This window comes from Streptomyces sp. NPDC001606 (assembly GCF_053596835.1).
Genome location: NZ_JBSFHC010000015.1, coordinates 115,344 through 168,881, shown reverse-complemented (window position 1 = coordinate 168,881; position 53,538 = coordinate 115,344). Strand labels below are relative to the sequence as shown.

Genomic DNA, 53,538 nt, shown 5'->3' with positions numbered 1-53,538 from the left:
GTCCTCGTCCAGCCATGCGGCGTAGTCGGTGAGCGGGACGCCTCTGACGATCCGGTCGCCCCAGAACGGCGGTACGGGCACCCGGTTGTCCATCGCCACATCGGAGCGGACGTGTCCGCGACCGGGCTCCTCCGGCTGGGCGACCCGGGCCCGTGCGTGGCGCCGCTGCCGCAGTTCGGGCAGGGTCGCGCCCGGGACGCCGCGCTTGACGGCGACGAGGGCGTCCATCAGTTTCAGGCCCTCGAAGGCGTCGCGGGCGTAGCGGACCTCGCCGTCGTAGATCTCGTGCAGGTCCTGCTCCACGTAGGCGCGGGTGAGGGCGGCCCCGCCGAGGATGACCGGGAAGCGGGCGGCGAGCCCGCGCCGGTTCAGCTCCTCCAGGTTCTCCTTCATGATCACCGTGGACTTCACCAGCAGGCCGGACATGCCGATCACGTCCGCGTCGTGCTCCTCGGCGGCGTCCAGAATGGCCGACACGGACTGCTTGATACCGAGGTTGACCACGTCGTAGCCGTTGTTGGACAGGATGATGTCCACGAGGTTCTTGCCGATGTCGTGGACATCGCCCTTGACGGTGGCCAGCACGATCGTGCCCTTGCCCGCCGCGTTCCCGCCGTCGGCCGTCTTCTCCATGTACGGCTCCAGGTACGCGACCGCGGTCTTCATCACCTCGGCGGACTGGAGCACGAACGGCAGCTGCATCCGGCCGGAGCCGAACAGCTCGCCGACGGTCTTCATCCCGGACAGCAGCGTGTCGTTGATGATCTCCAGCGCCGGCCGCTCGGCCAGCGCAGCGTCCAGGTCGGCTTCCAGCCCGGCGCGCTCGCCGTCGATGATGCGCCGTTCCAGGCGTTCCCCGAGCGGCAGTGCCGCCAGTTCCTCGGCCTTGGACGCGGCCGCGGAGGACGCGGAGACGCCCTCGAACAGCTCCAGCAGCCGTTGCAGCGGGTCGTACCCCTCCCTGCGGCGGTCGTGGATCAGGTCGAGCGCGGCCTCGCGCTGGTCCTCCGGGATGCGGGCGACGGGGAGGATCTTGGAAGCGTGCACGATCGCTGAGTCCAGGCCGGCCCGCACGCACTCGTCCAGGAACACCGAGTTCAGCACCTGCCGGGCCGCCGGGTTCAGGCCGAAGGAGATGTTGGACAGGCCGAGGGTGGTCTGCACGTCGGGGTGGCGGCGCTTGAGCGTGCGGATGGCCTCGATGGTCTCGATGCCGTCGCGGCGGGACTCCTCCTGCCCGGTGGCCAGGGTGAACGTCAGGCAGTCCACCAGAATCGACGACTCCTCGATGCCGTACTCGGTGGTGAGCTGCGCGATCAGCCGCTCGGCGATCTCCGTCTTCTTCTCCGCGGTGCGGGCCTGCCCCTCCTCGTCGATCGTGAGCGCGATGAGGCCGGCGCCGTGTTCGCGGGCGAGTGCGGCGATGCGCCCGAACCGGGTGTCCGGGCCGTCGCCGTCCTCGTAGTTCACCGAGTTCAGCACGGCCCGGCCGCCCAGCACCTCAAGGCCCGCGCGCAGCACCTCCGGTTCGGTGGAGTCCAGTACGACCGGCAGCGTGGACGCGGTGGCCAGCCGCCCCGCGATCTCCCTCATGTCCGCCACGCCGTCACGGCCGACGTAGTCCACGCAGAGATCGAGCAGGTGCGAGCCGTCCCGGATCTGTTCCCGGGCGATCTCCACGCACCTCTCCCAGTCGCCGGCCAGCATCGCCTCGCGGAACTTCTTGGAACCGTTGGCGTTGGTGCGCTCACCGATCGCCAGGTAGGAGGTGTCCTGGCGGAACGGCACCGGCTGGTAGAGCGAGGAGGCGGCCGGCTCGGGGCGGGGCCGGCGCGGGGTGACGGCGCGCCCCCGCACCCGCCGGACGACGGCGCGCAGGTGCTCGGGGGTGGTGCCGCAGCAGCCGCCGACGAGCGAGATGCCGTACTCCTGGGTGAACGCGTCGTGTGCGTCGGCGAGTTCGTCGGGGCCGAGGGGGTAGTGCGCGCCGTCCCTGCCGAGCACGGGCAGGCCCGCGTTCGGCATGCACGACAGGCCGACCCGGGCGTGCCGGGCCAGATGGCGCAGGTGCTCACCCATCTCGGCGGGGCCGGTGGCGCAGTTGAGGCCGATCATGTCGATGCCGAGCGGCTCCAGCGCGGTGAGCGCCGCGCCGATCTCCGAGCCGAGCAGCATCGTGCCGGTGGTCTCCACGGTCACCTGCGCGAAGACCGGCAGGTCGAGCCCGGCCTCGGCGAGGGCGCGCTTGCAGCCGAGCACCGCGGCCTTGGTCTGGAGCAGGTCCTGGCTGGTCTCCACGAGCAGCGCGTCGGCGCCGCCGGCGATCAGGCCCGCCGCGTTGCGCTGGTAGCCGTCCCGCAGGGTCGCGTACGGCACGTGGCCGAGGGTCGGCAGCTTGGTGCCCGGTCCGATGGAGCCGAGCACCCAGCGGACCCGGCCGTCCCGGTGGGCGTCGGCGGCCTCGCGGGCCACGGCGGCGCCGGCCGCGGACAGCTCGAAGATCCGGTCGGCGATGTCGTACTCGCCGAGCGCCGCGTGGTTGGCGCCGAAGGTGTTGGTCTCGACGCAGTCGACGCCGGCCGCGAAGTACTCCTGGTGGACGGCGCGGACGAGGTCGGGCCGGGTGACGTTGAGGATCTCGTTGCACCCCTCCAGCTGCTGGAAGTCGTCCGGCGTCGGGTTGGCGGCCTGGAGCATGGTGCCCATCGCGCCGTCGGCGACGACCACCCGGGTGGCGAGGGCCTCGCGCAGCGCGTCGGCGCGCTGCGCCTGGGTGAGGGGGCTCATGGGGCACCCACCGGGCTGGGGGCGATCCGGCCGATCAGCTCCGCGGCGCTCACCCGGTACTCCTGGGTGCCGACCGTCCCCAGGACCTCCGTGGCGAGGGCGCAGCCCAGCCGGGCGGCGCGCTCCGTCGGCCAGCCGCGGCTGTGACCGGCGAGGAACCCCGCGCGGAAGGCGTCACCGACGCCGGTGGGGTCGACCACACGGTCGGTGGCCACGGCGGGTACGACGACGGGCTCGGCGCCGGCGCGGGCGATGACGACGCCGTCGGCGCCCCGGGTGGTGAGCCAGGTGCCGACCTGGCCGAGAACCTGGGCCTCGGTCCAGCCGGTGCGGTGTTTGAGCAGTTCGGCCTCGTACTCGTTGGTGAAGAGGAACTCGGCGCCGGTGAGCAGGCGCCGGATCTGCGGCCGGTCGAGGCGGGCGAGTTGCTGGGAGGGATCGGCGGCGAAGGGCAGCCCGAGGGTGCGGCACTCGTCGGTGTGGCGCAGCATGGCCTCGGGGTCGTCGGGGGCGACGACGACCAGGTCGAGCCGGCCGACGCGGTCGGCGACGGCGGCGAGCCGCAGCTCGCGGGCCTCGGACATCGCCCCGGCGTAGAAGGTGGCGATCTGGTTCTGGTCGGCGTCGGTGGTGCAGACGAACCGGGCCGTGTGCCGGGTGCGGCTGATCAGGACGGAACCGGTGTCGACTCCGGCCGCCTCCAGCCAGTCCCGGTACTCGGCGAAGTCGCGGCCGGCGGCGCCGACCAGGACCGGGCGCAGGCCCAGCCGGCCGAGGCCGAAGGCGATGTTGGCCGCCACCCCGCCGCGGCGGACCTCCAGTTCGTCGGCGAGGAACGACAGGGACACCTTGTCCAGGCTGCTCTCGATCAGCTGGTCCGCGAAGCGCCCGGGAAAGACCATCAGATGGTCGGTGGCGATCGAACCGGTGACGGCGATGTGCACGGCGGTGCCTCCTTGGGGCAACGGCGACATGGCGGGAGGTCAGGCCAGCGCGATGGCGCGGAGCTTGTCCGCCCGGTCGGTGCGCTCCCAGGTGAACTCGGGCAGTTCCCGGCCGAAGTGGCCGTAGGCGGCGGTGCGGGCGTAGATGGGGCGCAGCAGGTCGAGGTCGCGGATGATCGCGGCGGGCCGCAGGTCGAAGACCTGGTCGACGGCGTCCTGGATCTTCGCCACGGGGACGGTCTCGGTGCCGAAGGTCTCCACGAACAGACCGACCGGCTCCGCCTTGCCGATCGCGTAGGCGACCTGTACCTCGGCGCGGCGGGCGAGTCCGGCGGCGACGATGTTCTTGGCGACCCAGCGCATCGCGTACGCCGCCGAGCGGTCGACCTTGGAGGGGTCCTTGCCGGAGAAGGCGCCGCCGCCGTGCCGGGAGTAGCCCCCGTAGGTGTCCACGATGATCTTGCGGCCGGTCAGGCCGGCGTCGCCCATCGGGCCGCCGATCTCGAACCGGCCGGTGGGGTTGACCAGCAGGCGGTGGCCGGAGGTGTCGATCCCCGCGTCGGCCAGGACGGGTGCGACGACGAACTCGCGGATGTCGGGGGCGAGCATCGTGTCGAGGTCGATGTCGGCGCAGTGCTGGGTGGAGACGACCACGGTGTCGAGACGGACCGCGCGGTCGCCGTCGTACTCGATGGTGACCTGGGTCTTTCCGTCGGGGCGCAGGTAGGGGATGGTGCCGTCCTTGCGGACCTGGGTGAGCCGCTGGGCGAGCCGGTGCGCCAGCGAGATGGGCAGCGGCATCAGTTCGGGGGTGTCGTCGCACGCGTAGCCGAACATCAGGCCCTGGTCGCCGGCGCCCTGCCGGCCGAGTTCGTCCTGGAGGCCCTCGACCCGGTGCTCGTGGGCCTGGTCGACGCCCTGGGCGATGTCGGGCGACTGGGCGTCGATCGAGACGGAGACGCCGCAGGAGGCGCCGTCGAATCCCTTGACCGAGGAGTCGTAGCCGATGTCGAGGACGGCCGCCCGGACCAGGCCGGCGATGTCGGCGTAGGCCGTGGTGGTGACCTCGCCGGCCACGTGGACCTGGCCGGTGGTGATCAGGGTCTCGACGGCCACGCGGGATGCGGGGTCCTGCGCGAGCAGGGCGTCCAGGACGGTGTCGCTGATCCGGTCCGCGATCTTGTCGGGGTGACCTTCGGTCACGGACTCCGAGGTGAAGAGACGACGGGACACGATTCCTCCGGGTGCTCGGCGGGGCCGTGGGCGCTTGGGTCCGCACAGGGTGGGCGGGAATTCTTCAAGCAGGCTCGAGTTCCGCTCGACGCGGTGGCGGAGCGGGCGCCTCCAGCCAGACCTGAGCGGGACGGCACATGCTGCCCGGGTGCGTACGCGGCAACCACGCGGCGACTTCACGGCGACGAGAGAGGTGTCCATGGCGGTGACGACGAGCCGATCACCCATCCGGGTCCTGGTCATCGGCGGCGGTATCGGTGGGCTCTGCCTGGCCCAGGGGCTGCGGCGCGCCGGTGTCGACGTCCAGGTGTACGAGCGCGACGAGTCGGCCGACGGGCGGCGGCAGGGCTACCGGCTGCGGATCAGCCCCGAGGGCGAGGCGGCGCTCCGGGCCTGCCTGCCGCAGCGGCTGACCGAGCTGCTGGCGGCGACCGCGAACGCCCGCGACGACAGCGGACTGGCCGCCTACGACGAGCATCTGACGCCGCAGTGGGCGCCGGCCTTCGAGGACCCCCGGGCCGGCCGGGACGACAAGATCGATGCCGTGGACCGGGTGACGCTGCGGCGGATCCTGCTGGCCGGTCTGGAGGAGGTCGTCCACTTCGGGAAGAACTTCGAGCGGCTGGAGCGGACGCCCGACGGGCGGGTGACCGCCTCTTTCGCGGACGGCAGCGAGGCCGTCGGTGATGTGCTGGTCGCTGCGGACGGCACCAACTCGCGGGTCCGCGGCCAGCTGCGGCCCTGGGACGTGCCCCAGGACCTGGGCATCCGGACGATCTTCTCCCGGATCCCCCGGCGGGAGGCCATCGAGGCCGGGCTGCCGGAGGCACTGCGGGACCGCTTCAGCTATGTGATCGGCACCGACGGCCACCACCTGGGCCTGATGCCGATGCTGTTCCGCGAGCGCCCGTCGCGGGCGGCCGCCCGGCTGTGGCCGGACGCCGGGCTGGAGGACAGCGACGACTACTACATGTCGGTGTTCAACGTGCACCTGGCGGACCTGGGCCTCACCGACGAGGAGTTCTTCGCGCTGAGCGGCGAGGCGCTGTGCGCGCTGGTGGTCGAGCGGACCCGGGCGTGGCACCCCGACCTGCGGGAGATCTTCCGGTTCGCCGACCCCTCGACGTCGTTCGCGGTGGCGCTGCGGGCCACCACGCCCGTGCAGGCGTGGGACGTATGCCCGGTGGTGCCGCTCGGGGACGCGGTGCACGCGATGCCGCCGTCCGGGGGCGTGGGGGCGAACACCGCCGCGCGGGACGCTGCGGCGCTCAGTGGCCTGCTGGCCGCGGTGGACCGCGGGGAGCGCGAACTGGCGGAGGCGGTGCGCGACTACGAGAAGGCGATGGTGGAGTACGCGACCGAGGGGGTGGAGTTGTCCCTGCGGATCGCGGAGTGGTCGATCAAGCGGGCGCAGGGCTGAGACGACGGCAGAGCATCGCCCGGGTACGGGAGGTACCCGGGCGATGCTCCGTGGTGTCAGCGCCTGGTCGCCGGGCCGGTGTCGCCGGCCGGGACCTGGGTGATGTTGCGGTAGACGTTGTTCTTGAAGATGCCGACGGGGTCGTTGATCGTCGAGCCGCCGGGCGCGCCCACGAACGTGTTGTCGTGGTAATTGACCACGCTCTGGCCGTTGTTGCCGATCAGCGCCTTGGCCACCGAGGTGCGGACGGTGTTGCCGTAGAACTCCAGGTTGGTCATGGTGACGCCACAGCCGTTGAAGATCACCGGGAAGGTGAAGCCGTTGTAGGTGGCGTCGTGGTCGTTGACGCTCTTGTTGTACCGGACGACGACACCGTCGCTCAGCTGGCCGGGCGCGGTGCAGAAGGCGAGGAAGCCGCCGCCGTTGTCGTGGCTGTAGTTGTACTGGTAGGTGACGTCGGAGTTGGCGCCGTCCGCGTCGAAGGCCATCATCGGCGGCGCGGAGGCGCCGTGCGAGACGTCGTTGTGGTCCAGCACGGCCTTGTCGGAGTTCCACACCCAGACGCCGGCGTGGTAGACGGTGGCGCGCAGGCCGAAGCCGTTGACGACGTTGTGGTCGATCCTGGGGGCCGTACCGTTCTGCACCACGATGCCGTCGCCGCCCTGGTCCGACAGCCGGTTGCCGGTGATGCGGACGTTGGTCATCGGCACATAGCTGTTCTCGCCGGCCGGGAACAGGGCGCGCTTGGACCACTGGGACTCGGTGGCGATGCCGTAGCCGTCGGTGCCGGAGACGGTGCTGCCGGACACCGTGATGCCGTCGAAGGTGGTCGGCGTGGCCGACCCGGCCGCCTTCAGGACGATGCCGCCGCTGTCCTCGTTGTCCGGACCCGTGCTGTCGATGCCGGTGACGTCGTGCACCTTCACGTTGTCGATGACGTAGTGACTGCCGGTGCCGTAGTCGCTGAGCAGCACGTAGATGCCGGTGCGCGCGGTGGAGTCCGGGGTGGTGGTGTCCGAGACGTCGAGGTTGCGCAGTTCCCAGCCCTGCACGTTGTGCAGATAGACCGTGGCGCGGGCGCCGCCGCCGGCGAGGAACGCGCGCGCGGTGCCGCCGTAGGTGCTGACCGTGATCGGCGCGGCGGCCGTGCCGGAGCCGTGCGGCGCGAGTACGCCGTTGCAGGTGACGCCGCTGCGCAGGAGGATGGAGTCGCCCGGGCGGAAGGTGGTGTCGCCGACCTTGGCGAGCGTGCGCCAGGCAGTGCTGGGGGACGCGCCGTCCGCGGAGTCGTCGCCGGCGGAGCAGTCGACGTAGTACTGCCGGCCGTCGGCGTGCGCGGGGGCGGCCGCGGCGAGCGGGGCGGCGCCCAGGGCGAGGACGGTCGCCGCACTCATCACCGCTGTTCTCGGTATCCGGGTGGATCGCATGCTTGGTGCTCCTTCTGCTTGCGTGCGTGACGCTGTCTCAGCGTGGCTGAGATGGTGTGGTCGCCCGGCCGAGAACCGCTCGAGCCACAGTCGAACCGCCCTTGAACGCCCTGCGGATCACCGTCCACCGGCGGGGTGGATGATCTGGCCGTTGATGTTCCCGTTCGCCCCCGAACCGAGGAAGACGATCAGCCTGGCCACGTCGTCCGCCGTGCTCAGACGGCCGCTGGGGGTGTCCGCGACCGCCTTCTCCAGGAGTGCCGGGTCGACCGCGTCGAGACTCTCGGTGAGCGTGCCGCCGGGCGCGACCACGTTGGCGAGCACGCCGTCGCCCGTCCACATCAGGCCACGGACGAAGCCGTGCAGGGACGCCTTCGCGGCGCTGTAGATCTCCGAGCCGGGATTGCCGTACGTCGCCGTCACCGAGGACAGCAGCACGATCCGGCCCCAGCCGCGTTCGCGCATGCCGCCGAGGGCCTGACGCACCGTCCACAGGTGGCCCTCGACGTTCTCCCGGTAGCGGCCCAGCCAGAAGTCCATCGGGAACTGGTGGTACGGCACCATCTCCTCGGGGTTCATCCACACCCAGGTCTGGGCGTTGGCGACCACCACGTCGACACCGCCCCACCGCTCCTCGACGGCGCTCACCGTCGCGGCGATCGATTCCGGGTCGGCCAGCTCGTAGTGGAGCGCGCAGGCGCGGTCGTCGCCGCCGAGTTCCTCGACCAGTTCCTTGGCGGCGCGCTCGGACCGGTGGTACGTGACCGCGACCCGCGCGCCCTCGGCGGCGAAGATCTTCGCGGTGGCCCGGCCGATACCTTTCGTGGCGCCGGTGACCAGTACTCGTTTGTCCGCCAGTCCCAGATCCATGGCATTTCCCCTCGTACTTCGTGCGACGCGGCCCCGTCAGCCGGTCCCGCCCCCACCTTCGACAACGGTGCTCGAGCGCGGCTTGACCGGTTCTGGAGCTGTCGGCCGCATGGTTCGCGCCAGATTCGCGTCATCGATCCCGAAAGGTTCGGCCATGGATCCCACTCCCGCGGACAGACTGCGCTGGTACGCCCTCGCGGCGATCCTGACCACCCACTGCATGGACCTGCTCGACGGCATGATGGTGAACACGGCCGCCCCCGCGATCGGCAAGGGCCTGCACGGCAGCTACACCGACCTGCAATGGATGGGCGCCGGCTACGCCCTGGCGTTCGCCTCCCTGCTGATCACCGGCGGCCGGCTCGGGGACATCGCCGGGCGCAAGCGGATGCTGCTGATCGGCACGGCGGGGTTCACCTGCGCCTCGCTGCTGGCGGGGCTGGCGGTGAACCCGGAGATGATCATCCTCGCGCGGATCGCGCAGGGGGCCTGTGCGGCGGTGATGGTGCCGCAGGGGCTCGGCATCATGCGCGAGCTGTTCCCGCCGCGCGAACTGCCCCGGGCGATCGGCATGATGGGCCCGGTGGTGGGCATCGCCGCGATCGTCGCGCCGGTGCTGGGCGGTGCGCTGGCGACCGGGAACCTGTTCGGTCTCGGCTGGCGCGCGGTGTTCTTCGTCAACCTGCCGCTCGGTGCGCTGGCCCTGTTCGGCGCCGTGCGGTACGTACCCGACCAGCCGCCCGCCGAGGGGGCGTCGCTGCGCCGGCTGGACGGGACCGGCACCGCGCTGGCCGTCGGCGCGATGGTCCTGGTCGCCTACCCGCTGATGCAGGGGCGCACCGCGGGCTGGCCGGCGTGGTGCTTCGCCAGCATGGCGGCGGCGCTGCCGGTGCTGGTCCTGCTGGGCGTCCACCAGAGCAGGCGGGCACGGGCCGGCCGGGTGCCGTTGATCGAGCCGCGCCTCGTCCGCGACGGCAGGTTCGTCGCCGCGCTGGTGGTGGGGGTGCTGTACTACACGGCGCTGAGCGGCATGATGTTCGCGCTTCTGGTGCAGCTCCAGACCGCGCACGGCTTCACCGCACTGGGCGCCGGCCTGGCCATGGTGCCGTGGACGCTCGGCTCCGCCGTCGGATCGGCCGTGGCCGGGCACCTGCTGGTACGGCGCCTCGGCAGCCGGCGCACCCTGCAAGGCGGCCTCGCGCTGCTGGTCGTCGGGGCGGTCGGGGTGATCGCGGTGGTCTCGCGCAGCCACGCCGTCGGCGCCTGGCAGCTGCTGGTGCCCCTGTCGCTGCTCGGCCTCGGCATGGGCGGCGTGCTGACCCCGTACTACGACATCTCGCTCGCCCTGGTCACCATGGAGCAGACCGGCACCGCCTCGGGCCTGCTCAACTCCTTCCAGCAGCTGGGCAACAGCATCGGCTACGCACTGCTGGGCACGGTCTTCTTCAGCTCTCTGACGAACACCCCGCACGGGGCGGACGGCGCCCTGCGCGTCACCTTCTGGGTCGCCGCCGGCCTGCTCGCGGCGGCCTTCGTGACGGCCTTCGGGATGCGCCCCCGCCTCCAGCGGGCCCAGCCCGGCCCGGCGAGCCGGACGGACATGGTCCCGGAGGGCCGGGTGTGAGTCCGGCTCCGGACCACACCCGCGCGCCCCCGCCTCCCGCCGGTGCTCCGGCGGGAGGCGGGGGCGCGTCGGGGCGAGCGGGGCAGGGCGGATCAGCGCAGGGCCGGACGGCTCATCCCGGCGTCGATGGTGTAGTCCGAGCCGGTGATGCTCGGGACCTTCCCGGAGGCGAGCAGGACCACCAGGGTGGCGACCTCCTCGGGTTCGATGATGCGGCCGGTGGCCAGGCCGGTCATCTTCGGGACGGCCTCGATGAACTCCTCGGGGGTGAGTCCGGCGCTGCGCGCGGTCTGCGGGTTGGTCCAGACCCGGGTGCGGACCGGGCCGGGCGAGATGGTGTTGACGCGGACGCCCAGCGGGGTGAACTCCGCGGCCAGCGACTTGCCGACGCTGGCGAGCGCGGCCTTGGCGGCCGAGTAGTGGCCGAGCCGCGGGTCGGCGAGGGTGGCGTTGACCGAGCCGATGTTGATGACGGCGCCGCGCCGCTCGACCAGGCTGGGCAGCGCCTCCCGGGTGGTGCGGACCGCGGTGAGGACGTTCAGGCCGAACGCCTCGCGCCAGGTGTCGTCGTCGATGTCGAGGAAGCCCGCGGCCAGTTTGACGCCGCCGCCGACGTTGTTGACCAGGATGTCGATGCCGCCGAACTCGCCCAGCGCGTGCCCGACCAGGTCCCGCGCGCCGTCCTCGGTGGCCAGGTCGACGGTGCGGGTGTACGGGGTGGCGGCGCGCAGCTCGGGGCCGACGGTACGGGAGCCGCCCAGCACCCGCGCGCCCGCTTCGGCGAGGGCGCGGACGCAGGCCAGCCCGATTCCGCTGCCGGCTCCGGTGACCACGGCGGTTCTGCCGGTCAGGTCGAATCGCATGGCTACTCCCGTGAGGTGGATGAGTGTTCGGCGAAGAAGCGTCCGGTGGGGCCGCCGTGCGGCTGCGTCGCGACATCGGCGATGTACCGGGCGGCCTGCTCGGGGGACTGGTGCGGGCCCGGCATCATGCGGGTGCGGACGCGGCCCGGGTTGACGGCGTTGACGCGGACGCCGGTGCCCTCGGTGGTCGCGGCGAGCATGGTGGTGAGGCCGTTGAGCGCGCTCTTGGACAGCGAGTAGCCGGGGGTCTTGGGGAACAGCCGGCCGCCGAACTCCGCGGTGGTGCCGCTGGAGACGACCAGGGCGTGGCCGCTGCCGCGCCGGATCATGGCCGGGACGAACTCCTGGAGCACCCGCCAGGTGCCCAGCAGGTTCACCCGCAGGGTCCGTTCGACCAGCTCCAGCGGTACGGCGAGGGGCTCGGTGCCCGCGTCGAGCAGCACACCGGCGTTGCACAGCAGGATGTCCGGCGCGCCGACGGTCTTCGCGGCGCGGGCGACGCTGTCCGGGTCGGTGGTGTCGAGGTCCGTCCAGCGGGTGCCCAGTTCTTGTGCGGCGGCGCGGGCCTGCTCGGGGTCGCGGGCGGTGAGTACGACGTCCAGGCCCCGGCGGTGCAGTTCGGCGGCGACGGCGCGGCCGATGCCGCGGTTGGCGCCGGTGATCAGGGCGGTGCCTGTGGTCATGGAGGCTCCTGGGGTCCGGCGCCGGTCAGTGCAGGCGCACGCGCAGGTGTTTGACGCTGTTCATGAAGTTGGTCTCCGGGCGGGCGGGGGCCTCGACGAGTTCCAGCCGGGGCAGCAGGTCGGCGATCCCGTCCAGGAACTCGCGCAGCTCCAGGACGGCCAGGCCGTTGCCGATGCACACGTGCGGTCCGCCGCCGCCGAAGCTGAGCTGGGGGTTGGGCGTGCGGCCGAGGTCGAACCGGTCGGGGTCGGTGAACACCCGCTCGTCGCGGTTGGCGGAGCTGTACCAGACGACGACCTTCTCCCCCGCCGCCACCGGCTGCCCGGCGATCTCGGTGTCGGTGACGGCCCGCCGGGCGAAGTGGGTGACCGGGGTGACCCAGCGCAGCACCTCGGTGGCGGCGCTCGGCAGCAGGTCCCGGTCGGCGCGCAGCCGGGCGAGCTGGTCGGGGTGGTCGAGCAGGGCCAGGACGCCACCGGTGACGGAGCAGTAGGTGGTCTCGATGCCCGCGGTGACGAGGGTGGAGGCGAACAGGCCGACCTCGTCCGGGGTGAGCCGGTCGGGCAGGCCGAGCCGTTCGGCGCCGTTCAGCCGGGCGCCCAGCAGCAGCGAGAAGCAGTCGTCGGCGGGGTGGGCGGCCCGGTGGTGGGCGAAGTCGTGCAGGTAGGCGTGGATCTGCTGGAAGGGGTCGGGCCCGGCGTCGTCGCCGTACTCCTGGTCGCCGAGGTTCACGGTCCGGCGGGCCCAGCCGAGCATGGTGGCGCGGTCCTCGCGCGGGATGTCCAGCAGTTCGAGCAGCACCTCGAAGGGCAGGCGCAGGGCGATGTCCTCGGCGAGGTCGAACTCGCCCTTCTCCCGGGCCTCTTCGAGGAGGGAGTCGACGATGGCCCGGATCGGGTCCCGCAGGGCGGCCAGCCGGGCGGGGGCGAACACCTTGAAGGTCAGCTTGCGCACCCGGGTGTGCTCGGGGGCGTCCAGGAAGGTGATGATCGGCGGGCTCGGGTCGACCTTGCGGATCGAGGTCATCGTGGTCGGGCTGGAGGAGAAGGTCCGCGCGTCCCGGGAGACGGCGGACACGTCCCGGTGCCGCACCACGTGCCACAGCGGCTCGCCGTCCGTGTCGGTGCCCCGGCTGACCGGAGCGACGTCGCGCAGGTGGCGGAAGTACTCGTAGGGGATTCCGTCGGCGAAGGACTTCGGGTCCATCAGGTCGAGGTGGTGGACGATCATCGCGCACCCCTTCCGGCCGGCTGCGCGGCGGGGGCGGCGCAGGCGTCGGCGAAGGCGAGTTCATGGCGGATGCCGAGGGCGAAGTGAGTGGTGAGCACGCGGCGTTGCGCGGGGGTGGACCGTTCCGCGAGCCGGTCGGTCAGCTCGGAGAACGCCTCGACGGCGAAGCGGTACGACTCGCCGGGGTGGTAGGCGGTGATCCAGGGCAGGTAGCGGCTGCCCGGGACGGCGTGGTCGCGCAGGTGGTCGGAGACCTCGGCGTTGAACCAGACCATGGGCAGCAGCGCTCCGACGCCGGCGTGGTACGAGGAGGCCGCGGAGGTGGTGAAGAAGGCGGCGTGGGCCGCCACCGCCGGCGCGACGGGCTCCTCGGCCGCGTCCGGTCCGGGCAGGCCGAGGCCGGGGGCGAGGGCGGCATAGGCCGCGCGCAGGCCGTCGCGGGCGTCCAGGGTGCCGACCACGGACTGGCCGAACAGGCGGGCCCCGGCGTCGTCGGGGGCGTCGGCGGCGCAGCGGGCCAGCGCGCGGGCGTAGGCGGGCAGCAGGTACGCGGTGTCCTGGTGGACGAACCGGGCCAGCGCCGCGGCGGGCAGCGTGCCGTCGCGCAGCCCGGTCCAGAACGGATGGTTCAGCACCTCGTGCAGCACCGGTGCGCAGATCTCGCGGAGCTCCTGCCGCATCGCTCTCCCTCTCGCCGCGTCGTCCGTCGGCTCGGGACGGTAGTGACGCGCGCTCGAAGGAGGCTGGTGCCGCTCTCGACCGGTCAGGCGGCTCCGGGTCCGGCGAGGGCGGTCAGTTCCTCCCACGACCAGCGCAGACGGGCGCTGCGCAGGTCGTCGGTGACGGCGGTGAGCCAGCGCAGCTCCGCCGCGGCCATGGCGCGCTGGTACTCCGTCTCCAGCCAGATGACGCGGCCGAGTCCGTCGTCGTCCGCGTCGGCGAGCGCCGCGTCCAGGGCGTCCACGGTGCGGACGAGGGCGGCGGCGCGGTCGTCGAGGACGGTCAGCGCCTCCTCGGGGGTGAGCATCAGCGCGAAGGAGAGCGCGACGGGGAACTGCGGATACTCCGGCTTGGGCGTGCCGAGCATGTCGAGCAGCCACGCGCGGGCGACCCGGCGGCCCTCCTCGGTGATCCGGTAGACGGTGCGCTCGGCGTACTGCTCGTCGCGCTCCACCTCGTGCACCTCGACCAGCCCGGCGGCGAGCAGCCGCTCGACGGTCCGGTGGATGCTCGTGCGCTGGCTGACGTTGACGACCTGGTCCTTGCCCCACTCCTTGATCAGCCGCTGCATGCCGTACGGGTGCAGCGGCTGGTAGTGCAGCAGCGACAGGACGGTCAGGGCGAGCGGGGAGCTGCGCGGCGCTGAGGCGGACATGCGCTCAGTGTACGTCCCACCGTAACTAGTTGCGTTGAAACTAGTTTCTGTGCAACCATCATGGTGCCGGGCAAGACAGCGAGACGGCATCGGGAAGGCACGACCAGTCGAGGGAGAGGACCACCGACATGACCACCACCGAGCGCATCCACGCCCGTGGCACCGTGACCAAGCGGCTGGGCAAGTGGACGTCCGCCGACGCCTTCGACGTCCGCGGCAGGGACGCGGGCGTCGTGCTCGACCTGCGCGCCCCGGAGGTTCCCGAGGACGTGCAGATCACCGTGGACCTGCGGCACAGCACGCTGAAGCTGCTGGTGGGCGAGGGTGACGTCCTGGACGACGGCGACGTCACCTGGCCCGCGAAGGGCCGGCTGAAGGACGCCCAGGGACCTTCCGGCAAGACCGGCCGCCGGATCCACCTGTACGGCACCGCAACCGACAGCGAGATCCGGGTGCACCGCGGTGGCGTGGCCATCGTGTCCGCGATGCTCTCCCGGGAGTACCTGGACGACGCCCGGCGCGCGTTCAAGGAGCACCGGCACACCACCGTGGACGACCCGTCGCGCGGCTGAGGCCGCCGCTACCAGGCGACGGGGAGCGAGTGCACCCCGTGGAAGACCTTGTCCTCGCCGGCCGTCGGGACCAGCTCCGCCGGGACGGCGAGGCGCAGGCCCGGCAGCCGGCGCAGCAGTGCGCCGAAGGCCAGCTTCATCTCGAACCGGGCCAGCTGGGCCCCCAGACACTGGTGCACACCGTGGCCGAAGGCCAGGTGCGGCGCCTGGTCGCGGGTCAGGTCCAGCTCGTCCGGGGCCGAGTAGACGGCCGCGTCGCGGTTGGCCGAGGCGAGCGAGAGGATCAGCGTCTCGCCCGCCCGCACCGTCTGCCCGGCCACCTCCAGGTCCTCGCGGGCGGTCCGGGTCAGCCCGAACTGGACGATGGTCAGATAGCGCAGCAGCTCCTCGACCGCGGTGTCGAACAGGCTCTCGTCGGCCCGCAGCGCCGCCAGCTGGCCGGGGTGCTGGAGCAGCGCGAACGCCCCGAGCCCGAGCATGTTCGCGGTCGTCTCCAGGCCGGCGATCAGCAGCAGCGCGCCGATCCCGACGACCTCCTCCTCCGTCAGCGCGGCGGCCCCGTGCAGCAGGTCGCTGAGGATGTCGTCGCGGGGCCGGTCCCTGCGGTCCCGGACCAGCTCGGCGAGGCCGCCGTACAGCCCGTCCCGGGCCTCGCGCAGCGGCTTCTCCGCGGTGTCCAGGGACAGCATCGCGAGGATCCAGCGCTGGTAGTCCGGGCGGTCCGCCTCGGAGATGCCGAGCATCTCGGTGATGACCCGGGTCGGGATCGGCTGCGCGAACCACTCGACCAGGTCGGCCGGCGAGCCGTGCTCGATCATCCCGGTCAGCTGCTCGTCGATGATCTGCTCCAGCCGGGGCGTGATCTCACGGCAGCGTTTGCGGGTGAAGTAGCGGCTCACCTGCCGCCGGTAGCGGCTCTGCTCCGGCGGGTCCAGCGCCGAGAAGACCCCGGGCGGGACGTCCAGCTCGTCCTCGGGGAGCGGGAGTTCGGTCGCCGGGGTGACCTGGATCAGCGGCGGACTGGTCCGCGGGTCCGCCAGCGCGGCCCGCACGTCCTCGTACCGGGTGACCAGCCAGCCGACCCGGCCGCCGGGCAGCCGCAGCCGGCTCATCGGGCGTTCGGCGCGCAGCCGCGCGTACTCCTCGGGCGGGTCGAACGGGCAACCGCGCCGCGCCGGCAGGGTCATCGGGTCGGGAAGCGGCATCGACATGGGCACACCTGTCCTCTGAACCTCTGAGCCTTCGAGCCTGTGGTGGTCCGCTCGCGGCCGCCGACGGGCCGGGGCCGCGGAGCCGCTCGTCACACCGGCCGGTACTCCAGCAGGGCGACGTCGCCGGGCGCGGGATCGTTGGCCGGGGCGAACCCGGCGTCGGCGGCCAGCCGGTTCCACTCCGCGCGGCCGCGCTCCCGGCCGCCGAGCACGGCGAGCGACTCGACGTCGATCAGCTTGCCGATGTCCCACTCGCCCGGGCCGCGCAGCAGGTTCTCCACGATCAGCAGCCGGGCGCCGGTGTCGCCGATCGCCGCGCGGATGCTGCGCAGGATCAGCACGGCCTTGTCGTCGTCCCAGTTGTGCAGCGTGTTCTTGATGAAGTACGCGTCGCACCCGGACGGCACCGCGGTGAAGAAGTCGATCGGGGCGATGGTGACGCGGTCCTCCACGCCGGAGCCGTCGAAGACCGCCTTGGCCTCGGCGACGGTGTGCGGCTGGTCGGCCAGCACACCCGTGGTGTTGGGGTTGCGGCGCAGCAGCTCGACCAGGAAGTGGCCGCGGCCGCCGCCCACGTCGGCGATCCTGGCGAACCTGCCGAAGTCGAACTCGTCGAAGATGCGCTCCGTGCCGGGGTAGCGGTTCTGGAGCATCGCCCGGTCCAGCACCGCGGCCTTGTCGGGGTTGGCCTTCGTGTACTCGTAGAACGGCAGCCCGAAGGCGTGCGTGAACGCCGATCCGCCGGTGCGCAGGGTGTGCGCGACGTCCTCGTAGGGACGCCAGAGCATCGGGTCGGTGGCGAACAGGAACATGTCGCGGATGCCGCCCTCGGCGTCCGAGACCAGGCCCTCGGAGACCGGCAGCAGCGCGAACCGGCCGTCCTCGCCCTCGTGCAGCACGCCGGCGGCGGCGACGGCCCGCAGCACCCGGTAGAGGGCGTCGGGGTCGGTGCCGGTCGCGGCGCTCAGCTCGGCCACCGTGCGCGGGCCGTCGGCCAGCGCGTCGGGCACCTTGACTTCCACCATCGCCCGCAGCGCGCCGATCGCCCACTTCGCGTAGACGAATCCGAGCACCTGCTGGCGCGGCGGCAGGCTGCGGTCGAACCATCCGTCCATGCCCGCGGGCTGCGGAGGGCCGTCCTGCGCGTTCATCCTCGTCCACCTCTCGTCGGGGGGCTCCGGCCGCCGACAGCGTCCCGGCGCCGGCTCGAATCCGGGTGGAACGGTGCTCGGTCGCGGCGGCCGGGTTCGACCGGCGGTCGAGGAGTACTCGAAGCGGCTGCCGGACGCTCGGGGCGGTACGCAACCGACGAAGGGGACGCCTATGTGCGGCATCACTGGCTGGGTGGACTTCGGACAGGACCTCTCGCGGGAACGGCCGGTGCTGGAGGCGATGACCGACGCCCTGGCCGCCCGCGGCGTCGACGGCCGGGGGCTGTGGCTGGACGGCCACGCCGCGCTCGGGCACACCCGGACGGCCGTCATCGACGTGGCGGGCGGCGCGCAGCCGCTGGCGGTGGAGGAGGACGGCCGTACGGCGGCCGTGATCGTCCACAACGGCGAGGTCTACAACTTCAAGCAGCTGCGCAGCGAACTCCAGGCACGGGGACGCCGGTTCCGCACCCGGACGGACACCGAGGTGGCGCTCCAGGCGTACCTGGAGTGGGGGCCGTCCTTCGCCTCCCGCCTCGAGGGCATCTTCGCGTTCGCCATCTGGGACGTGCGCCGCGAGGAACTGGTCCTGGTGCGCGACCGGCTGGGCGTCAAGCCGCTGTTCTACACCCCGCTCCCGCGGGGCGTGCTGTTCGGCTCCGAGCCCAAGGCGCTGCTCACCCACCCCGCGGTCCGCCCGGTGGTGGACCTGGAGGGCCTGCGCGAGCTGTTCACGGTGGCCAAACAGCCGGGCCGGGCCGTCTTCCGGGACATGCGGGAGCTGCTGCCCGGCCATACGCTGACCATCGGCCGGGACGGCGCGCGGCAGCACACGTACTGGACGCTGACCGCGCGCGAGCACACCGACGACCTGCGGACCACCGTGGGTACGGTGCGCGATCTGCTGGACGACATCGTGGAGCGCGAGCTGGTCGCCGACGTGCCGCTGTGCACTGCGCTCTCCGGCGGCCTGGACTCCAGCACGGTCACCGCGGTCGCCGCCGCCCGGCGGTGGAAGCAGGACGGCGAGCGGATCCGGACCTTCGTCACCACCTTCGACGGCTACGTGGAGAACTTCCGCAAGGACGACGTGCGGTTCTCCCCCGACGAGCCGTACGCGGCCGAGGTCGCGGCGCACGTCTCCTCCGACCACGTCAACATCAGGCTCGACCCGCACGCCCTGATGGACCCCGGCACCCGGCTGAACGTGGTGCTCGCCCAGGACGCCCCGTCCACCCTCGGCGACATGGACACCTCCAACTACCTGACCGCGCGCGAGATCAAGACGCACTCGACCGTGGCGCTGGTCGGCGAGGTGGCCGACGAGATCTTCGGCGGCTACAACTGGATGTTCAAGCCGGAGTGCGTGGCCGCCGACGTCTTCCCCTGGGTGGTCAACGAGGGTCTGCACCCGGGCAACCGGGGCGGCCAGGGGCGCGACCTGTTCGCCGTCGGCTTCCTGGAGAAGCTGGACATGGCCGGCCACTACGCCGACACCTACCGCGAGGCGGTCGCGCAGGTGCCGCACCAGGCGGGCGAGAGCCCCGAGGAAGCCCGGATGCGCACCATCGGCCACCTCACCCTGACCCGGTGGCTGCCGATGCTGCTGGACCGCGGCGACCGGCTGTCCATGGCGCACGGCCTGGAACTGCGGGTGCCGTACGCCGACCACCGGCTGGTGGAGTACCTCTACAACACCCCGTGGAGCCTCAAGACCTTCGACGGCCAGGAGAAGTCCCTGCTGCGGGCCGTCGCCCGGGACCTGCTGCCGACCTCCGTGCTGGAGCGCAAGAAGAGCCCGTGGCCGGTCACCCAGGACCCGGCCTACACCCGGATGCTGCACGCGGAGCTGGCCGCCCTGGCCGCCGACGACAGCGCGCCGATCCAGCCGTACCTCAACCACGAGGCGGTGCGGCGCACGCTGGACCACCCCGGCGACGCGCACGACTGGCCGAGCCGGATGCACCTGGAGATGGCCCTCCAGTTCAACACCTGGCTGCGCCACTACGGCATCGAACTGGCGATCTGAACGGAGACCCGTATGACCGACCTCGCGTCCGAACGGCTCGACCCCCGCATCGCGCACGCCCAGGAGGTGTACACCCGCGGGAAGCTGGCCATCTACGACAAGTGGGTGCTGGGACTGTTCTGCTCGGCGGTGTGGCGCTGCCCGGCACACGTGATGCGCCGCCTCTACGACACCTCCGTCGGCCGGCGCCACCTGGACGTCGGGCCCGGCACCGGCTACTTCCTCGACAAGTGCCGCTTCCCGGACCCGGATCCGGAGATCACCCTGCTCGACCTCAACGAGGAGTGCCTCCAGATGTCGGCGGCGCGGATCGCCCGGTACCGGCCGCGGACCTGCCGGGCCAACCTGATGGAGCCGCTGCCGCTGCCCCCGCAGCACTTCGACTCGGCCGCCATGAACCTGGTCTTCCACACCATCCCCGGCGGCTGGGACGGCAAGGGCGTCATCCTCAAGCACGTCGCGCAGACGCTCCGCCCCGGCGGCGTGCTGTTCGGTACGACCGTGCTGGCCGAGGGCGTGCCGATGAACCGGCTCACGCACAAGCTGCTCCTCGAACAGCACCGGCGCGGCAACTTCCAGAACCAGGGCGACGATCCCCAGGGTCTGGAGCGCCAGCTGGCGAAGTACTTCCCGGAGTACCGGGTACGGATCCGCGGCGCGGTCGCACTGTTCCGCGCGACCGCCGGCTGAGGTCCGGCAGGCAATACCAAGGGCGCCGGTCCCGTGCGGGACCGGCGCCCTCGTCGTGCGTCAGGCGGTGACGGACAGGACCTCGCGGAGCGCGTCGGTGAGCGCCGCCGCCGGATCGGCGGGAAGCTCCTCACCGCGCCAGGCGACATAGCCGTCGGGGCGGACCAGGACCGCGCCGCCCTGACCGAGGCGGTAGCGGGTCGCCCACTCGGACTCGACATCGGTCAGCTCGGCCCCGGAGGCGGCCGGGCCGACCTGGTAGGCCCGCACGGGCACCGAGGTCTGCTCGGCGGCCTTTGCCGCCGCGCTCTTCCACTCGTCGCCGGCGGGGCCGGTGAGCAGGACGAACGCGTCATGGAACAGGTCGTGCACGCCGATGCGGCCGCCCTCGTGGTCGAGCCACAGGTGCGGCGCCCGGGTGCCGGGCCTGGCGTACTGGTCGACCTGCTCGCCGATGACGCCGGTGTGCTCCGCGCCGATCATCGCCGAGGAGCGGTAGCGCTGGGCCAGGATGCACAGCGTCGGCTCCAGCGGGTCCTCCTGCGGGGTGGGCCCGAACCGCGACTCCTGGCTGCGCACGGTGAGGTCGGCCAGCTCCACGGCGACGGCGCGCCGCTCGTCCTCGTAGCTGTCCAGCAGACCGTCGCCGGCCTGCCCCTTGATCACCGCGGCGAGCTTCCAGGCCAGGTTGTGGGCGTCCTGCACCGCCGAGTTGGCGCCCAGCGCGCCCGCCGGCGGCCACACGTGCGCGGCGTCGCCGACGAGGAAGACCCGGCCGGAGCGGTAGCGGTCGGCGACCCCGACCGCCTCCTCCCAGGAGGCCTTGTCGATGACCTCGACGGGCACGTCCCGGCCGATCAGGGCCTGGGCCGCGGCGGCGCACCGCTCCAGGGTGTAGTCCTCCGGGGACTCCTCGGCGGGGTCGTAGGTGAGCGCGACACCCCAGTGGTTCGGCAGGGCGTGGGTGACGAAGCCACCCGCGACACCGTTGCCACCGATGATCCAGAACAGCGCGGTCTTCTCGATCAGGTCCGACAGATCGGCCTTGATCACGAAGGAGACGTAGGAGCGGATCGTGCCGCGGCCGGTCCGCGCGATGCCGAGGCCGTCGCGGATGGTGCCGCGGTAGCCGTCACAGGCCACCAGGTAATCGGCCCGCACGGTACGGCGTTCGCCCGTGCCGCGGTCCTCGATCACCGCCGTGACGCCGTCCGCGTCCTGCTCCACCGAGACGCACTGGGTGTAGTGCCGGAGCTCGGCGCCGTTCGCGCGGGCGCGCTTGGCCAGCACCGGCTCCACGGTGCTCTGGTCGGCCATGCCGAACTCGCCGGCGGTGAACTCGGGCAGCGCGCGCGGGGAGTCCTGCGCCATGATCCAGTGCCACTCGGAGCTGAGGTTCTCGCAGCGGACGACGCCCGAGTCGGCGTCGAAGGGACGGCCCGCCTCCTTGATCTCCGCTTCCAGGCCGAGCGGCCGGTAGATCTCCATCGTACGGGGGTTGATGCCGCGGGCGCGCCCCTGGACCGCCACACCGGCGTGCCGGTCCACGAGCAGCGACCTCACTCCCTGGTGCGAGAGGAAGAGCGATGTCGCCAGCCCGGCATAGCCGCCGCCGACGATCAGTACGGGCACGGTCTCGTCGTACGGGGTCACTTTCATGCATTCCTTTCCGATGTGGTTTCGGCCCGGTCGTGCAACCGCCAGGCCGCCTCGCAGAAGGCGAGCTCGTAGCGCGCCCCGTGCAGGAAACCGTCCTCCAGGAGGGTGAGTTCGGCCTCGGACGCGGTGGCGGCGAAGTCGTCGACGAGCGCGAGGTAGGCCTCGACGTAGTCGTCGAAGCCGTCTCCCGGGCAGTACTGGGCGATCCAGTCCGTGTAGCGGGTGCCCGGCACCAGGCGCCGCCGCAGTTCGACGCAGACCTGCTGGTGGAACCAGGTCATCGGCAGCAGGCCGCCCAGCGCCGCCGCGAAGGAGGTGGCCGAGACCGCGGTGAGGAAGGAGGTGTGGGCGAGCGTCGACCGGCTGATGCCGTCGTCCGGCTTCAGATGCGGGAACCGGTCGGCCAGCACGTCGAGTTCGCGTGCCATCCGGCCGAGCGACTCGAACGTCGCACCGGCCGCGCCCGCCAGGAGCGCGCCCTGGGCGGGGAGTTCGGCGACGGCGGCGGTACGGGCGAGGGCGCGCGCGTAGGCGGGCACGGTGAAGCGGAAGTCCTGCTCGGCGAAGTGCCAAAGGGCCTCGGGCGGCAGGGTGCCGTCGCACAGGCCCGCCCAGAAGGGATGGGTGCGCACCTGCCCGAGGAGCGGTTCGGCACGGGTCCGTAACCGCTGACGGAATGCCATGGGACTCAACCCCCTCCTGCCCCGTCGGGCGAGTTCTACCAGGTGTGGCTCCCCTCGAAACTCGACCACGTCGATCGAGAACGGCTCGAGTCCCACCGGAGCGTCAGCCGGTTGTGAACAGGTGCTCGTGGCGCTTCAGCCAGGCGTCGAAACCGGCCGGCTCCCGCCCGGTCAGGCTGCGCACGGTGGGCAGCGGCACCCCGCCCCTGCGCGGGTCGGGATCGGCCTGGGCGTCGAGCAGTCCGGCGGCGAAGGCGGCCGGCAGGCCGCCCGCCGCCATCGCCTCGGCCGCTGCCTCGCGGGGCGCCTCGACGTACTTCAGCGGGCGGCCCAGCAGGGCGGCGACGCGGGCAACCTGCTGGGGCGCGGTCAGCGCCTCGGGACCGGTGATCCGGTGGACCCGGCCGCCGTGCCCGGCGGTGGTCAGGCAGACGACGGCCACCGCGGCCACGTCCGCCGGGTCGACCACCGCGCGCGGGATGTCCCCGTACGTCTGGTACACGGTCCCCTCGGCGGCGATCGAGGCCCGCCACTGGAGGACGTTCGACATGAAGGCGGCCGGGCGCAGCGCGGTGAACTCGGCGCCGGTCCGGGCGAACGCCCGCTCGGACTCCGCGTGGGCACGGCCGTACGAACCGGCGGCGGGCTCGTCCGCGGCGACCGAGGACAGCTTCACGACCCGGCCGACCCGGCACCGGCGCACCGCGTCGGCGACCACCGCCTCCTGGGCGGCGGCGTCCGGCCCGGCGGACAGCACGAAGACGGCCTCGGCCCCATCCAGCGCGGCCCGCACGGTCTCCGGCCGCCCCAGGTCCCCGACGGCCACCTCGACACCGGGGCCGAACCGGACCCGGTTCGCGTCCCGTACGAACGCCCGCACCGCCCGGCCGCCGTCCCGCAGTCCGGCGACCACCTCGCGCCCGACGGTACCGCCGGCACCGATCACGACAATCACGTCGACTCCTGTCCGTGCGTCACGTCGCCTCGCTCAGGGGGGCCGGGAGGAGGGGCGGGGGCTGCCAGTCGCCGACCGCCACCAGGCCCTGCTGGGACGCCGTGGGCGGGGTGCGGCGGAGCCGGGCGTTGCGGCGCAGGATGCGCCAGCGGCGTTCGGTGAGCTTGAACTCGCCCATCCGCCGGGAGGCTTCGACGATTTCCTGGGAGCGCGGCCGGCGCTGCTCGTCGTAGCGGGCGAGAGCCGCCGGGACGTCGGGGTCCGCGGCGAGCGCCGCGCACAGCACGGCCGCGTCCTCCAGGGCCTGGCAGGCGCCCTGGCCGAGGTCGGAGGTCATGGCGTGGGCGGCGTCACCCAGCAGCGCGACCCGCCCGGAGACGTACGAGGGCAGCGGCTGGGCCAGCTCGTAGACGTCGTGGCGCAGTACCCGGCCGGCCGGGGTGGCGGCGATCAGCTCGGGCACCGGGTGGTGCCAGTGGCCGAACCGCCGCCGCACCTCCGCGTGTTCGTCGGGGAAGCGCAGCCCCTCCGGGGTGTTGGCGACGGCGAACCAGTAGACGCGGTCGCCGCCGAGCGGCATACGGCCGAACTCCAGGCCCCGGCCCCAGCTGCTGCCGCCGGGCTCGGCCGCGCCGTCCACGCCCTCGGCGATGCCGCGCCACACGCTGTGGCCGCTGTACACCGGCGGCGCCACCCGTGGCCAGCGCGCGCGCCGGAGCCGGCTGAACGCGCCGTCGGCGGCGACGACCAGGTCGGCGTGCAGGGTCCGCTCGCCGACGGCCGTACGGTGCACGGCCCGCACCCCGTCGGGGAGGTCGACGACACGGGTGACCTCGGCACCCGTGCGCAGGGCGCGGTCCGGCAGGGCCGCGCGGAGCACGGCGTGCAGCTCCGGCCGGGTCAGCACGATCAGGGAGAGGCCGTGCGCGCGCAGGAAGCCCGGGTCGGCGGGGGGTTGCAGGCGGCGCCCGGAGGCGAGTCGCAGGCCTTCGCCGCCGGGCGCCATGACCGCCGCGCGCCGCCGTACCTCGTCGCCGACGCCCAGCAGGTCCAGCGCGCGCTGGGCGTTGGTGAGCAGCGAGATGCCGGCCCCGGCCTCGCGCGGTGCGGGGGCGCGTTCGAGGACGGTCACCTGCCACCCGGTCCGGTGCAGGCCGACGGCGGCGGCCAGGCCGCCGATCCCGCCGCCCACCACGACGGCGCTGCGCCCGGTGCCGGGCAGCCGCGCCATCAGCTGAGGACCGCTTCGGCGAGCAGGTCCAGGTGGCCGGGGTCGGCGGTGACCGAGAGCAGGAACAGCTCGTCGCAGCCGGCCGCCGCGTAGCCCTCGGCGGCCGCGCGGAGCGTTTCGCCCTCGGTGATGGCGCCCTTCGCCAGGTGCTCGGCGAGCTGCCCCATGTAGCCGTAGTACGACAGCATGTGCGCGCGGGCGTCCTCCTTGCCGTTCGGGCCGAGCGCGGCGTAGCAGTTGGCGCCCATCCGGGGGGTTCCCGCGCGGCCCTCCTCCGCCCAGAGCTTGCGGAAGCCCTCGACCTGCTCGGCGTACCGCTGGGGCGGGCCGCCGGGCGAGATCCAGCCGATGGTGTGGCGGGCGGCCCGGCGCAGGCCGGCCGGGGAGTGGCCGCCGCCCCACAGCGGGATGTCGCCGCGCACCGGGCGGGGTCCGACGCCGGCGTGCGGCCCCTCCCCCGCCCACATCTGCCGCATCTCCTCGATCGTGGTGTCCAGGCGGCGGCCGCGGGTGCGGAACTCGGTGCCGGTGGCCGCGTAGTCGTCCTCGCGCATGCCGGCGGAGACACCGACGACCAGCCGGCCGTCGGAGATCCGGTCCAGGCTGGCGAGCTGCTTGCCCAGCTCGACGGCGCTGGGCCGGTAGGCGGGCAGCAGGATGGCGGTGACCAGCTTGATCCGGGTGGTGACCGCGGCGGCCGCGGCCAGGGCGACAATGCTGTCGTAACTGTCGTACACCACACGGTCGGTGACGGTCAGGCTGCTGAAGCCGAGGCGGTCGGCCCGGCGGGCGAACTCGATCAACCGGCTGCCCTCGGCGCCGGGCACGCCGATCGGCAGGCAAACGCCGATGTCCACGGTGGTTCCTCCTCGGGTGACGGTACGTCGGTCGGTCAGTCCTCGTCGCGGTCGCCGCCGCGGCGGGTGTGCATCGCGTCGGCCATCCGCTGCTTCACGGACGGGATCCGGGACGCGACGTGGAGCTGGGCGCGCAGGGCGGCGAGGGCGAGCCGGCCGAGGTACGGCCGGTGGATCAGCTGGTCGCCGCCGGTCTGGGCCTTGGAGGCGAGGACGGCCTGGAAGCCGTAGTCGATCATCTTGGTCTCGTAGCCGCGGACGGCGTCGTGCAGGCTGCCGTGGCCGTCCCGGAAGGCGGTGAGCCTGCGGGTCAGGAGTGCGGCGTCGCGCAGCGCGGTGTTGGCGCCGACGCCCTGGCCGGGCGTCATGGTGTGGATGGCGTCGCCGATGAGGGTGATGTTGGTGGTGGGCCACTGGGGCACGGGCACCGAGGTGCGGATGTTGATGGGGAAGCAGGTGCTCGGGTCGGCGAGCCGGAACAGCTCCCGCAGGTTCGGATGCCAGTCGGCCGTCATCTGCCGGACGAGATCGATGAGTTGGCGTCCGTCCCGCTTGAGGACGTCCGGCGGGAACTTGTCGGTGGACGCCCAGAAGCCCCAGTTGACGTAGTCGCGGGTGTTGTCGAAGAGCAGGCCCGGCCACTGCTGGACCAGGTCGGCGTCGTTGCCGCCGATGCCGTGCTTGAGCAGGCCGTCCCGGTCCCACGGGAACTCCATGGTGTGCAGGATGCAGCTGTAGCCGTGGGGGGCGAGGACCAGGCCGATGCCGTCGGCGACGGTCTCGGGGAGCAGCGCGCGGGACTCCGCGGTGAGCGGGAGCTTCGCGGCGATGGAGACGATGCCGGCGTCCTCGACCCGGGCGTGCGGCAGATACTGCCTGCGCACCCGGGAACCGGCGCCGTCCGCCGCCACCAGCAGGTCGCCGGTGTCCTCGCCGCCGTCCGCGAAGTACGCGGTGACCCGGCCGTCCGGGCGCTGCTCGTAGTGGGTGAACGTCCTGCCGAACCGGATGACGTCCTCCATGCCGGTGAACAGCACCTGGCGCAGCGTCATCCGGCTCACCGAGCGTTCGCCGCTCTCCTCGTCCACGGCGGGGCGCAGCGGCAGGTCGATGCTGGTGCGCAGCCGCTCGGTGAGCATGACGAAGTGGCGCGGCGGCCGGGCGCAGGTGGCCTTGAACGTCTCGTACAGCTCGGGGGGCAGCACCTGCTTGAGGGCCGCGCTCCCGTCCGGCCCGATCCCGACCCGGTACCCGTGCAGTCCGGCGCTGCGGGTCCGGTCCCGCTCGTAGACGACGACGTCGAACCCGGCCCGCCGCAACCCGTGCGCCAGCGCCATGCCGCCGGTGCCGGCGCCGATGACGATGACGCGGAAGGGGACGGGGGCCGGTGCCTCGCCGGCCCCGGACGCAGGCTTCAGCGGTTCGCTGCTCATGGGGTGGTGTCGCTCTCCTCGGAGGTGAGGCCCTCGACCTGGATGGAGCGGGTGGGGCAGCCGCGCCAGGCGCGCCGCAGCTCGTCGCGGAGGGTGTCCGGGGGCCGGCCGTCGAGGACCACGACGCGGCCCTCCTCGTCCTGGTCGAACACCTGCGGCAGCCGGTAGACGCACAGGCTGCTGGTCACACAGGTCTCCCGGTCGGCGGAGACACGCAGGGAGCCCATCGCCGTCACCAGCTCACGGGGATCTCGGCGTAGCCGGCCAGGAAGCCGCCCTCCGGACGCTTCAGCTCCTCGCCGGGCACCGCGAGCCGCAGCCCGGGCAGGCGCCGCAGCAGGGCCTCGGTGGCCTCCTGGAGCTCCATCCGGGCCAGCGCGGCGCCGGCGCAGAAGTGGATGCCCGCGCCGAAGGTGAGGTGGTGGTTCTCCGTGCGGCGGATGTCCAGCTCGATCGGGTTCTCGAACTCGTCGGCGTCCATGTTGGCCTCCTGGGAGAGCAGCACCGTGGAGCCCTTGGGGATGACCGTGGTGCCGTCGAGCAGCTCGATGTCCTCGACGGCGTAGCGCAGCGTGCCCAGCGAGGTGCCCATGATCTGGTAGCGCAGCAGTTCCTCGACGGCCGAGGGCACCAGCGACAGGTCCGCCTTCAGCTCGGCGGTCACCTCGGGCCGGTGCAGCAGCACCGCCATGCTGGTGCCGAGCTGGGAGGCGGTGGTGACGTAGCCGGCGATCAGCAGGGTCTTGACCCAGTGCTGGAGCTGGTAGTCGGTCAGCTTCGACGGGTCCTCGCGGCTGATCTCGATCAGCTCGCTGATCAGGTCGTCGCCCGGGTTCTCGCGCTTGGAGTCGATCAGCTCGGTCAGGTAGTCCCAGTACTGCCGCCGGCACTCCTCGACCTCGTCCTCGGGCAGCCGGGAGACGGACAGGAAGCCGTCGATCAGGCGGCGGAACTTGGCCCGGTCCTGCGGCGGCACGCCCAGCATGTGGCAGATCACCAGGATCGGCAGCGGATAGGCGAACGCCTCCATCAGGTCGACCGGCTGCGGTCCCTCGGCCATCTCGTCGAGGAGGTGCCCGACGATCTCCTTGACCACCGCGCGCAGCGCCTCGATCCGGCGCGCGCTGAACGCCCGCATGACGACGGCGCGTTCGGTCAGATAGCGGGGCGGGTCGTTGTCGATCTTGGGGTCGCCGAACAGGTCGTTGCTGGCGGAGACGCGGGAGGCCCGGCCGAAGGTGTTGCGGCTGAGCCGCTCGTCGGCGAAGAGCCGCCGTACGTCCTTGTACCGGGTGACCAGCAGCGCGGGTTCGCCGCTGGGCAGCGTGATCTCCAGCAGCGGCCGCTCGCGCAGCGTCGTCCAGCTCTCCGGTATGTCCGGTGCGGGGGCCCATGGAAGGGGATACCCGACGGGGCACCGATCGCCGCTCATGTCTGAACCGCCCTCTCCTGCGCGCACTGCTCGGACCGGGCCAGCGTGCGCATCCGCCCTGGGGACCCGCTCGAAGCGCGGTCGAATACCGCGGAGCCGGTACGGCCCAGCGCAGGTCGAGCGAGACTCCATCGGGCGCTGCGACATTCCCCCCGGTACACCTCCGTACGGAAACCAGAGGGAGAGCAATGAGCAGTCAGATCCCGACGCAGCCGGCGACCGCGGCGGAGTACCTGCCGCTGGCCTTCGGATTCGCCCTCCACCAGATCGGCGCGACCGTGAACAGCCTCGGCGTCCTCGCCGCGGTGGCGGACGGCCCGCGCACCGCCGAGGAGCTGATCGAGACGACGGGCGCCCACCCGCGCAGCCTGCGCCGGCTGCTGTACGCCGCCGTCCGGGCGGGGGTGCTCTCGCTGGACGCCGACGGGTACCGGGCGACCCCGGTCGCCGAGCACTTCGGGCCGCTGTCCGACATGCACGCGGCGGCGCCGGTGTGGCGGGCCTGGGAGGTGCTGGAGGAGTCGGTGCGCACCGGGCGTTCCGCGTTCGAGATCGCCAACGGCGCCCCGCTGTTCGACTACTTCGAGAAGGACGCGGAGCTGGCGGCAACCTTCCACGCCGCGATGACCGGCGGCAGCGACGTGCAGTCCCCGGCGATCGTGGAGCACTTCGACTTCACCCGGTTCCGGCACGTGGTGGACGTCGGCGGTGGCCGCGGCACCCTGCTCGCGGCCGTGCTGGGGGCCAACCCGGAGCTGCGCGGCACCGTCTTCGACACCGACAACGGGCTGGCGGAGACCGCGGGCGTGCTCGCGGAGGCCGGGCTGTCGGAGCGCTGCGGCATCACCGAGGGTTCGTTCTTCGACTCGGTGCCCGCGGGCGGTGATCTGTACCTGCTGAAGAACATCCTGCACGACTGGAACGACGAGGAGAGCGTGCGCATCCTCGGCAACATCCGCAAGGTGCTGCCCGCCGACGGCCGCGTGGTGGTCTTCAGCTCCGTACTGCCCGAGAACGGCACGGACGCGGACCCGGCCGACGCGCTCGGCGCCGCCATCTCGGACATCGAGATGCTGGTGATGACCACCGGCCGGGAGCGGACGCTGGAGGAGTACCGCCGGGTGTTCGAGGCGGCCGGCCTGGAGCTCACCGCGACCACCCCGCTGCCGTGCCCGTACCAGTACCACGCTTTGGAGGCCGCCCCGGCCGCGTCCTGACCTCCGCCCGCACTCCCCGGAAGCCCCCACCGAAAGAACCGCATGACGACTTCTTCCGACCCCGTGGCCCTCGCCGATCCGAGCGACCTCGACCCGGCCCGGTGGCGGGCCGCGGTCTTCGTCCTGGTCGCGATGGCGCTGGACCTGATCGACACCTCCATCGTGGTGGTGGCCCTCCCGGGCCTCCAGCGGCAGCTGCACGCCGACGGGGCGACCTTGCAGTGGGTGGTGGAGGCGTACACCCTCACCTTCGCGCTCAGCCTGGTGACGGCGGGGCGGATCGGCGACCTCCTGGGGCGCAAGCGCGTCCTGCTGTGGGGGATCGTGCTGTTCGTCGTGGCGTCGCTGAGCTGCGGCGTCGCGCCGAACGCGGGCGTCCTGATCGCGTCCCGGGCGTTCCAGGGCCTCGGCGGCGCGCTCGTCGTCACCCAGGGGATGTCGACCTTCCAGGTGGCGTTCCCGGACCGTGAACGCGCCCGCGTCTTCGGGCTGTTCGGCGCCCTGTCCGGGCTGTCCTCGGCGCTCGGCCCGATGTTCGGCGGCCTCCTGATCAACGCCGACCTGTTCGGGCTGGGGTGGCGGCCGATCTTCCTGATCAACCTGCCGGTGGGGCTCGTCGCACTGGCGGGCGTGGCCGGGTGCGTACGCGACTCGCGGGCGCCCGTGGCCAGGCGCCTTGACCTCATGGGCGTCCTGCTGGTGACCGCGGCCCTGCTCGCGGTGCTGTTCCCGCTGGTGCAGGGCCGCGAACTGGGCTGGCCCGCCTGGTCGTTCGCGCTGATGGCCGGCTCCGTCCCGCTCGCCGTGGCGTTCGCGCTGCACGAGCGGGCCAAGGAACGCCGGGACGGGTTCGCGCTGGTGCCGCCCGCGCTGTTCGAACGGCGGACCTTCACCGTGGGACTGGTGCTGCTGACGGTGTTCTTCGCCGCGGTGGCCGGGTTCTTCTTCCCCTTCACCTACTACCTCCAGAACGGCCTGGGCTTCTCGCCGTTCACCGCCGGCCTGGCGGTGATGCCGTACGCGCTCGGCGCGATGACCACGTCCTCGGTCTCCCCGACGGCCACCCGGCGCTTCGGCCGGGTGGTGCTGGCCGCCGGCATCGCCGTCATGACGGCCGGCACGGTCGCGCTGCTGCTGACGGTCCGGCACCTCGGGCCGTCCGCCGGCACCTGGCAGCTCGCCCCCTGGCTGCTGGTCACCGGCCTCGGCATGGGCCTGGTGGCCTCCCCCCTGGTCCAGCTGGTGCTGTCCGGGGTGCCCGACCGGGACACCGGGGCGGCGTCCGGCGTCCTCAACACCGTCAACCAGCTGGGCTCGGCCGCCGGTGTCGCCGTGCTGGGCGTGCTGTTCTTCGGCCTGCTCGCCGGCCACCGCAGCTTCTCCGCGTCCTTCTCCCAGGTGCTCTGGTACGAGACGGGTCTGCTCGCGGCGGCCTTCCTGCTGGTGTTCCTGCTCCCCGTCGGCGCCGCCCTGCGACCGGCGCCGGAAGACCCCGGGCCACAGGCTCGCCCACACGAAGGAGACCCGGCATGACAGCGACCGCTTGGGACACCGGCACGGCGGCCGGCCTGCTCCGGCTCGGCAACCGGTTCTGCGACGCGAAGGCGCTGCTCACCGCGGTCCGGCTGGACCTGTTCACCGTCCTGGACAAGGGCCCGGCCGACGCCGAGGAGCTGCGCGCGCGGCTCGGGCTGCACGGGCGGGGCCTGGCCGACTTCCTGGACCTGCTCACCGCGCTGGGCCTGCTGCGCCGCGACGAGGGACGCCGCTACCGCAACGCCGAGGGCGCCGCCCGCTTCCTGGTGTCCGGCCGGCCCGGCTTCATCGGCGGCTTCCTGCGCGGCTCGGACCTCAACCTGTACCCGGTGTACGGGCACCTGGCCGAGGCCCTGCGCACCGGCGAGCCGCAGGCGCACACCGACTACACGGGCATGCTCGACGACCCCGAGGCGACCGGCCATTTCGTACGGATGATGGACGGGCTCACCCAGGGCCTGGGCGCCCGGCTGACCGAGGCCTACGACTTCTCCGGCCACCGCTCGGTGCTCGACGTCGGCGGCTGCCGGGGCGGCCTGCTCGACCAGATCCTCACCCGACACCCCGGCCTGGAAGGGCATGTCTTCGACCTGCCGCAGCTGGAGCCGTTCTTCCACGCGCACATGGCCGAACGGGGCCGCACCGGTACGGCGGTGTTCCACCCCGGTGACTTCTTCCGCGACCCGCTGCCCCCGGCCGACCTGGTGATCCTCGGGCACATCCTGCACGACTGGGACCCCGCGCAACGCCGCCATCTGCTGGGCAAGGCGTTCGACGCGGTCGGTCCCGGCGGCGCGGTCCTGGTCTACGACCGGATGCTCGGCGAGCGGGCGGACGACACCGAGAACCTGGTCGCCAGCCTCAACATGCTCCTCGTCACCGACGGCGGCGCGGAGTACACCGTCGCGGAGCTGACCGCCGAGGCCCGCGAGGCCGGGTTCACCGGGATCACCCACCGGCCGCTCGGCGACTACGACACCCTGGTCGTCGCCCGCCGGCCCTGACCGCCACGCACGGCAGCGCCCCCGGAAGCCCTGCTCCGGGGGCGCTGCCGTGCTCGTGGGCCGCTCCTGCCGCCCGTCAGGCCTTGTAGCAGGCCACCAGGGTGTCGTAGTCGCCGAGCGGCGTGACCTCCGTACGGGCGAAGCCGGCGTGCTCGGCGTAGCCGACGATCTCCGCGGCCGGGTACTCCGAGCCCCCGTCGGTGACGAGGAGCATGTCGAGGCTGATCACCAGGTTCTCGGCGTGCTCGGGCTCGTCGTCGAGCATCCGGTCGTACACCAGCAGGGTGCCGCCGGGGTTGACCGCGTCGAACGCCTTGTGGACCAGCATGCTCCGCTGCCCGGGGTCCCAGTCGTGCAGGACGTGGCCGAGGATCACCACGTCGGCCGAGGGCAGCGGGTCGGTGAAGAAGCTGCCGCCGTGGAACTCCAGCCTGCCGCCGAGGCCCAGCTCCTCGATCAGCTCCTTGGCGAAGGGCTCCATCTCGGGCAGGTCGAAGACGTGCCCGGCGAGGTGCGGCCGGGCCCGGACGATCTGCGAGGCGAGGTTGCCGCGGGCACCGCCGACATCGAGCACCGAGGCGTGCCCGGACCAGTCGTACGCCTCGATCAGCTGGGCGCCGAGCACGTTGGTGAAGGCGTCCATGCTGCCGATGAACTGGCGCAGGATCGCCGGGTTCTGGGTCACCTCGTCGTAGTGACTGCCGGACTGCTGCTGCCCGGTGCGCAGGGCCTCCTCCAGGCGGCCCCACGCCGGGTAGAGGTTGCGGCTGGAGCGCAGCAGGAAGCCGCCGATGTACTCGTCGGCGCCGCGCACCAGGTGCCGTTCGGTGCCGGGGGCGTTGCGGTAGCGGCCGTCGGTGCGCTCCAGGATCCGCAGCGCCACCAGCAGGTCGAGGAAGTCGCGCAGGCCGCGTCCGTGCAGCCCGAGCGCCTGCCTGACCTCGCCCTCGTCGGCCGATCCGCCCGGGGCGTTGTGCAGGTGGGTGAACAGGTCGAGTTCGACGGCGGTCAGCAGGGCCTTGGCGTCGCAGAACGCGTTGCCGAGGCGCAGGATCCCGGCGGCAGTGCCGACGTCCGGGGCCGTGGTCGTCATGATGAGGACTCCTTCCTGGACGCCTGCCTGCCAGGCGCCGCACCTGTCGGCCTGAGAGGCTGTCAGCAGGGCGTGGAGAGGGCCTCGAAGCTCCCTGGAGGCCCGCGGCCCGGCCGCCGCACCCGGCGGCGCCCGACCGCGAGGCCAGGAATCCTCGAGGCACCGCCGGTAACTCTTGGTCCGGTCGCAGTGCGGCGGATCAACCGGCACTGTTCGTCTGTTCATGAGGGGACACGCATGTATGACGTGAACATCCCTGTGCTGATCGTGGGAGCGGGGCCGGTCGGCCTCTCCACCGCCCTGTTCAGCGGGCGGCACGGGATCCGCACCATGGTGCTGGAGAAGCGCGACGGCACCTCGCTGCTGCCCCGCGCCCCGGGCCTCCAGGCGCGCACCCTGGAGCTGTTCCGGGCGGCCGGCATCTCCGCGGACATCCGGGCGCTGGAGATGGGTGACTCGCACCCCTACTTCGAGGGCGGCATCATCCAGGTCGACACGTTCTCCGACATCGACGACGCCGTGGTGCTGGAGTCGCCGTCGCTGGACGGCCCGACCGTCAGCCCGGAGCGGGTGATGGGCTGCGGCCAGGACCGGTACGAGAAGGTGCTGGTGGAGAAGGCCCGGGAGTTCGGCGCCGACGTCCGGTTCGGCACCCGGCTGGTGGAGTTCACCCAGGACGCGGACGGGGTGACCGCGGTCGCCGAGGACAACGCCACCGGCCGGCGCTTCACCATCCGCGCCGACTACCTGGTGGGCGCGGACGGCGCGAACAGCAGCGTCCGCCGGCACCTCGGGGTGGAGCGCGAGGGGCGCGGCACGGTGTTCAACGCGCTCAGCATCTACTTCAAGGCGCCCGAGCTGGAGACCGTGCTCAAGGGCCGCAGGTTCATCCTCTGCTACGCGAAGGTCGACGGCACCCTGATGGGGCTGTCCCGGCTGCACGGCTGCGACCCGTACCTGGCCGCGCCGATCTACCACCCCGAGCGCGGCGAGAAGCCGGAGGACTTCACCGACGAGCGCTGCGTCGAGATCGTCCGGACCGCGGCGGGCAAGGCGGACCTGGCGGTGGAGATCGTCGACAAGGTGCCGTGGCAGGGCGCCCAGCTGGTCGCCGAGCGGTTCCGCACCCAGCGGGTCTTCCTGGCCGGCGACGCCGCCCACCTGCACCCGCCCGCGGGCGGCTTCGGCGCCAACACGGGCATCCACGACGCCCACAACCTGGCCTGGAAGCTGGCGGCCGTGCTCAAGGGCTGGGCGGGCGACGCGCTGCTCGACAGCTACCACGACGAGCGGCACGCGGTCGGCTCCGCGATGGCCGCGCAGGCGATGGTCCGCAACCGGATCCGGCACGGCCACGCCACCGAGCAGGACCACGCGGAGATGGTGGACGACATCATCATCACGCTCGGCTACCGGTACACCTCGCCGTCGATCGTCAGCGACACCACCGGCCCGGTGCTCACGCCCAAGCTGCGGCTCACCGGGGAGCCCGGCACCCGGGCCCCGCACGTGTGGGTCGAGCGCGACGGCGCGATCGTCTCCACCATCGACCTGTTCTGGGACGCGTACGTGCTGCTCACCGACGACGCCGGGACCCCCTGGGCCGAGGCCGCGGTCGCGGCGGCCGAGCGGCTCGGCGTGCCGCTGCGGGTGCACCGCGTCGGCCCGGCGAGCGAGCTGCGGCCCAAGGACCGCGACTGGGCCGAGGCGTACGGGGTCGGCGCCGGCGGTGCCGTGCTGGTCCGCCCGGACGCCTTCGTCGCCTGGCGGGCCACCGGCCCGGTCGGCGCGGACGCCGGGCAGGTGCTGGCGGACGCGCTGGGCCGGTCGGCCGGCCTGCGCTGACCGCACACGCCGAGGGGCCCGCTCCGGAGAACCCGGAGCGGGCCCCTCGGCCGTCGCGCTCAGAGTGCCGCGTCGGCCAGCAGCCGCACCTGTGCGGGGTCCGCCGTGCAGGGCAGCAGGATCAGCTCGTCGCAGCCCGCCTCCGCGTACGCCTGGGCGGCGTCGCGGATGCGTCCCGGGTCGGTGAGGACGCCGGCGGCCGTCCGCTCGGCCTTCGGGCCGACGAACGAGTAGTAGGCGCGCAGGTAGTCACCGGCGACGCGGGCGGCGTCCGGGCCGAGGTGGGCGTAGAGGATGGCCACCATCCGCGGGCGCTCGGTGCGGCCCGCGTCGATCCAGGTCTGCCGCGCCTGGCGGACCAACTCGGCGTACGCGGTGACGGAGTTGCCGCCCGCGATCCAGCCGGTGCCGAACCGCGCCGAACGCTGCATCGCGCGCGGTGAGTGGCCGCCGACCAGCAGCGGTACGCCCTCCGGGCGCGCCGGGGCGGGGCCGATGCCGGGGACCTTGCCGCCGCCCGCCCAGATCTCCCGCAGTTCGGTGAGCGCGGCGTCCAGGCGTGCCCCGCGGTCGCGGTAGCCGGTGCCGGTGGCGGCGTAGTCGTCCTCCCGGCCGCCGGCGGCGACCCCGAGCACCAGCCGGCCGCCGGAGAGGGCGTCGATGGTGGCGGCCTGCTTGGCGAGCAGTGCGGTGTCGCCCCGGTAGGCCGCGATCAGGATGGTGGTCAGCAGTCTGATCCGCTCGGTGACGGCCGCCGCCGCCGCGAGCGAGATCAGCGGCTCGTAGTTGGCGTACACCAGCCGGTCCAGAACGCCGAGGCTGGCGAAGCCGCACTCCTCCGCACGGCGGGCCCACTGCGGCAGCGTGCGGCCGTCGATGTCGGGGACGGTGGTGGGCAGACCCAGTCCGATCTCCACGGTTCTCTCTCCTTCTGGTGTGCGCTCAGCGGACGGCTGCCGCCCGCGTGTCGGTGAGCTGCTCCAGTGCGGCGACCAGGTCGGCGGGGGCGGGCCGCTCCCGGTTGCGTTCGGCGAGGCGCCGGGCGGCGGCGCGCTCCCGGTCGCCTTCGAGCAGGCGCCGGATCTCGCCCCGCAGCCGGTCCGGGCCGGCCTCGTCGCGGCTGAGCACCTCGCCGGTGCCGGTGGCCAGCACCCGCGCCGAGTGCCCTGCGTGGTCCGGGAGCTGGGGGACGAGCAGCAGGGGTACGCCGGCCTGGAGGGCCGTCAGTACGGTGCCGGCGCCGCCGTGCGCGACGACCAGGTCGGCGTCGGCGAGCAGCTGGTGCAGCGGGGTGTCCACGGTGACGGTGATCTCGGCGGGGAGGTCACCGAGGAGCGGGACCTGGTCGGCGGAGACGGCCAGCACCACGTCGGTGTCGGGGCCGTGGGCGGCCAGGGCCGCCTGGGGCGCGAAGAAGTGCGCCGGGGACAGCCGGGCCATGGTGTGGCCCCAGGTCACCACCACCCGGCGCCGGCCGGGCCGGGGCGGTGCGACCGGGGCATTGGCGCCGGGTCCGTTGAACGGCACGTACCGCACGGCCAGCCGCCGCTGGTCCGCCGGGAGCTGGAACTCGTCGGGGCACGGGTCGACGGTGAGGTCGCCGAACGGGTCGAAGGCAGCCACGCCGTTGCGTGCGGCGAGCGGCGCGAGCACGTCGGGCAGCAGGGTCCGCGCGCGCAGCATCAGGTCGGTGCCGTAGAGCAGCCGCACGGCCGGGACCCCGGCCGCGGCGGCGGCGATCGGGCCGGCCAGGGCGGTGGGTTCGTACACCACCAGGTCGGCCCGCCAGTCGCGGGCCAGCGCGGTGAGGTCGTCGACCATGGAGTCCGCGTGGGCGTGGAACATGCGCAGGGCGCGCGGGCCGCGCCCCTCGGGTCCGGCCGGAGCGGCCGGCGCGGGAACGGTCCGCGAGGGCAGCAGATAGCCGCGGACCAGGCCCACCGCGTCCACGTCGTGCCCGACCGTCGCCGCGGGCAGTCCGGTCCGGACGGTCTCGTCGTGGATCCCCGGCTGGCCGGCGACCAGCACCTCGTGTCCGGCCGCCCGGCAGGCCCAGGCCATCGGGACCAGCCCGTACAGGTGCGAGGGCCACGCCCAGGTCGTGAACAGTACCCGCATCGATCCGCCCCACCCTCTTCTGAGGTTCAGCTGACGGTCCGGAAGGTCCCCCATCGGGCTCTCGGATGGATCGCGGCCTGCTCGAGCTGCCGTCCAGGAGTTCGCGAGAACGGCGCGGGAGGGTGGCACGGCCCTGCACGGCCCGGGCACGACGGCAGCGGAAGGGGACTCGGATGGATCAGGGACTCGCGGGCAAGCGCGTACTCGTCACCGGCGGGACGCGGGGCATCGGGAGGACGACGGCGCTGGCGTTCGCCCGTGCGCGGGCGCGCGTGGTGGTCTGCTCGCGCACCGCCGGCGCGGACGCCGACTCGCTGGTGCGCGAACTGAAGGAGACCGGTGACGGGCACCTGGTGGTCCGGGCCGACGTGACCACCGGCGAGGGCGCGGCGGAGCTGGCCGAGCGGGTGCGGGAGTCGCTGGGCGGCCTGGACGCGCTGGTGAACAACGTGGGCGTGGACGGACAGGTCTGGTTCGAGGAGCTGCCCGAGGAGGAGTGGCACCGGGTGATGGACGCCAACGTCACCTCGGCGTACCTGGTGACGCAGGCCGCGCTGGGGCTGCTGGCCGACGGTGCGTCCGTGGTCAACGTCGGTTCGTCGGTGGCGCTGCGCGGCCGGGTCCGCGGGGTGCACTACACGGCGTCGAAGGCCGCGCTGATCGGGCTGACCCGGGCGCTCTGCAAGGAGCTGGGGCCGCGCGGCATCCGCGTCAACACCGTGGCGCCCGGCCTGACCGAGACCGAGCCGGGCGCCGGGCTGCCGCCGGAGGCGGTCACCCGCATCGTCGGCATGACCGCCCTCGGCCGGATCTGCCGGCCCGAGGACGTGGCCGGCGCGGTGCTGTTCCTGGCCGGCGACACCTCGTCGTACATCAGCGGGGTGACGCTGAACGTGGACGGCGGGGTCTAGGCGCTGCGGTCCGCGGGCTCCCGCCGCCCTGCCGAGGGCGTGCGGGAGTCCGGGGCCGGGACGGCGGGGGCGGGGCGGAGGTCGTGGACGATCCGGGTGACGGTCATGGCACCGCCCGTGCGCAGGGGGCGCAGCCTGCGCCGGTGCTCCACGTGCTCCGCGCTCAGCTCGAAGGCGCGGAAGCTCGCCTCGTCGGCCCAGTCGGTGAACACGTGGTAGACGGGCCGGTCCTGCTCCTCGTCGCGGACCAGCACCTGGCCCCGGTTGGCCGGCTGCCGGGCGATGATCGTGCCGATCTCCAGCCAGACCGCCTCGAACTCCGCCTCCCGGCCGGGGGCGATTTCCATCCGCAGGACCACCCGCACCGGCCCCCGCGCGTGCTCGGTCATCTCCACGCTCCCCTCGCTCGTGCTGCTCGTCCGCTCGTCGGGCGGGTCTTGCCGGCCCGCCCGCGCTGCCAGGCTGCCCGGCGCGACTCGAATCGCGCTCGATGGGGCTCCTCTTGAGCCGTCCTCGATGCCCCGCGCCGATCCTCGGGCCCCCCGACACCCCCCGCGGAGGAGATTCCGGATGACCGAGCAGCCACAGGTACCCGTACTGGTCGTCGGAGGCAGCCTGGTCGGGCTGTCGACGGCGCTCTTCCTCGCCCGGCGCAACGTGCCGTGCCTGGTGGTGGAGCAGCGCGCGGGCCTGTCCACCCACCCGCGCACCCGGGGCGTCAACCCGCGCTCGATGGAGCTGCTGCGCGCCGCCGGGCTCGAAGCCGAGCTGCGTGCGCTGCCGTCCGCGCGGGCGCTGGCCCGCAACAGCGGTCTGCGGCTGGCGAGGTCGCTGGCCGGACCGGAACTGGGCGCGTTCCAGGAGGAGTACTACCGCGAGGTCTCCTCCGACCTCGGCGCGCTGTCGCCCACGAGCTGGTGCCTGTGCCACCAGAACGAGCTGGAGGGCGTGCTGCGCCGGGCCGCCGCCCGGGCCGGGGCCGAGTTCCGCTTCGGCAGCGAGCTGGTGTCGTTCGCACAGGACGCCGACGGGGTGACGGCCCTGCTGCGCGACGGCGCGGACGGGACGACGAGCCGGCTGCGGGCGCGCTATCTGGTCGCGGCCGACGGCGCCCGCAGCGGGGTGCGCCGCCGGCTGGGCATCCCGTTCGACGGCAGCGGCGGGCTGGGCCGCTTCCTGGCGATCCACTTCCGCGCCGATCTCGCGAAGCAGCTCGGCGAGCGGCGGTTCGTCATGTGCTACACGTTCAACGACCGGGTCCGCGGCGCGCTGATCCCGCTGGACAACGCGAGCGAATGGCGGCTGGACGTCATCCTCGGCCCCGACGGCCCCCACACGGCCGAGGAGGTGCTCGCCGCCTTCCCGACCGAGCGGTGCGTCGAGCTGGTGCGGGCCGCGTCGGGCGTGCCGGATCTCGCCGTACGGGTGCTGGGCACCGTGCCGTGGGAGGCGGCCGCCAGGGTGGCGCGCCGGTTCCGGGCCGGCCGGGTCTTCCTCGCCGGGGACGCCGCGCATGTGATGCCGCCGAGCGGCGCCTTCGGCTCCAACTGCGGTGTCCAGGACGCCCACAACCTGGCGTGGAAGCTGGCCGCGGTGCTCGCCGGGCAGGCCTCCCCCGAGCTGCTCGACAGCTACGACGCCGAGCGCCGGCCCCTCGGCGCGGCCACCGTGCGGCAGGCGGTGCTGCGCCAGCGGGACCGGCCGCGCGGCGGGAGGCGCGGGGCCCGGCGGGTGCTGCCGCCCGGCCTCGTGGAGGACATCACCCTCTGGTTCGGCTGGCGTTACGCGGTGGACGGCGACGTCTGGGTGACCGATCCGCGGGGCCTGCCCGGTACCCGGGCCCCGCACGTGCCGTTGCAGCGGGACGGTGCGGAGTGCTCGACCCTGGACCTGTTCGGGGACGGCCCGGTGCTGCTGACGGGGTCCCGGCCGGGACGCTGGCCGGCGGCGGCCGAGGCGGCGGCGCGGCGCCTCGGCGTGCCGCTGCGGGTGCACGGCATCGGCGGCGCCGGGGCGTACCAGGACCCGGACGGCACCTGGGCGAAGGCGTACGGCACGACGGAGGCGGGGGCGGTGCTGGTGCGCCCGGACGGGGTGGTGGCCTGGCGGTCCCCCGGCGCCCCGGGGGGCACCGGGGACACCCTGCACGCCGCCCTCGCCCGGATGCTCGGCCGCTGACACCCGCCCGGGGCGGCCGGTCCGGCTCAGGTGTGCTCGATCAGCACCGCGGCGTCGCCGTCGCCGTCCCCGGCCTCGACGACGGTGGCGAAGCGGGCCCGGACGGTGTCGAGCACGGGCATCTCGACACCGGTCCGCGCCGCGTCGGTGACGGCGAGGCGCAGGTCCTTCTCCATCAGCGCCGAGCGGAAGAAGGCCGGCCGGTAGCTGCCCTTGCGCATCAGCTCGGCACGGAACCGCATGACCTCGGAGCTGAATCCGGTCCCGGCGATGGTCGCCAGCAGCCGGTCCCGGTCGAGGCCGGCCCGCTGGCCGTACGTCACCGCCTCGGCGAGCGCGGCGACCTGGGCGCCGAGCAGCAGGTTGAGGATCAGCTTGGCGGTGGCGGCGGCGCCCGGCGCGCCGAGCGGCACGACCTCGGAGCCGAGGGTCTCCAGCACGGGCCGCACGGCCTCGATGTCGGTGTCGGCACCGGAGACGAAGACCCGCAGCCGGCCCTCCCGGGCCTGGAGCGGATTGCCGACGACGCACGCCTCGACCCGGCGCAGCCCCGCCTCGGCGAGCCGGGCCGCGCTGTGCCGGGCGTACTCCGGGGAGACGGTGGAGGTGTCGATGACGGTGCTGCCGGGCTCCAGCGCGGGGACCACCTCACCGAACAGCACCTTCTCGACGGCGGCCTCGTCGCTGAGGCTGAGCAGCACGGTGCGGACGCCCGCCACGGCCTCGGCCGGGGAGTCCGCGACCACGGCGCCCTGGGCGCGCAGCGGTGCGGCCTTGGCCGCGGTCCGGTTGTGGACGGTCAGCCGGTACCCGGCCCCGAGCAGGCGGTGTGCCATGCCGCCGCCCATGCTGCCGAGTCCGATGAAGGCCAGAGTGGTGGGGCTCATCGTGCCGCCTTCCTTCGTGGAGTGGGTTGCCGCGACAGTGGCTGTCCCCGGCGCCGGGGGACGGACGCCGGGGACAGCGGTCGCGGGGGTGCGGGTCGTTCAGTAGGCCGCGTCGACCTGGTAGACCGCGAACGGCGTGCCGCTGCGGGTGTCCCGGTAGGGGCGCAGCGGCGCGGTGTCGTCGCGGTGTTCCGGACCGGCCTCCCAGTCCTGGAAGGCGGCCAGGCTCGCCCAGCGGCTGACCACCACGAGCGAGCCGGGGTCGCCGAGCCGGCTGAGCAGTTCGTTGCCGAGCATCCCGGGCACCTTGGCGAGCCGTTCGCTGACCTGGTGGTAGGCGGCGCGTACGGCGGCCAGTTCGTCGTCGTCGCGCGCGAACTGGTACACCAGCACCCGCACCTCAGGCATCGGCGCTCGCCGCCGGTCCGGGGATGTGGGCGGTGACCTCCATGGTGTGGAAGGAGCCGCCGCTGCGGTACGGGTGCAGCTTCGCCCGGTGTTCCAGGTGGGCGGGGCTGTTCTCGAAGGCGCGGAAGCGCGGCTCGTCCAGCCAGTCGCTGACGATCCAGTAGACGCCGTCCACGCCGGTGTCCTTGCACAGCCACTGCCCGAGGTTGGCCGGGTGGCCGGTGACCGCGTCGGTGCCGCGGTTCCACTCCTCCACGAAGGCCTGCTCGGCGCCGGGCTTGATCTCCATCCGCAGGGTGACCCGGAACGTCATCAGGAGATCCCCCCGTCGACGCTGACGGTGGAGCCGGTGACGTACCGGGACAGGTCGCTGGCGAGCCAGAGGACGGCGCCGGCGACCTCGTCCGGGGTGCCGAGCCGGCCCAGCGCGGTCTTGGCGCTGTAGCGCTCGACCATCAGCTTCTGCTGGTCCTCGGGGAGCTGGTGCAGGTTCTCGGTCTCCACCACGCCGAGGGCGACGACGTTGAACCGTATGCCCTGCGCGCCGAACTCCTTGGCCAGCGACCGGCTGAGGCCGACCAGGGCCGCCTTGGTGGCGGTGTAGTGCGAGCGCAGCGGGATGCCGGCCTCCACCGCCTTGGAGCCGATGCTGACGACGGACGAGCCCGCGTGCAGCAGCGGAAGGGCGTGCTGGATCACGAGGTGGGCGGCGGTGACATTGGTGGTGAAGATCCGCTGGAACTCCTCCACCGGCAGGTCGGCGTAGGGGATGTGGCTGATCGTGCCCGCGTTGTTGACGACCAGGTCGAGGCTGCCGTACGCCTGCTTGGTCCGCTCCACCAGGGAGGCGACCTCTTCCGGCCTGCCGAGGTCGGCCCGCAGGACGTGGTGGTCACCGCCGGTCTCCTTCAGCTCCCGTTCCAGCGAACCGACGTAGTCGCTGGGCTGCCGGTAGCAGGTCACCACGTCGACGCCGGCCCGGGCCAGCGCGAGCACGATGCCCCGGCCGACGCCTCGGGTGCCGCCGGTGACGAGGGCCTTCTTGCCCTCCAGGGCCAGGTTCATGGGTCTCCTCCGTGAGACTGGTCGGTGGGTGCGTCAGAGCAGGACGGTCAGTGCGCCGCAGTTGGCGGCGAAGGCGAGGACGGCGAGCGCGCTGCGCCGCCGGTTCCACGGGCCCCAGACCGGGCGCGGGTCGACTTCGGCGAAGTTCTCCGGGAGCCGGGCGGGGTCGACGCCCTGGATCCACCGGTTGATGGGGACGTTCTTGACGAGCGAGATGGTGACGGTGGCGGCGGCGAGCACCGCGCCGGCCAGGTACAGCAGCCGGGCCGTGGGCTGCGGGCCGCCGGCCGCCAGCGCCAGGTCGCCGACGACCGTGCCCAGCAGGAAGATCGGCATCGCCGGGTCGTAGCGGGTGGCGAAGAAGGCGTGCGCGTGGACGTAGCGGTCGGGCGGCAGGGTGGCGAGCAGCGGCCAGCCGCCGAGCTGGGTGCCGAGCAGCACCCCGGCGCCCAGACCGTTGAACAGCACCACCAGGGGTGCGAGGACGGCGGTCACCGCGACCCACTGCGGACGGCGGCCTCCACCTTGTCCTTGATCAGCTTCATCTGGACCGCGGTGTTGCGGTTGAGGTGCTCCGTCATGCCCGCGTCGTCCACGGGGGCCTGCGGCTTCATGTGGAAGTCCTGGATCCAGCGCATCCGCACCGCGCCGTTCTCGGCGGTGTACTCCCAGCGGATGTCCATGAACTCGAACGGCCCGGTCTCCACCCGGTACGCCTCGACCGTGCGGCTCTTCGGGTCGGGGGTGCGGCGCGAGACCCAGCTCCACACGGTGCCGTTCTCGTCGGGGTGCATGGTGAGCCGGAAGGTGACGGTGGCGCCGTCGCGCTCCAGCACCTCGACGGCGGCGTACTCACTGAACAGGTTGGGCCAGTTCTCCAGGTCGTTGGTGATCTCCCAGACGGTCTCCAGGGGTGCGTCGATGAGGATCGAGTTGTCGGTGTGGCCTGCCATGGGTGCGCCAGCCTTTCGTCAACGTCCGAGGACGACTGCCGAGTTGAAACCGCCATGGCCGCGGGCCAGGACCAGGGCGCGGCGCAGCGGTGTGGTGCGGGGTCCGTCGGTGACCAGGTCGAGGTCGCAGCCGGGGGCGAGATGCTCGACGCCGGGGGTGTGCGGGACGACGCCGTCGCGCAGCGCGAGCAGCGCGGTGACCACGTCCAGCGGTGCGCCGCCGCCGTACAGCCGGCCGGTGAGCACCTTGGGTGCCGTGACGGGTACGGCCCCCGGGCCGAACACCGCGCTGATCGCCCGGGCCTCGGCGAGGTCCTCGGCGGCAATGCCGGCGGCGTCGGCGAAGACGACGTCGATGTCACCCGGGTCCAGTCCGGCGTCCGCGAGCGCCCCCTCGATGGTGCGGCGCAGCGCGGGGGGACGGTCGGAGCCGGGGGCCGGGTCGAAGCCGGCGGCGTAGCCGAGCACGGTGCCGTACCGCTGTCCGGCTCCCCGCTCGGTGGCTCCGGCGTCGCTCTCCAGCACCAGGATCGCGCCGCCCTCGCCGGGCAGGTGGCCGGCGGCAGAGCGGTCGAAGGGCAGGTAGGCGCGGGCCGGGTCGCCGACGGTGGAGAGCTTGCCGGTGGCCAGCTGCGCGGCCAGGCCGTACGGGCACAGGGAGGCGTCGGTGCCGCCGGTGAGCACCAGGCGGGCGCCGCGCCGGGTGAGCCGGCGGGCCTGGCCGATGGCGTCGAGTCCGCCGGCCTGCTCACCGCAGAGCACCCCGCACGGGCCGCGCATCTTGTGCCGGATGGACAGCTGGCCGGTGGTCGCGGCGTAGAACCAGGCCACGGACTGGTAGGCGCCGACCCAGTCGGGCTCGTGCTGGTAGAGCGCCTCCATCTCGTGCTGGCCGAACTCGGTCCCGCCGGAGGAGCTGGACGTGACCACGGCCATCTCGTACTCGGGCAGCGCGGCGGGGTCGGCCCCGGCGTCGGTCAGGGCGGCCTCGGCGGCGGCCAGGGCGAGGTGGGTCCAGTGGTCGGTCTCGCGGGCGACCCGGCTGGTCACCCAGTCGGCGGCGCTGAACCCGCTCACCTGGCCGGCGTGCTGCACCGGGTAGGGGGTGGGGTCGAACCGGGTGATCCGGTCGATGCCGGACTTGCCGGCCAGCACGGCGGCCCAGTGGGCCTCCACGCCGAGTCCGGTCGGCGCGGTGACGCCGATGCCGGTGATCACCGGCGGCGGCTGCTCGGTGGACATGGTCAACTCCTCCCGTGGGCGACCGCCCCGGGCCGTGCCAGGACCATCGCGCTCTGGAACCCGCCGAAGCCGCTGCCGACCGTCAGCACCACGTCGGCGCGGTGCTCGCGGGCGGTGCGCGGGACGTAGTCCAGGTCGCACGTCGGGTCCGGGTTCTCCAGGTTGGCGGTCGGCGGTACCACCTGCCGGTCCAGCACCAGCGCGCAGGCGGCCACCTCGATGGAGCCGATGGCGCCCAGCGAGTGGCCGATCATCGACTTGATCGAGCTGACCGGGACGCGGTACGCGTGGTCGCCGAGGGCCCGCTTGAAGGCGGCGGTCTCGTGCCGGTCGTTCTGCTTGGTGCCGGAGCCGTGGGCGTTGACGTAGCCGACCGCCGTCGGGTCCAGGCGGGCCTGGTCGAGAGCGGTGCTGATGGCCTCCGCCATCTCGCGGCCGTCCGGCTTCAGGCCGGTCATGTGGTGGGCGTTGCTGCGTCCGGCGCTGCCGACGATCTCGCCGTAGACATGGGCGCCGCGCGCCTCGGCGGCCGCCTTCTCCTCCAGCACCATGACGGCCGAGCCCTCGCCGAGGACGAACCCGGCGCGGTCCCGGTCGAACGGCCGGGAGGCGTGCTCCGGGTCCTCGTTGCGGGCGGTGGTGGCCCTGATCGCGTCGAAGCAGGCCGCGCTGATGGGGGAGATCGGTGCGTCGGTGGCACCGGCCAGCGCCACGTCGGCGCTGCCCTCCTCGATCAGCTGGACGGCGTGCGCCACGGCGTCGATGCCGGAGGTGCATCCGGTGGAGACCAGGGAGACCGGGCCCTCCGCGCCGGCGGCCCAGGCCACCTCGACCGCGAGCGTGGAGGGGACCATGTAGCCGTACAGGTGCGGGACGACGTACTCGGGGTCGACCAGCCAGTTGCGGCCCTGGTCGCTGAGGACGGTGTACTCCTCCTCCAGGCCCATGGTGCAGCCGACGGCGCTGCCGAGGCCGACCGCGATCCGCTCGGGGGGTACGGCGGCCAGGTCGAGTCCGCTGTCGGCGATGGCCTCGCGGGCGGACACCACGGCGAACTGGGCGGCGCGGTCCATGCGCCGGATCTCCCGGGCGGTGAGACCGGCGGCGGCCGGGTCGAAGTCCACCTCGGCGGCGACCTGGGAGCGGAACTTGGCGGGGTCGAAGAGGCTGAGCCGGCGGGTCGCGGTACGGCCCTCGGTGAGCAGCTGCCAGAACGCCTCCCGGCCGACGCCGCCGGGCGCCACCACACCGATGCCGGTGATCACCGCCCGGCGCTCCCCGCCGCCGCTCATGTGCCGCCCCCCACCCGGGGGTTGTCCGCCTCCGGCACCCGGACGGCCTCGGTGTCGACGTGACCGAGCTCGGGGCGCGGCGCCAGCGGGGACAGGTGGAAGACGCACCTGGCCGTCGCGGTGCCGGTGTTCACCAGGCGGTGGCGGACGCCGATCGGCACCAGCAGCGAGTCCCCGGCCGCCAGCCGCACCGGCCGGCCGTCCAGGGTCATCTCCAGCTCCCCCTCGACGACGTGCAGGAACTCCTCGGAGTACGGGTGGTAGTGCTCGGTGATGTGGTCGCCGGCCACCAGGGTCAGCGTGCCGCCGAAGCCGGAGGCGCAGCCGACGGTCTTCGGGCTGAGGGTCACCCGGATGTCGCCGCCGCGCCGGGTGTTGGCCTCGACCTGACCGGTGGAGACCTTCACCGTGCGGGTGCCTGCGGTGCGGTCGGTGCCGGTCACTGGATCCGCCCCCCGTCCTTGGTCCACACGTAGAACGGGGTCGCCATGGCGTCCTTGGGTTCCTTCCAGTCCGGGTCGTACGGGCGCACGCAGGACGCCAGCCGGGTGTTGATGTCCTGGTAGAGCGGGTGGCTGCGGGCCTTGTACAGGTCGGGCGAGATGTCCTGGTCGGCCTCGACCAGGTGGAAGTACAGGTCGTGGAAGCGGAACAGGGTGCGTCGGGAGACACCGACCAGGTGGGGCAGCTCGGTCGCGTCGGAGTCACCGAAGATGCTGGCGATGTCATCGGCCTTGCCCGGATTCAGCCGGGCCACGATCAGGGTGCGGTGCACTGCTGTCCTCCTGCGGATAGGTGCCGACACCGACAGCCAGACTGTCCCCGGCGATCCTGGAGACCTGCTCAAGTACGGGTCCAAGCGCGGCACTTGAGGCGAACGCGAGTCGCGGGTGCTGGCATCGTGGGGTCCGGTGCGCCGACCTGTGGAGCGAACCCATGCCCTTCGCCGCCATCACCTACGACATCAAGCCCGGCTGCGAGGCCGAGCTGGCCGAGATCTTCGGCAACTTCCGCCGTGTGCCGTCCGACCGGGTGCCGGGCGAGGGCGGGCAGGACGCCGGCCGCATCCTCGCCACGGCCGTCTTCCTCCGGGACGACACCCTGGTGCGGGTCATCGAGTACGAGGGCGACCTGGACGCGGTGGCCCGTCACATGGCGTCCCAGCCGGGGGTGCGCGAGGTGGAACGCAAGCTGAAGCCGTACCTGACCCGGCCCCGGGACACCGACACCGTCGAGGGGTTCGTGGCGACCTTCCGGCGCAGCCTGCTGCGCACGGTGGCACAGATCTCGGTACGGGACGTGCCCGCGGCGTCCTGACCGTACGCGGATCGGGCCGGCCCCCTGCCCGGGGGCCGGCCCGATCCGTCAGCCGTGCAGTGCCGCCACACTGTTGAGGGCGAGCGCCAGCACCGCGAGGGCGCAGCGCAGCAGATGCCATCGCCGCCACAGCGGGCGCGGGTCCGTCCAGTCGGCGGGCAGCCGTTCCGGGTCGGTGACGGCCTTGACCCGGCGGTTGATCGGCACGTTGCACAGGTGGGACACGGCGGAGACCCCGAGCAGCAGGACGGCCGCCGCCCCGGCGGGCACTCCCCCGCCGCCGGACACCGCCCACAGGATGTCCGCCAGCGTGGAACCGAGGACGATGGCCGGCATGGTCGGGTCCCAGTTCCGGCCCAGCAGCTGGTGCGCGTAGACGTAGGTGCTGACCGGCATCGCGAACAGCGCGGGGAGCACGCTCAGCGCGACGGCGAACAGCACTCCGGCGGTGACCCCGCTGCCGAGCAGCGCCAGCACGCCCAGTGTCGTGGACATGGGCCGCCCCTCAGCGCCGGGACGGATGGGTGTCCACGGTGAGCTGGGCGATGGGCCGCATGACGGCGTCACGGAAGTACGCCGCGAAGCCCTCGGCGCTGCTGGTGTCCCGCTCCTTGGCGAGGTACGGGGCCAGCCGCTCCTCCAGCACGTGCACTCCGCGCTGGGCGGCCATGTGCCGGCCGACCGCGGCGAAGTCGCCCTCGTAGTGGATGACCCGGACGAGGACGTCGTCCTTGACGAACACGCCGGTGCCGAGCAGCCGCCCGGCAGGGCTGCCGTCCTCGGCCGTGTAGTCGGGGGTGTCGACCCGCTGGAAGTCCGCGAAGATCGCGGCTATCTCGTCCTCGTGGCCGGGCTTGACCCGGTAGGTGATCGCTGCGTACGGCATCACGCGGCTCGCAGACCGAGAGCGTCGTTGATGATGCCGAGGAACAGCCGGGGCGTCTCGACGGCGATCACCTCGTCGTCGGACAGCTTGATCCCCAGCTCCCGGTCGAGGACACCGGTGACCTGGAGCAGGGCCAGGGAGTCGTAGCCCAGCTCGATGAACGGGACGTCGGTGACGTCGTCGGTGTCGAGGTCATAGGTGTCGCTGTCGCCGGCGCACTCGCGCAGCTTCTCGATCAGCTCGGGCAGGGTGAACGTGCTCATCGGGCACCTTCCTGAGGGAGGGATGGGATCGGACGAAGCTCAGATGGCGCGCAGCAGCCGGGTGGAGCCGGGGCTCTGCGGTGCCAGGGCGAGGGCCGGGTCGGCCTCCAGCAGGGCGCTCTGCAACTCCCGCAGTTCGGGGGAGGGATCGAGTCCCAGCTCACGGCTGAGCAGGGTGCGCAGGCGCTGGTAGGTCTCCAGGGCGGTGCTGCGCCGCCCGGCCCGGTACAGGGCGATCATCAGCTGCGCCTGGAGACCCTCGTGCAGCGGGTACTGGGCGCACAGGCCCGCCAGTTCACCGAGGAGTTCGTGATGGCGGCCGAGTCGCAGATCGGCCTCGATGCGCCGGCTGAGGATGCTCAGCCGGGACTCCTCCAGGGCACGCGCCTCGGCCTCCAGCAGCGGGCCGCACTGCACGTCGACCAGGGCGGGCCCGCGCGACAGCGCCAGCGCCTGCCGGAAGACAGCCGAGGCGGTCACACAGTCACCGGCCTCCATCGCGCAGTGCCCGCGCCGGGCGAGCAGCTCGAACTCGGCGCTGTCCACCGTGCCGCCCTGGGTGTCGAGCAGATAGCCACCGGGCTCGGTGACCAGCACGCTCTTGGAGCCCAGCGGCAGGTCGGCGGGCCGCTGCCCGTTCAGCGCGGCGGAGATGCAGCCGCGCAGCTGGAGCACATACGTCTGGAGGGTGGTCTGGACGCTGCGCGGCGGGTCCTCGCCCCAGACCTCCTCGATCAGCGACTCCACCGACACCAGCCGGTCCGCCCGGCAGGCCAGCAGGGCCAGCACCTTGCGCGGCTTGGCGGCCGTCGGTACGACGGACACCCCCGACTGGTCGACCCGGAGCGGGCCGAGCAGGCCGATATCCATAGCGCCTTCTCCCTTCGCGGTTCGCGGTGGTGCCGGGCTCAGTCAATGGCGGCGAGCACCTGCTGATCGGCCAGCAACTCGCCGAGAACGCGCGGAAGTTCCGCGTCGCGGACGAAGAAATGGCCGCCGGCCAGGGTGCGGAAGCGGAAGGTGGAGGTGGTCCAGCGCTCCCACTGGGCGACGGCGCCCGGGGTGGCGACCCGGTCGCTCTCCCCGGCGAACGCCCAGATCGGGCACGGCAACGGGGTACGGGCTCCCTCGCGCAGCGCCTGGCCGAGGCTGAGGTCGGCACGGGTGGTGGCGAGCATCTCGCGCAGCCACGCGGGGCGGCCGAGGAGTTCCTCGGGCACCCCGCCGAAGGACGACAGCAGCGCCAGCAGCGCCTCGTCGTCCAGATGCCGGGCACCGATCAGCGGATTGGGCAGGTCGGGCGGCATGCAGGCGCCGACCACCACACCGACGGGCGCCTGTCGCCCGGAGCCGATGCGGTGCTCGGCGAAGCGGTACGCGACCAGGGCACCCAGGCTGTGGCCGTAGAAGGCGTACGGGCCCTGTTCCAGCAGCGGGCCGAGGTGCTGGTCGAACTCGTCGAAGAGCGAGTCGACATCGGTGATCCGGGCTTCACCGAGCCGGTTCTCCCGGCCCGGCAGGCGCACCGGCACCACCGAGACCTGGGGGCCGATCCGGCCGGCCCAGCCGGCGAAGGCCATCGCCCCGGCCCCGGCGTGGTGGAAGCAGAACAGCCGAAGTGGCGCCCCGTCCCGCGGTCTGGCTGCGAAATACCGGTTCACGCGGCCTCCTTCGCCCCGTCGGCACCACTGGAAGGCAGTGCCAGACGATGGTGGCCAAGGGCTCTGGAAGGTCGCTGGACATGAACTGGAGAAGCGATCGAAGGGGACTTCGCAGGACGGGGTGGGTCACACGGCCAGGCTGCCCCGGACCGGCATCACGGGTGCCACGCCCTCCAGGCCGTAGTCGTCCACGGGCTCGCCGCGCAGGATGGCCCGCTGGAGGTGCTGGAGCACGGCGGACGGCTCCAGGCCGATCTCCTCGATCAGCGTCTCGCGCAGCTGGCGGTACACGCCGAGCGCCCGGGGTGCGCGGCCGGCCCGGTACAGCGCGACGATCAGGTGTGCGTGGAGCGCCTCGTCCAGCGGGTGGTGCCCGGTCAGCGCGGACAGTTCGCCGATCACCTCGTGGTGCCTGCCGAGCCGCAGGTCGGCGCGGATCCGCCGTTCCAGTACCCCGAGCCGGGACTCCTCCAGGCGGGTGGCCTCGATGCGCAGCTGGGATCCGTGCCGTACGTCGACGAGGACCGAGCCGCGCCACAGCGCCAGGGCCGCGCCGAGCAGGGCGGAGGCGTCCTCCATGTCTCCCGCGCCGAACGCGGCGTGGCCGGCGGCGGACAGCCGGTCGAACTCGTTCGCGTCGACCGCGGAGGGCGCCGCCTCCAGGACGTATCCGCCGTGCCGGGTGGCCAGCACGTGCTCCGCGCTACCGGGCAGGCCGCTGCGGGCGGCGGCGGCACGCAGCAGCCGGCGCAGCTGGAGGATGTAGGTCTGCAACGTGGTGGCGGCGCTGCGGGGCAGGTCCGCGCCCCACAGCTCCTCCATCAACTGGGCCACCGACACGACGCGGTTGGCGTTCAGCGCGAGCAACGCGAGGATCTGGCGCGGCTTGGCGGCCGTCGGGACGATGGACCCTCCACGGACGGCAGCGGTCAGTGGGCCCAGCACCTGAATTTCCATTCGTGGCTCCCCCATCTCGTTCCGCGAATGCCGAACCACGGGTGCGTCCGGTCATTCGGGATCGTGGCACGGGGAGCGCGCCGGGAACAGTGAGATCTTCAGGAGTCGGACAGGAGTGTGCGCCTGCGGGAAGAGGTGAGATTTTCACGTGGCAGACGTGAACTCCGCACTGGCGCCACCCGGCCGGCCACCGGATGATGGTTGTGTCATCAACTCCGCCAGCAGCCCGCCGGACACCCGCAGGGCGTCAAGACCGTCTCCGCCCACGCCGAATCCGGCGTCGTACAGGGCGACACTGACCGTGTAGCCCCCTCGCACCTCGCAGGTGTGGAAACTCCACTCCTCGCCGGTGCCGGGCGAGCCGTCCGGGAGCAGCACCTCCCGTGCCTGACGGTCCTGCGGCCCGAAGCCGAACTCGGTGAAGCGGAACCGCATGCCCTGGCCGATCGCCTTGCTGTACGCCTCCTTCAGGGTCCACAGCCGGACGAGGGCGCGGTTGCGCGCGTCCTCGGGCAGCTTCGCCAGCTCGGCCAGCTCGTGCGGGGTGCACATCTGGGTCTCGGTGCCGAGCCCGGTCATCCGGCGGTCGCTCAGCTCGCAGTCGACCCCGATCCAGCCACGCCGGGTGAGCCCGACCACGATCAGGTCGGCGGTGTGCGTCAGGCTGATGTCCAGCTGTTCGTGACCGCGCAGGTACGGGCGTCCGCCCAGCTTGTAGGCGAGTTCCAGTGCCTGTGCGGACTCGCCCAGCACCGCCGAGGCGGTGTGTTTGAGCATCAGCCGGGAGGCCACGAACCGGGCTCTCACCGTGGGGTGCCGCATGCGCCGGAAGCGGGCGTGGTCGTGCCCGAGCCGCTCGGCCAGGCCGGGGTCGCCGAGGTCGGCCGGCAGCCAGTCGTCCAGCCGGGCGTGCACCAGCGCGCTGCCGTGCCGGGACACCGCCTCGCGCACCTCCTCCCAGGGGCCGTCCGGTCCGCGTACCTGGATCGGACGGGCGAACACGCGCCGGGTACGCGGGTTGACCACCGGGTCCAGTGAGGAGACCATTCAGACCGCCCCCACCGCGGCCAGCCTCCGGGTGAGGAGCCCGAGGATCGAGCCGACGGTGCGCAGCTCGGGCAGGATCTCCGGCATCGACAGTTCGCCCAGTTCGGGGAACCGCTGCTCCAGCCGTCCCTTGAGTTCCAGCAGCATCACGGAGTCGAAGTCGAGGTCGTCCACCAGCTGGAGCTCCTCGTCCAGTTCGCCGTCGCACGCCGCGGGCACGTCGCCGTCGAGCAGCTCCGGTGTCATCCCGCTGACGCCGAGCAGGGCGAGGCGCAGCCTCGGTACGACCGTGCCGTGGGTGGTCGCCTGGGCCGTCATGACGCGGCCCGCCCGCCGCGGCCTCGCCCGGCCGCCCGGTCCGCGAGGTACGCGGCCAGGCCGCCCACCGTCTCCGGCGCGTAGATCTCGTCGGGCTCCAGCTCCAGCCCGAAGACCTCGTCCAGCTCGCCGATCAGGCCGAGCAGCCGCACGGAGTCCAGGCAGAAGTCGAGCAGCGGCCGGCCGGGGTCGTCCGCGCGGACACCGGGCGGCGCCCCCGCCTGGAGCCGCGCCCCCAGCCATGCGTGCGGTTCGTGCTCGGTACCGTCCAGCGCGGTGAGCACCAGGCGCTCCCGGTGCCACGTCCCTCGGGTCATCGGCCCTCCCTTTCCTCTCGTCCCTCTCGCTCTGCTCCGGACGCGCTCGGGGCGCCGGCCAGGGGTGTGTCGTAGAGGTCGTAGCTGCGGTGCTCGCGGTACCTCGCCAGGACCTCGGCGAGCAGCGGTTCCTCGTGGTCGGGCGTGGACTTCGGCAGGGTGGTGCCGAGGCGTCGCAGCACCCGGGCGAGTGCCGTCTCCAGCCACTCCGGGCGCGCCAGGAAACCGCTGCCCGCCGCTCGCTGGTGGCGCCAGACGCCCAGGCAGGCGGCGCCGGCCAGGATCAGCGCGTAGCGCTCGGCCAGGGCGTGGGCGCGTGGATCGCCGAGCGCGGAGCGGCCGTCCCGGTCGAGTGCCGCGCAGCCGTCGCGGAGCAGGGCGAGTTCCCCCGCGAGCAGCCGGACGAGTTCGGCGGGCCGGTCGTCCTCGGGGCCCGGGGCGTCGGCGGTGAGCGCCAGTGAGGCGGCCAGCGGGTCGCCCCCGGCCGCCGGGCTGAGCCGGCCGAGATCCAGTGGGGGCAGCCCGCCGGCCTCCAGCCGGAACAGGCCGTCCACGGGCGCCGTGGCGGCCGCGGACCACGCGGTGCGGGCCAGCCGGGGCAGTTGGGGAATCACCGTGGCCCGGCAGGCCGCCGAGCCGGCCGCGCCGAGGCCGATCATCGGC

The 53,538-nt window shown here is 73.1% G+C and carries 56 protein-coding genes (2 of these 56 running past the window's edge); 12 read left to right on the top strand and 44 right to left on the bottom strand.

Annotation, left to right across the window (positions count from 1 at the left end; translation table 11 throughout):
* The 3 genes in view from metH to metK are tightly spaced (at most 39 nt apart) and all read right to left on the bottom strand, a layout consistent with a single transcriptional unit that may run on beyond the window.
* Nucleotides 1-2,787, bottom strand: the 5' portion of a protein-coding gene (metH, locus tag ACWCV9_RS25855; RefSeq protein ID WP_450789954.1) for a methionine synthase. It extends 714 nt beyond the left edge of the window; 2,787 of the gene's 3,501 nt are visible here — the first part of the coding sequence; its start codon is at nt 2,785-2,787; its stop codon lies off the left edge, out of view.
* Nucleotides 2,784-3,731 (bottom strand): carbohydrate kinase family protein, encoded by a 948-nt coding sequence (locus tag ACWCV9_RS25850; protein ID WP_450789952.1) that lies wholly within the window; start codon nt 3,729-3,731, stop codon nt 2,784-2,786. The genes metH and ACWCV9_RS25850 overlap by 4 nt, the downstream gene beginning before the upstream one ends.
* A gap of 39 nt (nt 3,732-3,770) precedes the next feature.
* A complete protein-coding gene (gene metK, locus ACWCV9_RS25845) occupies nt 3,771-4,964 on the bottom strand; it encodes a methionine adenosyltransferase (protein ID WP_450789950.1) in 1,194 nt (397 codons plus the stop codon).
* A 199-nt stretch (nt 4,965-5,163) separates the two neighbouring features.
* Between metK and ACWCV9_RS25840 the strand changes: the two genes are divergently transcribed.
* Nucleotides 5,164-6,384 (top strand): FAD-dependent oxidoreductase, encoded by a 1,221-nt coding sequence (locus tag ACWCV9_RS25840; protein WP_450789948.1) that lies wholly within the window; start codon nt 5,164-5,166, stop codon nt 6,382-6,384.
* Nucleotides 6,385-6,440: 56 nt separating this feature from the next.
* Here the strand turns inward: ACWCV9_RS25840 and ACWCV9_RS25835 are convergent, their stop codons facing one another.
* Nucleotides 6,441-7,811, bottom strand: a complete 1,371-nt coding sequence (locus tag ACWCV9_RS25835; RefSeq protein ID WP_450789946.1) for a right-handed parallel beta-helix repeat-containing protein — start codon at nt 7,809-7,811, stop codon at nt 6,441-6,443.
* A gap of 117 nt (nt 7,812-7,928) precedes the next feature.
* Entirely contained in the window at nt 7,929-8,681 is a 753-nt protein-coding gene (locus ACWCV9_RS25830) for an SDR family NAD(P)-dependent oxidoreductase (protein ID WP_450789944.1), read from the bottom strand.
* Nucleotides 8,682-8,835: 154 nt separating this feature from the next.
* On the opposite strand from ACWCV9_RS25830, the gene ACWCV9_RS25825 reads away from it, so the two are divergent.
* Nucleotides 8,836-10,305: an MFS transporter gene (locus ACWCV9_RS25825; protein WP_450789942.1), complete on the top strand. Its 1,470-nt coding sequence runs from the start codon at nt 8,836-8,838 to the stop codon at nt 10,303-10,305.
* Between the two features lie 92 nt (nt 10,306-10,397).
* Here the strand turns inward: ACWCV9_RS25825 and ACWCV9_RS25820 are convergent, their stop codons facing one another.
* From ACWCV9_RS25820 to ACWCV9_RS25800, 5 genes are all read right to left on the bottom strand, one after another.
* On the bottom strand, nt 10,398-11,168 hold the full coding sequence (locus ACWCV9_RS25820; RefSeq protein WP_385842174.1) for an SDR family NAD(P)-dependent oxidoreductase: 771 nt from the start codon (nt 11,166-11,168) through the stop codon (nt 10,398-10,400).
* 2 nt (nt 11,169-11,170) lie between these two features.
* Complete coding sequence (locus ACWCV9_RS25815) at nt 11,171-11,851, bottom strand: SDR family NAD(P)-dependent oxidoreductase (RefSeq protein WP_450789939.1); 681 nt, start codon at nt 11,849-11,851, stop codon at nt 11,171-11,173.
* Between the two features lie 25 nt (nt 11,852-11,876).
* Nucleotides 11,877-13,082, bottom strand: coding sequence for a cytochrome P450 (locus ACWCV9_RS25810; RefSeq protein ID WP_450789937.1), 1,206 nt, complete (start codon nt 13,080-13,082; stop codon nt 11,877-11,879).
* On the bottom strand, nt 13,079-13,762 hold the full coding sequence (locus ACWCV9_RS25805; RefSeq protein ID WP_450789935.1) for a TenA family protein: 684 nt from the start codon (nt 13,760-13,762) through the stop codon (nt 13,079-13,081). The genes ACWCV9_RS25810 and ACWCV9_RS25805 overlap by 4 nt, the downstream gene beginning before the upstream one ends.
* 83 nt (nt 13,763-13,845) lie before the next feature.
* Nucleotides 13,846-14,457, bottom strand: coding sequence for a PadR family transcriptional regulator (locus ACWCV9_RS25800; RefSeq protein ID WP_450789933.1), 612 nt, complete (start codon nt 14,455-14,457; stop codon nt 13,846-13,848).
* A gap of 128 nt (nt 14,458-14,585) precedes the next feature.
* On the opposite strand from ACWCV9_RS25800, the gene ACWCV9_RS25795 reads away from it, so the two are divergent.
* The gene (locus ACWCV9_RS25795; RefSeq protein ID WP_450789931.1) at nt 14,586-15,029 is read left to right on the top strand and encodes a hypothetical protein; all 444 of its coding nucleotides are present in this window, start codon (nt 14,586-14,588) and stop codon (nt 15,027-15,029) included.
* Between the two features lie 8 nt (nt 15,030-15,037).
* Here the strand turns inward: ACWCV9_RS25795 and ACWCV9_RS25790 are convergent, their stop codons facing one another.
* On the bottom strand, nt 15,038-16,240 hold the full coding sequence (locus ACWCV9_RS25790; RefSeq protein WP_450789929.1) for a cytochrome P450: 1,203 nt from the start codon (nt 16,238-16,240) through the stop codon (nt 15,038-15,040).
* Nucleotides 16,241-16,329: 89 nt separating this feature from the next.
* Complete coding sequence (locus ACWCV9_RS25785) at nt 16,330-17,391, bottom strand: methyltransferase (protein ID WP_450789927.1); 1,062 nt, start codon at nt 17,389-17,391, stop codon at nt 16,330-16,332.
* 172 nt (nt 17,392-17,563) lie between these two features.
* Here ACWCV9_RS25785 and asnB point away from each other — a divergent pair, with 172 nt between their 5' ends.
* Nucleotides 17,564-19,420: an asparagine synthase (glutamine-hydrolyzing) gene (gene asnB, locus ACWCV9_RS25780; protein WP_450789925.1), complete on the top strand. Its 1,857-nt coding sequence runs from the start codon at nt 17,564-17,566 to the stop codon at nt 19,418-19,420.
* A gap of 12 nt (nt 19,421-19,432) precedes the next feature.
* Nucleotides 19,433-20,110 (top strand): class I SAM-dependent methyltransferase, encoded by a 678-nt coding sequence (locus tag ACWCV9_RS25775; protein WP_450789923.1) that lies wholly within the window; start codon nt 19,433-19,435, stop codon nt 20,108-20,110.
* A gap of 60 nt (nt 20,111-20,170) precedes the next feature.
* On the opposite strand, the gene ACWCV9_RS25770 is transcribed toward ACWCV9_RS25775, so the two are convergent.
* The 8 genes from ACWCV9_RS25770 to ACWCV9_RS25735 form a co-directional block, all read right to left on the bottom strand.
* Nucleotides 20,171-21,769: an FAD-dependent monooxygenase gene (locus ACWCV9_RS25770; protein WP_450789921.1), complete on the bottom strand. Its 1,599-nt coding sequence runs from the start codon at nt 21,767-21,769 to the stop codon at nt 20,171-20,173.
* Complete coding sequence (locus ACWCV9_RS25765) at nt 21,766-22,452, bottom strand: TenA family protein (protein WP_450789919.1); 687 nt, start codon at nt 22,450-22,452, stop codon at nt 21,766-21,768. Before ACWCV9_RS25765 ends, ACWCV9_RS25770 begins: the two co-directional genes overlap by 4 nt.
* 103 nt (nt 22,453-22,555) lie before the next feature.
* Nucleotides 22,556-23,407: an NAD(P)H-binding protein gene (locus ACWCV9_RS25760; protein ID WP_450789918.1), complete on the bottom strand. Its 852-nt coding sequence runs from the start codon at nt 23,405-23,407 to the stop codon at nt 22,556-22,558.
* Nucleotides 23,408-23,426: 19 nt separating this feature from the next.
* Nucleotides 23,427-24,638: an FAD-dependent monooxygenase gene (locus ACWCV9_RS25755; RefSeq protein ID WP_450789916.1), complete on the bottom strand. Its 1,212-nt coding sequence runs from the start codon at nt 24,636-24,638 to the stop codon at nt 23,427-23,429.
* Nucleotides 24,638-25,495 (bottom strand): LLM class flavin-dependent oxidoreductase, encoded by an 858-nt coding sequence (locus ACWCV9_RS25750; RefSeq protein ID WP_450789914.1) that lies wholly within the window; start codon nt 25,493-25,495, stop codon nt 24,638-24,640. Before ACWCV9_RS25750 ends, ACWCV9_RS25755 begins: the two co-directional genes overlap by 1 nt.
* A 35-nt stretch (nt 25,496-25,530) precedes the next feature.
* Nucleotides 25,531-26,928, bottom strand: a complete 1,398-nt coding sequence (locus tag ACWCV9_RS25745) for an FAD-dependent oxidoreductase (RefSeq protein ID WP_450789912.1) — start codon at nt 26,926-26,928, stop codon at nt 25,531-25,533.
* Nucleotides 26,925-27,155, bottom strand: coding sequence for a ferredoxin (locus tag ACWCV9_RS25740; protein WP_385842191.1), 231 nt, complete (start codon nt 27,153-27,155; stop codon nt 26,925-26,927). Before ACWCV9_RS25740 ends, ACWCV9_RS25745 begins: the two co-directional genes overlap by 4 nt.
* Before the next feature lie 5 nt (nt 27,156-27,160).
* Nucleotides 27,161-28,360, bottom strand: a complete 1,200-nt coding sequence (locus ACWCV9_RS25735) for a cytochrome P450 (protein ID WP_450789910.1) — start codon at nt 28,358-28,360, stop codon at nt 27,161-27,163.
* A gap of 188 nt (nt 28,361-28,548) precedes the next feature.
* Between ACWCV9_RS25735 and ACWCV9_RS25730 the strand changes: the two genes are divergently transcribed.
* Genes ACWCV9_RS25730 through ACWCV9_RS25720 form a run of 3 tightly spaced genes read left to right on the top strand, consistent with a single transcriptional unit; the run spans nt 28,549 to nt 32,117 of the window.
* Nucleotides 28,549-29,577 (top strand): methyltransferase, encoded by a 1,029-nt coding sequence (locus ACWCV9_RS25730; RefSeq protein ID WP_450789908.1) that lies wholly within the window; start codon nt 28,549-28,551, stop codon nt 29,575-29,577.
* Nucleotides 29,578-29,619: 42 nt separating this feature from the next.
* Nucleotides 29,620-31,110, top strand: coding sequence for an MFS transporter (locus ACWCV9_RS25725; protein ID WP_450789906.1), 1,491 nt, complete (start codon nt 29,620-29,622; stop codon nt 31,108-31,110).
* Entirely contained in the window at nt 31,107-32,117 is a 1,011-nt protein-coding gene (locus tag ACWCV9_RS25720) for a methyltransferase (RefSeq protein WP_450789904.1), read from the top strand. The genes ACWCV9_RS25725 and ACWCV9_RS25720 overlap by 4 nt, the downstream gene beginning before the upstream one ends.
* Before the next feature lie 76 nt (nt 32,118-32,193).
* Here the strand turns inward: ACWCV9_RS25720 and ACWCV9_RS25715 are convergent, their stop codons facing one another.
* The gene (locus ACWCV9_RS25715; RefSeq protein ID WP_385846742.1) at nt 32,194-33,210 is read right to left on the bottom strand and encodes a methyltransferase; all 1,017 of its coding nucleotides are present in this window, start codon (nt 33,208-33,210) and stop codon (nt 32,194-32,196) included.
* Nucleotides 33,211-33,447: 237 nt separating this feature from the next.
* On the opposite strand from ACWCV9_RS25715, the gene ACWCV9_RS25710 reads away from it, so the two are divergent.
* Entirely contained in the window at nt 33,448-35,055 is a 1,608-nt protein-coding gene (locus ACWCV9_RS25710) for an FAD-dependent monooxygenase (RefSeq protein ID WP_450789902.1), read from the top strand.
* Between the two features lie 59 nt (nt 35,056-35,114).
* On the opposite strand, the gene ACWCV9_RS25705 is transcribed toward ACWCV9_RS25710, so the two are convergent.
* Entirely contained in the window at nt 35,115-35,972 is an 858-nt protein-coding gene (locus tag ACWCV9_RS25705; RefSeq protein WP_450789900.1) for an LLM class flavin-dependent oxidoreductase, read from the bottom strand.
* Between the two features lie 25 nt (nt 35,973-35,997).
* On the bottom strand, nt 35,998-37,173 hold the full coding sequence (locus ACWCV9_RS25700) for a nucleotide disphospho-sugar-binding domain-containing protein (protein ID WP_450789898.1): 1,176 nt from the start codon (nt 37,171-37,173) through the stop codon (nt 35,998-36,000).
* 173 nt (nt 37,174-37,346) lie between these two features.
* On the opposite strand from ACWCV9_RS25700, the gene ACWCV9_RS25695 reads away from it, so the two are divergent.
* On the top strand, nt 37,347-38,084 hold the full coding sequence (locus ACWCV9_RS25695) for an SDR family NAD(P)-dependent oxidoreductase (RefSeq protein ID WP_385846748.1): 738 nt from the start codon (nt 37,347-37,349) through the stop codon (nt 38,082-38,084).
* Here the strand turns inward: ACWCV9_RS25695 and ACWCV9_RS25690 are convergent.
* A complete protein-coding gene (locus tag ACWCV9_RS25690) occupies nt 38,081-38,473 on the bottom strand; it encodes an antibiotic biosynthesis monooxygenase family protein (RefSeq protein ID WP_450789896.1) in 393 nt (130 codons plus the stop codon). The two genes, ACWCV9_RS25695 and ACWCV9_RS25690, sit on opposite strands and share 4 nt — an antisense overlap.
* A gap of 181 nt (nt 38,474-38,654) precedes the next feature.
* On the opposite strand from ACWCV9_RS25690, the gene ACWCV9_RS25685 reads away from it, so the two are divergent.
* Nucleotides 38,655-40,262, top strand: coding sequence for an FAD-dependent oxidoreductase (locus ACWCV9_RS25685; protein ID WP_450789894.1), 1,608 nt, complete (start codon nt 38,655-38,657; stop codon nt 40,260-40,262).
* Between the two features lie 26 nt (nt 40,263-40,288).
* Here the strand turns inward: ACWCV9_RS25685 and ACWCV9_RS25680 are convergent, their stop codons facing one another.
* The 10 genes from ACWCV9_RS25680 to ACWCV9_RS25635 form a co-directional block, all read right to left on the bottom strand.
* Nucleotides 40,289-41,149 (bottom strand): NAD(P)-dependent oxidoreductase, encoded by an 861-nt coding sequence (locus ACWCV9_RS25680; RefSeq protein ID WP_450789892.1) that lies wholly within the window; start codon nt 41,147-41,149, stop codon nt 40,289-40,291.
* 99 nt (nt 41,150-41,248) lie between these two features.
* Nucleotides 41,249-41,557: an antibiotic biosynthesis monooxygenase family protein gene (locus ACWCV9_RS25675; protein ID WP_450789890.1), complete on the bottom strand. Its 309-nt coding sequence runs from the start codon at nt 41,555-41,557 to the stop codon at nt 41,249-41,251.
* On the bottom strand, nt 41,550-41,870 hold the full coding sequence (locus ACWCV9_RS25670) for an antibiotic biosynthesis monooxygenase family protein (RefSeq protein ID WP_385846755.1): 321 nt from the start codon (nt 41,868-41,870) through the stop codon (nt 41,550-41,552). The genes ACWCV9_RS25675 and ACWCV9_RS25670 overlap by 8 nt, the downstream gene beginning before the upstream one ends.
* Nucleotides 41,870-42,622: an SDR family NAD(P)-dependent oxidoreductase gene (locus ACWCV9_RS25665; protein ID WP_450789888.1), complete on the bottom strand. Its 753-nt coding sequence runs from the start codon at nt 42,620-42,622 to the stop codon at nt 41,870-41,872. The genes ACWCV9_RS25670 and ACWCV9_RS25665 overlap by 1 nt, the downstream gene beginning before the upstream one ends.
* A gap of 33 nt (nt 42,623-42,655) precedes the next feature.
* Nucleotides 42,656-43,117, bottom strand: coding sequence for a DUF1772 domain-containing protein (locus ACWCV9_RS25660; RefSeq protein ID WP_450789886.1), 462 nt, complete (start codon nt 43,115-43,117; stop codon nt 42,656-42,658).
* Nucleotides 43,114-43,575, bottom strand: a complete 462-nt coding sequence (locus ACWCV9_RS25655; RefSeq protein ID WP_450789884.1) for an SRPBCC family protein — start codon at nt 43,573-43,575, stop codon at nt 43,114-43,116. Before ACWCV9_RS25655 ends, ACWCV9_RS25660 begins: the two co-directional genes overlap by 4 nt.
* Before the next feature lie 18 nt (nt 43,576-43,593).
* Nucleotides 43,594-44,817: a ketosynthase chain-length factor gene (locus ACWCV9_RS25650; protein WP_450789882.1), complete on the bottom strand. Its 1,224-nt coding sequence runs from the start codon at nt 44,815-44,817 to the stop codon at nt 43,594-43,596.
* A gap of 2 nt (nt 44,818-44,819) precedes the next feature.
* Complete coding sequence (locus ACWCV9_RS25645) at nt 44,820-46,109, bottom strand: beta-ketoacyl-[acyl-carrier-protein] synthase family protein (protein WP_450789880.1); 1,290 nt, start codon at nt 46,107-46,109, stop codon at nt 44,820-44,822.
* Nucleotides 46,106-46,552: a cupin domain-containing protein gene (locus ACWCV9_RS25640; protein WP_450789878.1), complete on the bottom strand. Its 447-nt coding sequence runs from the start codon at nt 46,550-46,552 to the stop codon at nt 46,106-46,108. The genes ACWCV9_RS25645 and ACWCV9_RS25640 overlap by 4 nt, the downstream gene beginning before the upstream one ends.
* Nucleotides 46,549-46,884 (bottom strand): TcmI family type II polyketide cyclase, encoded by a 336-nt coding sequence (locus tag ACWCV9_RS25635; RefSeq protein WP_385846766.1) that lies wholly within the window; start codon nt 46,882-46,884, stop codon nt 46,549-46,551. The genes ACWCV9_RS25640 and ACWCV9_RS25635 overlap by 4 nt, the downstream gene beginning before the upstream one ends.
* 161 nt (nt 46,885-47,045) lie before the next feature.
* Between ACWCV9_RS25635 and ACWCV9_RS25630 the strand changes: the two genes are divergently transcribed.
* The gene (locus ACWCV9_RS25630) at nt 47,046-47,426 is read left to right on the top strand and encodes a SchA/CurD-like domain-containing protein (RefSeq protein ID WP_450789876.1); all 381 of its coding nucleotides are present in this window, start codon (nt 47,046-47,048) and stop codon (nt 47,424-47,426) included.
* A 48-nt stretch (nt 47,427-47,474) separates the two neighbouring features.
* Here the strand turns inward: ACWCV9_RS25630 and ACWCV9_RS25625 are convergent, their stop codons facing one another.
* The 10 genes from ACWCV9_RS25625 to ACWCV9_RS25580 all read right to left on the bottom strand — a co-directional run.
* Nucleotides 47,475-47,921, bottom strand: coding sequence for an anthrone oxygenase family protein (locus tag ACWCV9_RS25625; protein WP_385846768.1), 447 nt, complete (start codon nt 47,919-47,921; stop codon nt 47,475-47,477).
* Between the two features lie 10 nt (nt 47,922-47,931).
* The gene (locus ACWCV9_RS25620; protein ID WP_450789874.1) at nt 47,932-48,312 is read right to left on the bottom strand and encodes a SchA/CurD-like domain-containing protein; all 381 of its coding nucleotides are present in this window, start codon (nt 48,310-48,312) and stop codon (nt 47,932-47,934) included.
* On the bottom strand, nt 48,312-48,575 hold the full coding sequence (locus ACWCV9_RS25615; RefSeq protein ID WP_385846771.1) for an acyl carrier protein: 264 nt from the start codon (nt 48,573-48,575) through the stop codon (nt 48,312-48,314). The genes ACWCV9_RS25620 and ACWCV9_RS25615 overlap by 1 nt, the downstream gene beginning before the upstream one ends.
* A 39-nt stretch (nt 48,576-48,614) precedes the next feature.
* Nucleotides 48,615-49,445 (bottom strand): AfsR/SARP family transcriptional regulator, encoded by an 831-nt coding sequence (locus tag ACWCV9_RS25610; protein ID WP_385846773.1) that lies wholly within the window; start codon nt 49,443-49,445, stop codon nt 48,615-48,617.
* A gap of 38 nt (nt 49,446-49,483) precedes the next feature.
* Nucleotides 49,484-50,236 (bottom strand): thioesterase II family protein, encoded by a 753-nt coding sequence (locus ACWCV9_RS25605; RefSeq protein WP_450789871.1) that lies wholly within the window; start codon nt 50,234-50,236, stop codon nt 49,484-49,486.
* Nucleotides 50,237-50,362: 126 nt separating this feature from the next.
* On the bottom strand, nt 50,363-51,193 hold the full coding sequence (locus ACWCV9_RS25600; RefSeq protein ID WP_385846776.1) for an AfsR/SARP family transcriptional regulator: 831 nt from the start codon (nt 51,191-51,193) through the stop codon (nt 50,363-50,365).
* A gap of 144 nt (nt 51,194-51,337) precedes the next feature.
* On the bottom strand, nt 51,338-52,240 hold the full coding sequence (locus ACWCV9_RS25595; RefSeq protein WP_450789868.1) for a 4'-phosphopantetheinyl transferase family protein: 903 nt from the start codon (nt 52,238-52,240) through the stop codon (nt 51,338-51,340).
* The gene (locus ACWCV9_RS25590; RefSeq protein WP_450789866.1) at nt 52,241-52,558 is read right to left on the bottom strand and encodes an acyl carrier protein; all 318 of its coding nucleotides are present in this window, start codon (nt 52,556-52,558) and stop codon (nt 52,241-52,243) included.
* Nucleotides 52,555-52,875, bottom strand: a complete 321-nt coding sequence (locus ACWCV9_RS25585) for an acyl carrier protein (protein ID WP_450789864.1) — start codon at nt 52,873-52,875, stop codon at nt 52,555-52,557. Before ACWCV9_RS25585 ends, ACWCV9_RS25590 begins: the two co-directional genes overlap by 4 nt.
* Nucleotides 52,872-53,538, bottom strand: the final stretch of a protein-coding gene (locus ACWCV9_RS25580) for an acyl-CoA dehydrogenase (protein ID WP_450789862.1). The gene runs 1,118 nt beyond the window's last position; 667 of the gene's 1,785 nt are visible here — the last part of the coding sequence; its start codon lies beyond the right edge, outside the window; the stop codon is at nt 52,872-52,874. Before ACWCV9_RS25580 ends, ACWCV9_RS25585 begins: the two co-directional genes overlap by 4 nt.

Excerpts from the sequence above, each read along its gene's own strand:
- ACWCV9_RS25840 (WP_450789948.1), top strand. The coding sequence starts at position 5,164 with ATGGCGGTGACGACGAGCCGATCACCCATCCGGGTCCTGGTCATCGGC.
- ACWCV9_RS25835 (WP_450789946.1), bottom strand. The coding sequence starts at position 7,811 with ATGCGATCCACCCGGATACCGAGAACAGCGGTGATGAGTGCGGCGACC.
- ACWCV9_RS25830 (WP_450789944.1), bottom strand. The coding sequence starts at position 8,681 with ATGGATCTGGGACTGGCGGACAAACGAGTACTGGTCACCGGCGCCACG.
- ACWCV9_RS25825 (WP_450789942.1), top strand. The coding sequence starts at position 8,836 with ATGGATCCCACTCCCGCGGACAGACTGCGCTGGTACGCCCTCGCGGCG.
- ACWCV9_RS25820 (WP_385842174.1), bottom strand. The coding sequence starts at position 11,168 with ATGCGATTCGACCTGACCGGCAGAACCGCCGTGGTCACCGGAGCCGGC.
- ACWCV9_RS25815 (WP_450789939.1), bottom strand. The coding sequence starts at position 11,851 with ATGACCACAGGCACCGCCCTGATCACCGGCGCCAACCGCGGCATCGGC.
- ACWCV9_RS25810 (WP_450789937.1), bottom strand. The coding sequence starts at position 13,082 with ATGATCGTCCACCACCTCGACCTGATGGACCCGAAGTCCTTCGCCGAC.
- ACWCV9_RS25805 (WP_450789935.1), bottom strand. The coding sequence starts at position 13,762 with ATGCGGCAGGAGCTCCGCGAGATCTGCGCACCGGTGCTGCACGAGGTG.
- ACWCV9_RS25800 (WP_450789933.1), bottom strand. The coding sequence starts at position 14,457 with ATGTCCGCCTCAGCGCCGCGCAGCTCCCCGCTCGCCCTGACCGTCCTG.
- ACWCV9_RS25795 (WP_450789931.1), top strand. The coding sequence starts at position 14,586 with ATGACCACCACCGAGCGCATCCACGCCCGTGGCACCGTGACCAAGCGG.
- ACWCV9_RS25790 (WP_450789929.1), bottom strand. The coding sequence starts at position 16,240 with ATGTCGATGCCGCTTCCCGACCCGATGACCCTGCCGGCGCGGCGCGGT.
- ACWCV9_RS25785 (WP_450789927.1), bottom strand. The coding sequence starts at position 17,391 with ATGAACGCGCAGGACGGCCCTCCGCAGCCCGCGGGCATGGACGGATGG.
- asnB (WP_450789925.1), top strand. The coding sequence starts at position 17,564 with ATGTGCGGCATCACTGGCTGGGTGGACTTCGGACAGGACCTCTCGCGG.
- ACWCV9_RS25775 (WP_450789923.1), top strand. The coding sequence starts at position 19,433 with ATGACCGACCTCGCGTCCGAACGGCTCGACCCCCGCATCGCGCACGCC.
- ACWCV9_RS25770 (WP_450789921.1), bottom strand. The coding sequence starts at position 21,769 with ATGAAAGTGACCCCGTACGACGAGACCGTGCCCGTACTGATCGTCGGC.
- ACWCV9_RS25765 (WP_450789919.1), bottom strand. The coding sequence starts at position 22,452 with ATGGCATTCCGTCAGCGGTTACGGACCCGTGCCGAACCGCTCCTCGGG.
- ACWCV9_RS25755 (WP_450789916.1), bottom strand. The coding sequence starts at position 24,638 with ATGGCGCGGCTGCCCGGCACCGGGCGCAGCGCCGTCGTGGTGGGCGGC.
- ACWCV9_RS25745 (WP_450789912.1), bottom strand. The coding sequence starts at position 26,928 with ATGAGCAGCGAACCGCTGAAGCCTGCGTCCGGGGCCGGCGAGGCACCG.
- ACWCV9_RS25740 (WP_385842191.1), bottom strand. The coding sequence starts at position 27,155 with ATGGGCTCCCTGCGTGTCTCCGCCGACCGGGAGACCTGTGTGACCAGC.
- ACWCV9_RS25735 (WP_450789910.1), bottom strand. The coding sequence starts at position 28,360 with ATGAGCGGCGATCGGTGCCCCGTCGGGTATCCCCTTCCATGGGCCCCC.
- ACWCV9_RS25730 (WP_450789908.1), top strand. The coding sequence starts at position 28,549 with ATGAGCAGTCAGATCCCGACGCAGCCGGCGACCGCGGCGGAGTACCTG.
- ACWCV9_RS25725 (WP_450789906.1), top strand. The coding sequence starts at position 29,620 with ATGACGACTTCTTCCGACCCCGTGGCCCTCGCCGATCCGAGCGACCTC.
- ACWCV9_RS25720 (WP_450789904.1), top strand. The coding sequence starts at position 31,107 with ATGACAGCGACCGCTTGGGACACCGGCACGGCGGCCGGCCTGCTCCGG.
- ACWCV9_RS25715 (WP_385846742.1), bottom strand. The coding sequence starts at position 33,210 with ATGACGACCACGGCCCCGGACGTCGGCACTGCCGCCGGGATCCTGCGC.
- ACWCV9_RS25710 (WP_450789902.1), top strand. The coding sequence starts at position 33,448 with ATGTATGACGTGAACATCCCTGTGCTGATCGTGGGAGCGGGGCCGGTC.
- ACWCV9_RS25700 (WP_450789898.1), bottom strand. The coding sequence starts at position 37,173 with ATGCGGGTACTGTTCACGACCTGGGCGTGGCCCTCGCACCTGTACGGG.
- ACWCV9_RS25695 (WP_385846748.1), top strand. The coding sequence starts at position 37,347 with ATGGATCAGGGACTCGCGGGCAAGCGCGTACTCGTCACCGGCGGGACG.
- ACWCV9_RS25690 (WP_450789896.1), bottom strand. The coding sequence starts at position 38,473 with ATGACCGAGCACGCGCGGGGGCCGGTGCGGGTGGTCCTGCGGATGGAA.
- ACWCV9_RS25685 (WP_450789894.1), top strand. The coding sequence starts at position 38,655 with ATGACCGAGCAGCCACAGGTACCCGTACTGGTCGTCGGAGGCAGCCTG.
- ACWCV9_RS25680 (WP_450789892.1), bottom strand. The coding sequence starts at position 41,149 with ATGAGCCCCACCACTCTGGCCTTCATCGGACTCGGCAGCATGGGCGGC.
- ACWCV9_RS25675 (WP_450789890.1), bottom strand. The coding sequence starts at position 41,557 with ATGCCTGAGGTGCGGGTGCTGGTGTACCAGTTCGCGCGCGACGACGAC.
- ACWCV9_RS25670 (WP_385846755.1), bottom strand. The coding sequence starts at position 41,870 with ATGACGTTCCGGGTCACCCTGCGGATGGAGATCAAGCCCGGCGCCGAG.
- ACWCV9_RS25665 (WP_450789888.1), bottom strand. The coding sequence starts at position 42,622 with ATGAACCTGGCCCTGGAGGGCAAGAAGGCCCTCGTCACCGGCGGCACC.
- ACWCV9_RS25655 (WP_450789884.1), bottom strand. The coding sequence starts at position 43,575 with ATGGCAGGCCACACCGACAACTCGATCCTCATCGACGCACCCCTGGAG.
- ACWCV9_RS25650 (WP_450789882.1), bottom strand. The coding sequence starts at position 44,817 with ATGTCCACCGAGCAGCCGCCGCCGGTGATCACCGGCATCGGCGTCACC.
- ACWCV9_RS25645 (WP_450789880.1), bottom strand. The coding sequence starts at position 46,109 with ATGAGCGGCGGCGGGGAGCGCCGGGCGGTGATCACCGGCATCGGTGTG.
- ACWCV9_RS25630 (WP_450789876.1), top strand. The coding sequence starts at position 47,046 with ATGCCCTTCGCCGCCATCACCTACGACATCAAGCCCGGCTGCGAGGCC.
- ACWCV9_RS25625 (WP_385846768.1), bottom strand. The coding sequence starts at position 47,921 with ATGTCCACGACACTGGGCGTGCTGGCGCTGCTCGGCAGCGGGGTCACC.
- ACWCV9_RS25620 (WP_450789874.1), bottom strand. The coding sequence starts at position 48,312 with ATGCCGTACGCAGCGATCACCTACCGGGTCAAGCCCGGCCACGAGGAC.
- ACWCV9_RS25615 (WP_385846771.1), bottom strand. The coding sequence starts at position 48,575 with ATGAGCACGTTCACCCTGCCCGAGCTGATCGAGAAGCTGCGCGAGTGC.
- ACWCV9_RS25610 (WP_385846773.1), bottom strand. The coding sequence starts at position 49,445 with ATGGATATCGGCCTGCTCGGCCCGCTCCGGGTCGACCAGTCGGGGGTG.
- ACWCV9_RS25600 (WP_385846776.1), bottom strand. The coding sequence starts at position 51,193 with ATGGAAATTCAGGTGCTGGGCCCACTGACCGCTGCCGTCCGTGGAGGG.
- ACWCV9_RS25595 (WP_450789868.1), bottom strand. The coding sequence starts at position 52,240 with ATGGTCTCCTCACTGGACCCGGTGGTCAACCCGCGTACCCGGCGCGTG.
- ACWCV9_RS25590 (WP_450789866.1), bottom strand. The coding sequence starts at position 52,558 with ATGACGGCCCAGGCGACCACCCACGGCACGGTCGTACCGAGGCTGCGC.
- ACWCV9_RS25585 (WP_450789864.1), bottom strand. The coding sequence starts at position 52,875 with ATGACCCGAGGGACGTGGCACCGGGAGCGCCTGGTGCTCACCGCGCTG.